This is a genomic window from Nocardioides sp. URHA0032, assembly GCF_000620645.1.
In the GTDB taxonomy this organism is placed as follows: Bacteria; Actinomycetota; Actinomycetes; order Propionibacteriales; family Nocardioidaceae; genus Nocardioides.
On record NZ_JIAV01000021.1, the window covers coordinates 172,341 to 226,448 of the forward strand.

The window sequence follows — 54,108 nt, forward strand, 5'->3', positions numbered from 1 at the left end:
CGCTCACCATGCCGTCGGCGTACACACCGTCGGCCCCGACCGGCACCGGCACGGACGACTACCGCTGCTTCCTCCTCGACCCGCACCTGAAGAAGGACGTCTGGCTGACCGGCAGCAACGTGCTGCCCGGCAACCCCGCGGTCGTGCACCACGTGATCCTGTTCCGGGTGCCGCCCGAGAAGGTCGCCGAGGCCGAGGCGAAGGACGCCGAGAGTCCCGACGACCAGGGCTGGACCTGCTTCGGCGGGACCGGGCTCGCCGGCGACTTCTCGAACATCGACGACGCCTCCTGGCTGGCCGCCTGGGCGCCGGGCGGGGACGAGACCAAGGTCCAGGACGGGTACGGCGTCCGCCTCGACGCCGGCTCGCGGATCGTGATGCAGGTGCACTACAACCTGCTCAAGGGCAGCGCTCCTGACGTCTCCAGCACCGAGCTGCGATGGACGAACGGCAAGCGCGACCTGACGCCGCTGCACACCTACCTGATGCCGGCGCCGGTCGAGATGCCGTGCCGGCCCGACCACGACGACGGCCCGCTCTGCGATCGCGACGCCGCCGTCGCCGACGTGATGTCGCGCTTCGGGTCCGCCGGCAACACCAACAGCCTGCTGCACCTGCTGTGCGGCACCGAGGCGAAGCCGTCGAACACCACCTCGTGCACACGGACGGTCGGCAGGGGCATGACGGTCATCGGCGTCGCCGGGCACATGCACCTGCTCGGGAGGTCGATCAGGATCGAGGTCGACCCGGACACCCCGGATGCCAGGACGATCCTCGACATCCCCGTCTGGAACTTCGACAACCAGGGCACCAAGCCGATCCAGCCGGTCCACCTCGACCCGTTCGACACGGTGCGGGTCACCTGCCACCACGTGCAGTGGTTGCGCGACGTGCTGCCGGCGTTCCAGGGGATCCCGGACAAGTACGTGATCTGGGGCGAGGGCACCACCGACGAGATGTGCCTCGGCATGCTCCAGGTCGCCTTCGACGACGAGAGCTGACCTGTCGGTCGAATGAAGGGTCCTGACCCCCGTCGGTCGAGTAGCGAGCGCCGGCGACGCGACCTCCTCCGTCGGTCGCGGGCACCACTCGACCTGGCGCCGGCCTCCCGGCCTTCGCGAGCTCAGGCTGGGCGGCGCTCAGAACAGGTAGAGCACCCGCATCGCCGCGAACAGCACCGGCAGCCCGAAGACGACCAGCATCACCCAAGCGGCCACCCGGTGCATCGGCTTGGTGGAGTCCAGCCGCCCGGCGAAGTCGAGGATCGCGCCGTCCGGGACGTGGTGGCTCAGGCCCATCCGGCGGGCGTCCTCGGGGAGGTGCTGGCCGGCGAACCAGGACGGCGGCGCGTCGTCGTCCGCGTCCCAGTCGGGCTCCCTCTCCATGGAGCCACGTTACTCGCTGGGACGGTCCCCGGGGCTCCCGTAACATGGAGGAGCCGACGACACCGAACGAAAGGCCGCCCGCCCGGGCATCCATGACTGACACCAACCACCAGGGGGACCGCCCCGCCAACGCCACGCGCCACACGGTGGTGGTCCCGAACAGCATCAACATGGTCAGCCTGCTCGGCCCCGGCGACGAGTTCCTCGGGATCATCGAGGGCGCCTTCGACGCCGAGATCCACGTCCGCGGCAACCGGGTGACGCTGTACGGCGAGCCCGGCGAGGTCGCCTTGGCCGAGCGGCTCCTCGACGAGCTGGTCACGATCATCCGCACCGGCCAGGGCATCACGTCCGAGACCGTCGAGCGGGTGCACACGATGCTGCGTGCCGAGACGACCGAGCGCCCGGCCGACGTGCTGAGCCTGAACATCCTCAGCAACCGGGGCCGCTCCATCCGCCCCAAGACGCTCAACCAGAAACGCTACGTCGACTCGATCGACAAGCACACGATCACCTTCGGCATCGGGCCCGCCGGCACCGGCAAGACCTACCTCGCGATGGCGAAGGCCGTGCAGGCGCTGCAGTCCAAGAACGTCAACCGGATCATCCTGACCCGGCCGGCGGTCGAGGCGGGGGAGCGGCTGGGCTTCCTGCCCGGCACGCTCAGCGAGAAGATCGATCCCTACCTGCGCCCGCTGTACGACGCCCTGCACGACATGATCGACCCCGAGACGATCCCGAAGCTGCTGGCGGCCGGGACCATCGAGGTCGCCCCGCTCGCGTACATGCGCGGCCGCTCGCTCAACGACTCGTTCATCATCCTCGACGAGGCGCAGAACACCTCGCCCGAGCAGATGAAGATGTTCCTGACGCGCCTGGGCTTCGGCTCCAAGATCGTGGTCACCGGCGACGTCACGCAGGTCGACCTCCCGAGCGGCACCAAGTCCGGCCTGCGGGTGATCGAGGACATCCTCACCGGCGTCGAGGACATCTCGTTCAACCGGCTGACCAGCCACGACGTCGTACGCCACCGCCTGGTGGGCAAGATCGTCGCCGCGTACGACGAGTTCGACGCGCGCGTCGAGCTCGCCAGCACCCGATGAGCTCGCGATGAGCATCGAGATCCTCAACGAGTCGGGCCGCGAGCTCGACGAGAAGAGGCTGGCGGAGCTGAGCCGCTTCGTGATGGACCGGATGCGCGTCCACCCGCTCGCCGAGCTGTGCATCAAGGCCGTCGACGAGCCCACCATCGCCCAGCTCAACCAGCAGTGGATGGAGAAGGAGGGCCCGACCGACGTGCTCGCCTTCCCCATGGACGAGCTGCGGCCCGGCCTGGTCAACGAGGAGCCCGAGGAGGGCGTGCTCGGCGACCTGGTGCTCTCACCGGAGGTCGCCGCCCGCCAGGGTGAGGCGGCCGGCCACGGCGCCGAGGCTGAGATCGAGCTGCTCACCGTGCACGGCATCCTGCACCTGCTCGGCTACGACCACGCCGAGCCCGAGGAGCACCAGGTGATGTTCGGGCTGCAGGACGAGATCCTCGCGGCCTGGCGCGCCCAGTGACGAGCCAGTGAACGTCTGGCTGCTGCTCGTCGCGGCGGCCCTCGTGGTCCTCGCCGGGCTGTTCTCGGCGGCCGACGCCGCGCTCTCGACGTTCTCCCGCGCCCGCGCCGAGGAGCTGCAGGCCGAGGGCCGCGCCGGCTCCCGGCGGCTCGTCGTGCTGCTCGACGATCTGCCCCGCAACCTGAACACCGCGCTGCTCCTGCGGCTGTTCTGCGAGATCGCGGCGATCGTGCTCGTCACGCTCGAGCTGCATGCGGCGTACGACGCCTGGTGGCCGACCGTGCTCACCACGATCGGCGTGATGCTGGTGCTGTCGTTCGTGGCGATCGGGGTCGCCCCCCGGACCGTGGGGCGGCAGCACTCCGAGCGGGTGGCGCTGGTCTCCGCGGCGCCACTGGCGTCGGTGACCGCGGTCCTCGGCCCGTTGCCGCGGCTGCTGATCGTGGTCGGCAACGCGCTGACGCCCGGCAAGGGCTTCCGTGAGGGACCGTTCGCGACCGAGACCGAGCTGCGCGAGCTGGTCGACTTCGCCGAGGCGTCCGCCGTGATCGAGTCCGGCGAGCGCAAGATGATCCACGACGTCCTCGAGCTCGGCGACACGATCGCCCGTGAGGTGATGGTGCCGCGCACCGACGTCGTCTACATCGAGCGCTACAAGAACCTCCGCCAGGCGCTCTCCCTCTTCCTGCGCAGCGGCTACTCGCGCGTCCCCGTGATCGGGGAGAACCTCGACGAGGTCGTCGGCATCGCCTACCTCAAGGACACCGTGCGCCGGGACTTCGAGGCCCCTGACGTGGAGTTCACCCAGCGCATCGACGAGGTGATGCGGCCGGCGCACTTCGTGCCGGAGTCGAAGCCCGCCGACGCGCTGCTCTCGGAGATGCAGGCGATGCGCCAGCACATCGCGGTCGTCGTCGACGAGTACGGCGGCACCGCCGGCCTGGTGACCATCGAGGACATCCTCGAGGAGATCGTCGGCGAGATCACGGACGAGTACGACGAGGAGACCGTCGACGTCCAGCCGCTCGACGACGGCGCGGTGCGGGTGTCGTCGCGCTACCCGATCGACGACCTCGACGAGCTGTTCGGCTTCGAGGTCGACGAGGAGGACGTGGACAGCGTGGGCGGTCTGATGGCCAAGCACCTGGGCCGGGTGCCGATCCCGGGCTCGTGGGTCGAGGCGCACGGCCTGCGGTTCGAGGCCGAGGCGACGTCCGGCCGCCGCAACAAGATCGGCACCGTGCTCATCGCGCGGGTGCCCGGGAACGACGAGTCGGAGGACGGTCATGAGTGATCTCCCGGCAGAGCTGCCGGCCGAGCTGTCGGCGGAGGACCGCAAGCTGGTGACGCTGGCCCGCGCCACCCGCGCCCGCACGGGCGCGGCCGAGGGCGCCGCCGTACGCGACGCGGACGGGCGCACGTACGCCGGCGCCACCGTCGCCCTCCCGTCGCTGCACCTGTCCGCGGTCGGTGTCTGCGTCGCGATGGCGGTCGCGTCAGGCTCGAAGGGCCTGGAGGCCGCCGTCCTGCTCACCGGCGAGCCGACCGTTCCGGACACCGACATGGCCGCACTGCGGGACCTCGGCGGCGCTGGTGTCGTCGTGCACCGCGGCGACGTGAAGGGAACGCTGGCGGAGACCGTCACGACCTGACGGGCTGCCAGAATGCCGCCATGCCCACCAGCAGACTCGAGGCGTTCAGCGACGGCGTGCTCGCCATCATCATCACGATCATGGTGCTGGAGCTCCGCTCGCCGGACGGTCCGGCGCTCTCGGACCTCGCCGACTCCGCGACCAGCTTCCTCACCTACCTGCTGAGCTTCGTCTACATCGGCATCTACTGGAGCAACCACCACCACCTGTTCCAGCTCGTGCGCCGCATCGACGGCACCGTCCTGTGGGCGAACCTGCACCTGCTGTTCTGGCTCTCGCTCTACCCGTTCACGACGAAGTGGATGGACGAGACCGGGCTCGCCCAGACGCCGGTGGTCGTCTACGGGGTGAACCTGCTCGCCGCCGCGATCGCCTACTACGCGCTCCAGCTGGCGATCCTGCGCGCCGAGGGCGACGACGGCGTGCTGCGCGAGGCCCTCGGCCGTGACTACAAGGGCAAGCTGTCGCCGGTCCTCTACCTCGCCGGGATCGTCGCCGCGATCTGGGTCGTGGTCTGGCTCGCGCTCGTGTTCTACGCGGCGGTGGCAGCGATGTGGCTGGTGCCGGACCGGCGGATGGAGTCGTTCGTCGCGACCCACGGAAGCAGCACCTAGGTGGCACCGGCGCGCGACAGGAGTAAGTTTCCGTCCGTGAGTCTGCTGGGCTGGCGTGCGCACGAAGATGCCGTCGATCGTCTGCGCTCGTCGTACGCCGAGATCCCGCCCGGCGCCCCGGTGCGGTTGGCGAAGAAGACCTCGAACCTGTTCCGGCCGCGGACGGCCACCTCGGCGCCCGGTCTCGACGTGTCCGCCCTCGACGGCGTGATCGCGGTCGACCCCGATGCGCGCACCGCCGACGTGCAGGGCATGTGCACCTACGAGGACCTCGTCGACGCGACGCTGCCCTTCGGGCTGATCCCGTACGTCGTCCCGCAGCTGCGCACCATCACGCTCGGCGGGGCGGTCACGGGCCTCGGCATCGAGTCGACCAGCTTCCGCAGCGGGCTGCCGCACGAGTCGGTGCTCGAGATGGACGTCTTCACCGGCTCCGGCGACGTGGTCACGTGCCGTCCCGGCGACGACCTGTTCGACACGTTCCCCAACTCCTACGGCTCGCTCGGCTACGCGACCAGGCTGAGGATCGAGCTCGAGGCGGTGCCCGGGTACGTCAACCTGCGGCACGTGCGCTTCGACGACCTCGGCCTGCTCGCCAAGTCGATCGCGCAGATCACGGAGAGCGCGACGTACGACGGCGTGCGCGTGGACGGGATCGACGGTGTCGCGTTCGGTCCGGGGGAGTACTACCTGACGCTCGCCACCTGGTCCGGCGACGGCGGCGCGACCAGCGACTACACGGGCCAGCAGATCTACTACCGGAGTCTGCAGGAGCGCGACACCGACCTGCTCACGATGTACGACTACCTGTGGCGCTGGGACACCGACTGGTTCTGGTGCTCGGGCGCGTTCGGCGTGCAGAACCCGAGGATCCGCCGGCTCTGGCCGAAGCGCTGGCGGCGCTCGGACGTCTACCACAAGCTGATCGGGCTGGACCGGCGGATCGGCTTCGCCGACTGGCTCGACCGGCGCCAGGGCAAGCCCCTGCGCGAGCGGGTGATCCAGGACGTCGAGGTGCCGGTGGACCGGCTCCCGGAGTTCCTCGAGTGGTTCGACGAGGCGGTCGGCATGCGACCGGTGTGGCTGTGCCCGTGCAAGGCGATGCGGGACTGGCCCACTTACCCGTTGGAGCCCGGCTCGCTGTACGTGAACGTCGGCTTCTGGGGCACCGTGCACGTGGGGCCCGACGCCCTCGAGGGACCCAGGAACCGGGCCATCGAGGCCAAGGTGCACGAGCTCGGCGGCCACAAGTCGCTCTACAGCGAGGCGTTCTACGACCGCGAGACCTTCGACGATCTCTACGACGGCGCCAACCTCGCCGCCGTGAAGGGGCGCTACGACCCCGACGACCGGCTGACCAGCCTCTACGACAAGGCGGTGAAGAGACAGTGACGATGTCCATTGCCCAGGCGTTCGAGCGACTGCTCCAGGAGCCGCTGCCGTTGCGCTTCACGGCGTACGACGGCAGCTCGACCGGACCCGAGGACGCGCCGTTCCAGTTCCACCTGCGCAACCAGCGGGGGCTCGCCTACCTGGTGACCGCGCCGGGCGACCTGGGGCTCTCGCGCGCCTACGTCAGCGGCGACCTGGACATCGAGGGCGTCCACCCCGGCGACCCGTACGAGGCCATGCGGCTGCTCCAGAAGGGGCTCAAGCTCCGCCGGCCGTCGCCCAGCGAGGCGGTCGAGCTGCTGCGGGCCGTGGGCCTCTCCAGCCTGCGGCCGCCGGCCCCGCCCCCGCAGGAGACGCTGCCCCGGTGGCGCCGGATCGTGGAGGGCCTCCGGCACTCCGAGGGCCGCGACGCCGACGCGATCCACCACCACTACGACGTCTCGAACGCGTTCTACGAGCACGTCCTCGGTCCCTCGATGACCTACACCTGCGCGGTCTTCCCGACCGAGGAGGCGACGCTCGAGGAGGCGCAGTTCACCAAGTACGACCTGGTCGCCCGCAAGCTCGACCTCCAGGAGGGCCAGCGACTGCTGGACCTGGGCTGCGGCTGGGGCGGCATGGTGCGCCACGCCGCGAGGGAGTACGGCGTGCACGCGATCGGCGTCACGCTGTCGCGCGAGCAGGCCGCGTGGGCGCAGCACCGGATCAAGGAGGAGGGGCTCGACCACCTCGCCGAGGTCCGGTTCATGGACTACCGGCACGTCGAGGAGACGGGCTTCGACGCCATCTCGTCGATCGGGCTGACCGAGCACATCGGCGTGAAGAACTACCCGTCGTACTTCTCCTGGATCCGCGACCACCTCAAGCCCCAGGGCCGGCTCCTCAACCACTGCATCACTCGTCAGCACAACAAGCCGACCGACACCGGGGCGTTCATCGACCGGTACGTCTTCCCCGACGGCGAGCTGATCGGCTCCGGCACGATCGTGACCGCGGTGGAGAACGCCGGGCTCGAGGTGCAGCACCACGAGAACTTCCGGGTCCACTACGCCAAGACGCTGGCCGGCTGGTGCCGCAACCTCCAGGAGAACTGGGACGCCTGCGTCGAGGAGGTCGGTGAGGGCACCGCGCGCGTGTGGGGCCTGTACATGGCCGGCTCCCGGCTGGGGTTCGAGCGCAACGAGATCCAGCTGCACCACGTCCTCGCGACGAACACCGAGGGCAACGGCGCGAGCGGGTACCCGCTCCGCCACAAGTTCTGAGCTGCCCTGGACCGAGCTCGCGAGGTCCAGGACCCGGCAGCCAGGTCGAGTAGCCGCCCGACCGAGGGGTTGGTCCGGGGTCGGAGCGACGACGCCCGGTAGCGTGGGGCGGTGAGCACGAGGGCCCAGCAGTACGCCGCGGAGGTGCTGCGCCGCGAGCAGCTCTCGCCGCACCTGGTCCGGCTGGTCCTCGGCGGTGCCGGCCTCGCGTCGTTCGAGTCGACCGGGATCCCGGACGAGTGGGTCGGCCTGGTCGTGCCCGGCCAGTTCCAGAGCCGCTACTACACGGTGCGGTCCTGGTCGGGCGGTGAGCTGGTGCTCGACGTGGTCGTGCACGAGGTCGGCCTGGTCACCGAGTGGGCGCAGCTCGACGTGGTCGGTCAGACCGTGACGATCACCGAGCCCAAGGGCTCCTTCGACATGCCCGTGGGCGCGGCGTGGCTGCTGCTGGTCGGTGACCTCACGGCACTGCCGGCGATGGCGCGGATCTCGGCGACCGTCGACGTGCCGACGCGGATCTGGGCGGAGGTGCCGGACGACCTGTCGTCGTACCTCCCGGGCGACGTCACCTGGTTGTCGCCACCGGCGCCCGGCGAGAGCGGGCTGGCGGCCGTCGTCGAGGCGATCGACTGGCCGGCCGGCGAGGGGTACTTCTGGATGGCCGGGGAGTCCGCCCAGATGCGGGCGATCCGCAAGCACCTGATGCGCGACCGGCGGCTGCCCTCCTCGGCGTACGACGTGATGGGCTACTGGCGCGGCGTGGCCCAGCGCCAGCCGCGCGCCGTCGACCCGGGCCCGATCTGGCGGGCCGGCAAGGCGGCGGGCAGGACCGACGAGCAGATCTGGGCCGAGTACGACGAGGCGAGGGAGTCATGAGCACCAGATGAGCGAGCAGCAGAGCGGGCACCGGAGCGGGTTCGTGTCGTTCGTCGGCCGCCCGAACGCGGGCAAGTCGACGCTGACGAACGCCCTGGTCGGCCAGAAGGTCGTGATCACCTCCGACAAGCCGCAGACCACGCGCACCGTCGTGCGCGGCATCGTGCACCGCGACGACGCGCAGCTGATCCTGGTCGACACCCCCGGGCTGCACAGGCCGCGCACGTTGCTCGGCGAGCGGCTCAACGACCTGGTGAAGACCACCCTCGCGGAGGTCGACGTGGTCGCGGTCTGCCTGCCCGCGAACGAGAAGATCGGGCCGGGCGACCGGTTCATCGTCAACGAGGTGGCGAAGGTCAAGCGGACCCGGAAGGTCGCGATCGCCACCAAGACCGACCTCGCGACCCCCGAGCAGATCGGCGCGCACCTCCTGGACATCCAGGCGCTCGGTGCCGGCACCGGTGTCGAGTGGGCCGAGATCGTGCCCGTGTCGGCGACGTCCGGGAGCCAGGTCGGGCTGCTCCAGGACCTCCTGGTGGGCCTGCTGCCCGAAGGTCCGCAGCTGTACCCGGACGGCGACCTCTCCGACGCGCCGGAGGAGATCCTCGCCGCCGAGCTGATCCGCGAGGCGGCGCTCGAGGGTCTGCGGGACGAGCTGCCGCACTCGGTCGCGGTCGTGGTGGAGGAGATGCGGCTGCGGGATGACCGTCCCGAGGACAAGCCGCTCCTGGACATCCACGCCAACCTGTACGTCGAGCGCGACTCCCAGAAGGGCATCATGATCGGTCCCAAGGGCTCGCGGCTGAAGACGATCGGCAGCACCGCGCGCCAGCAGATCGAGGCGCTGCTCGGCACGCCCGTCTACCTCGACCTCCATGTCAAGGTGGCCAAGGACTGGCAGCGCGACCCGCGGCAGCTCCGGAAGCTCGGCTTCTGATGACCCGCCCGGCACCCCTCCTCGCCTGGCACTCGGTCGCGTCCTCCCGTGACCCGGCCGGGCTGGACGCGTTGCTGGCCGACGACGTCGTCTTCCGCTCGCCCGCCGTGCACACCTCGCAGGAGGGCAGGGCCCTGACCACGGCGTACCTCTCCGCCGCCATCACCGTCCTCGGTCCCACGCTCACCTATGTCCGCGAGTGGTACGCCGCCGACTCCGCCGTCCTCGAGTTCACCGCCTCGCTGGACGGGCGGACGGTCCACGGCGTCGACATGCTCACCTGGGGTCCCGACGGCCGGCTCACCGACTTCACCGTGATGGTCCGGCCCTTCACCGGGCTCCAGAAGCTGATGGAGCTGATGGCGGCCGAGCTGACGCGCTGAGGCGGCCCGCTGGCTGGGTTCGCCCGGGTCCCAGGGTGAAGCTGAGGAATCGCCAGGAGGACTACCCCGACCCCACCGACGACGTCAGTCCGGCGCCCAGCACCGCCCGAACGTCTGCCCGGCCTGCCACTGCTCCGCGGTCGGCCACTCGTAGCCCCACTGGTAGTCGAGCGTGTCGGGGGCGACGGCGGCACCGGCGTCCTGGCACGGCGACTGGCCGGCGGCGCGGACCTTCTCGGCTCCCGGGTACGCCCCGGGTGCGAACGGCACCACCGCGATCGCGCGCCAGGAGTGCGCCTGCGAGCAGATCACCCGCGCGAACCCCTGCGTGCCGGGGGAGGCGGTGCCGCACATGCCGTAGCGGTTCCGGCCGGCGTCGGTGGACAGTACGCCGGCCAGCGGGCCGGACAGCTGCGCCAGCTCGCCGTCGGCCGCGAGCGCGACGACGTCGCAGCGGAACCACGAGGCACCGGCGTCCGACTGCTCGACCGTGGGCGTGAACCAGACCGGACGCAGCATCGAGAGCCGCCGGTCCTCGACGGTGCCGCCGACGAACGAGCCGAACCGGGCCGGGCACTCCTTCGACACCTGCGCCTGCACCCGGTCCGAGTCGACCGCGAGCAGGTGCCCGTCGACGAGGGTGTCGAGCCGCCCGACGGCGTACGTCACCGTGGTGTGCTTCCTCTGGCAGGGGACGGGGGACGCAGTGACGGTAGGGGCTACCGCCTCGTCGTACGTCAGGGCGTAGCACGCCTTCGCCGCGGGCACGGGCACCGGCGTCGCGCGCGGGGGCGGTGTCGACGAGGACGGCGTGGACGGGGCGGACGACGTCGGCGCGGACGACGGCTCGTCGCTGCCGGTGCAGGCGGTCAGCCCGAGCAGCAGGAGGACGACGGCGAGGATCCTCACCGGTCGGTCTTCGCCCAGCACACCGACCTCCGGTTGCCCGCGTCCCACTCGGCCTGGTGGAACCACGTGTAGCCGAAGTCGTAGTCGACGGGGTAGTTCAGCCACGCGCCGACGGACTTCGAGCAGAAGTCGCGCGTGGTCACCTCGACCAGCCGGTCGCCCGGGTAGTCGTCCTTGGCCTCGCCCAGCGAGATCGTCGTGACCGCGCGCCACTGGTGCGGGTCGGTGCACGGGACCTTCACCGAGCCCGCGACGGTGGGGCCGTCGGCGCACACCATCCAGCGGTCCTGGGGCCGCCCCAGGAGCAGGCCCTTGGCGGTCGTCGGGAGGTCGATGTAGTCCTTGCTCTGCTCGCCGCCACCGACCACGTCGCACCGGTACCACCGGGCGCCGCCGTCCCACGCGTCCTTCGTCGGCCGGAACCACGCCCAGCTGACGACGGTCCGCATCACCAGGCTGTCGTCGGCGCCGAGGAAGTCCATGAACGCCTTCGAGCAGGTCGTGTACGCCCAGGCACCGAGGTCCTCGTCGTCCCAGTCCACGTCGGCGAACTGGTCCGGGAGCTGTCCGACGGCGTAGGTCTCGGCGGTGTGGGGCGATGCGCAGTCGACCGGCTCCGCCGTGTTGCTCGGCTGCTCCACGTCGTCGGGGGACAGGTCGCGGCAGGCGCCCAGCTCCGGCGGCTTCTCGTCGACGGGCGCCTTCTCGTCGCCGCAGCCGACCAGCACCAGGGCCGCCAGGACGAGCACGGCGACGCCGGCGCGACGCGGGACGACTGGCACTGGATCTCCTCGGGCTGGACCAGCCGGATCGTACCTGCCTCAGCTCAGCAGCGCGGCGAGCGTGCCGCCGAGGTCGTACGCCGACGCGCGGGCCTCGTCGTCCACGTCGCCGAGCACCTCGAGCACCTCGGCTGCCTGGCTCCAGGCGAGCGCGCCGGTGATCGCGAGCACGGAGCGGACCGCGCCGGTCGTGTCGTACCGGCCGTGGACCCACAGCCCGAACGGCTTCCGGCCGCTGCGCGTCGCCGCAGCGGAGCCGTCGTCGGACAGGGCGCCGCCGGCCTCGACGAAGGTCGTGTCGAAGAAGTGCTTCAGGGCGCCGCTCATGTACCCGAAGTTCGCGGTCGTGCCGAGGAGGTAGCCGTCGGCGGCCAGCACGTCCGCCGCCGACGCCGACAAGGCCTCGCGAACCACGACGTCCACGCCCTCGATGCCGTCGTCGTGAGCACCGGCCACGACCGCGTCCGCCAGGGAGCGCACGGCTGCGGTCGGAGCGTGATGGACGACGAGCAGCCGGGCCATGCGGTCAGGCTGTCACACCTCGGGCGCGTCCACGGGCAGCGCCTTGGTGCGCGCCACCTCCTCGGCGACCTCGCGCAGCTTGCGGTTGCGGTCGTTGGAGAAGCGGTGCAGGACCTCGAACGCCCGCTCGTAGGAGATGTCGTACTGGACCGCCAGCACGCCCTGCGCGATGCCGATCAGGTGCCTCGACTCCAGCGCGGCCCGCAGCCCCGTCACCAGGCGCGCCTTGCTCATCGCCTCGGTCGCGTGGGCGGCATAGATCAGCGCGACGTCGCCGGCCTCGCCCGAGAAGTTGCCCGGTTCGTCGGAGTACAGGTTGAGCGCCCCCAGCGTCTGCGCGTCGGTCTGCAGCCGGATGGCCATCATCGCGACGACCCCGAGTCCTCGCGCCCGGGTGCTCCACCGTGGCCACCGGGCCTCGGTCGCGGCGTCGTCGACGACGACGTCGGCCCGTTCGAAGGCCGCGTCGAGGCAAGGTCCTTGACCGACCGCGTACTGCACGGCGTCGAGCCTCTGGACGAACGCGTCGGTCGCCGCGACCGTCTCCGCCCGGCCCCGCCGGGTGCGCAGGGTGATGCTGGCGTGCGCGCACCGGGGGACCACCTCCCCGGCGCGTTTCACCACCGAGTCGAACGTGGTGTCCTCGTCGGACTCGCCCAGGAGGTCACCACTGAGCTCGGCGAAGCGCGCCGCGAGGCGGTGCTGGTCGGTCATCCCGCCTGCAGCTCGTCCCGGAGGGTGCCGAGGATGCGGGTCAGCAGCCGGGACACCTGCATCTGGGTGACACCCAGGTCCTGGCCGATCTCCTCCTGGGTGCGGTCCTCGAAGAAGCGCAGGTACAGGATGCGCCGGTCCCGCTCGGGCAGCCGACGGACGACCGGCGCGAGCGTCACGCGTGCCTCGATGGCGCTGCTCTCCTCGTCGTCGGCCGCCAGCAGGTCACCCACGGGAGTGATCGAGTCGGCCGAGGTGGGCTGGTCGAGAGACGCGGGTTGGAAGCACCCGAAGGCCGCCACCGCGTCGCGGTACTCCTCGACCGAGAGGTCCAGCTCCTCCGCGACCTCGTGCGGCTCCGGCGCCCGGCCGAGCTGGTGGCTCAGCCGGTCGACGGCGAGGTTGAGGAGCCACTGCGTCTCCTGGATCCGCCGAGGCGGGCGGACCATCCAGCCCTGGTCACGGAAGTAGCGCTGGAGCTCGCCGCGGATCGTCGGTACGGCGTAGGTGAGCAGGTCGTTGCGCAGCGCCGGGTCGAAGCGCATGACGGCCTTGGTGAGCCCCTCGAACGCCACCTGGTGGAGGTCCTCGATGGGCACCCCCCGGTTGCGGTAGCGGGCGGCGACCGCCTCGGCGACGCCGCGGTTGATGACGACGACCCGCTCGCGCAGCTCGGCGGCCCGCTGCGGGTCGGTGCAGGCGGCGACCTCCTGCAGGAGGGCCCGGGTCTGCTCGGCACGCTCGGCGCGTGTCAGCCCGCAGTCGGAGGAGGTGGCGGCGGAGGTCGAGAGGGCCGGAACGGCGGGGGTGCTGGGGGACGAGCTGAGTGACGAGCTGAGTGACATGGTGGCGACTCCATCGCGAGAGTGATGGTGTGCCCTGCCGTCTGCTCCAGCAAGGAGGTTCGTCCGTCTCTGGTGAGGCTACGTCGCGCCTGGTGGGACCGGGGTCCGCGAGTGGGCGACAGGGGTCCCGTACCCCGCCGTGGCCCGCCGAAACCGTTTCCGCCCACGGACCTCGGGTACCTCCGCCGCACACCAGACCCACCCGCTCAGGAGGCAGCTCGTGAAGGCAGTGACGTGGCAGGGCCGGCAGGACATGCGCGTGGAGGAGGTCCCGGACCCGACCATCCAGGACCCGACCGACGCGATCGTGCGGATCACGACGACGGGCCTGTGTGGGTCGGACCTGCACCTCTACGATCCCCTGACGCCGTTCATGACGCCCGGCGACGTCGTCGGGCACGAGCCGATGGGCATCGTGGAGGCGGTCGGCTCCGGCGTGCAGCACCTCCACGTCGGCGACCGGGTGGTGGTGCCCTTCAACGTCTCCTGCGGCTCCTGCTGGATGTGCGAGCGCAAGCTCTACAGCCAGTGCGAGACGACGCAGAACAGGGAGCACGGCACCGGCGCGAGCCTGTTCGGGTACAGCAAGCTCTACGGCCAGGTGCCGGGCGGGCAGGCGGAGCTGTTGCGGGTGCCGTTCGCCGACTTCCTGCCGGTCCGGGTCCCCGAGGGCCCCTCCGACGACCGGTTCGTCTACCTCTCCGACGTGCTGCCGACCGCCTGGCAGGGCGTCCAGTACGCCGACGTGCCCGAGGGCGGCACGCTCCTGGTGCTCGGTGCCGGCCCGATCGGCGACATGGCGGCGCGGATCGCGCTGCACCGCGGGCACCGGGTGATCGTGGTCGACCAGGTGCCCGAGCGCCTGCAACGGGTGGCCGAGCGTGGCGCGGAGGTCATCGACATGAGCGAGGTCGACGACGTCGCGGAGCGGGTCCGGGAGCTCACCGGCGGCCGGGGGGCCGACAGCGTCGTCGACGCGGTCGGCATGGAGGCGCACGGATCACCCGTGGCGGAGACGGCGCAGAAGGCGCTCCGTCTGCTCCCCAAGAAGGTGCAGGGTGCGGTCATGACCAACGCCGGCGTGGACCGGCTCGCCGCCCTCTACACCGCGATCGAGGCCGTACGCCGCGGCGGCACGATCTCCATCTCCGGCGTGTACGGCGGCGCCGCCGACCCGCTGCCGCTCCTGCAGCTCTTCGACAAGCAGGTGCAGGTGCGGATGGGGCAGGCCAACGTGCGGGCGTGGACCGACGACATCCTCGAGCTGCTCGGGCGGGACGAGGACGTGCTCGGCGTCGAGTCGTTCGCCACCCACCGGCTGCCGCTCGCCGAGGCACCAGAGGCGTATGCCACGTTCGGGGACAAGAAGGACGGCATGATCAAGGTGCTGTTCACGCCCTGACCGACCTGGCCGACGTCTCGATGAGGTGATCGAGGTGCCCGAGCACCTGCAGGACGCGCTGCTCCCTGCCGGGGTGCCGGTCACCCAGCGTGCCGAGACCGCGGCCCTCTACCTGGTGGCCGGGGACAGTGCCGGTGGCGACTGGTTCGACGCGTTCGTGCTCGACGACGGGCGCCTCGTCGTCGCCGTCGGGGACGTCGTCGGTCGCGGCGTCGACGCCGCGGTGGCGATGGCGGGCCTGCGGGTCCTGTTCGAGGAGTCGATGCGCGAGCACGGCGACGTGGTGCTCGCGCTCGAGGCGCTCGACCGGCGCGCGGGCCGGCTGTCGGAGGCGAGCGCGGCCACGATGTGCGTCTGCGTCCTCATCCCGACGTCCGGTGAGCTGGTGTACTGCACGGCGGGGCACCCGGCGCCGGTCGTGGTCAGTGACGGCAAGGCGTCGTACCTCGCCGGCACCGGGTGCGGCCCGCTGCGGTCGGGGCGGGGCTTCCGGGTCACGTCGCGCCGGCTGGCGACCGGGGACGTGCTGTTCCTGTACTCCGACGGACTGCTCGAGCGAGCCGGGCGCGCACCCGCCGAGGGCGCGGCCGAGGTGTTGCGGGCCGTCGAGGACGCCGCCGCGCAGAGCGAGGTGATGGACTCCCACGAGCCGGCGGTCGAGCGGGCCTGCCGGCGGACCGTGGAGTCGCTGACCGGCAGCACCGGGTACGCCGACGACGTGGCGGTGCTGGCGCTCCAGCCGGTCCCTCCGCTCCCGGACCTGGTGCTGGCCCTGCCCGCGGTCGCGGACACGGTGCGGGTGGCCCGGATCGAGCTCGACGACTGGTTGGAGGCGGCGCGGGTCGGCGAGCTCGACCGGATGGCGCTGCTGCACGCGGTCGGGGAGCTCGTCAGCAACGCCGTGGAGCACGCCTACCCGGATCCGGGACGCGGCCACGAGGTCCGGCTCCGCGTCGCGCTCGGGACCGACGGCCTCGTGCACGTCGAGGTCGCCGACGACGGCAGATGGCAGGACCGCCGGACGTCCTCGCGAGGGCGGGGTCTCGCCATGGCGAGGGGGTTGCTCGACGCGCTCCGGATCGAGCGCGGGGACGCGGGTTCCCGGGCGGTCGGCAGGCACCGGGTCGGCCGCCCGGCCGTGCTGCTGCGCTCCTCGGCGCCCAGTAGGACCGACGGCGTGCAGCCGTTCGCGATCGAGGACACGGACGGCCTGCTGCGGCTGGGCGGGACGATCGACCTCCGGGGCGCCGAGCAGCTGCGGCACATGCTGGACCGCGTCACCGCCGCCGGAACCCGGCCCGTCAGCCTCGACCTCACCGCGGTGGACCTGCTCACGAGCGCGGCGGTGCAGGTCCTCTTCGATGCCCGGGCGGCCGGTCCGGTCGAGCTGCTCGCCCCGGTCGGGTCGCCGGCCCGGCACGTCCTCGATGTGGTCGGGCTGTCCTACGAGTCGTGAAACTCGGCTATGGTGGCCGGGTCATGTTGCGCAGCCTCCTCCTTCGCTGCCGCAGCGAGGTCAGCCGCCCCAGCTGGTAGGGCAGAGCCGGACCCCCTCGCTGCGGAGTGAGTGCGTGCGCCGGTTCCCACCGACCACTTCGGAAGCAGGCTCCCCATGACGATCCCTCCCCAGAAGCCGAGCGGCATGCCGTTCCAGCGGTACCGCCCGTTCCCGCCGATCGACCTCCCCGACCGGACCTGGCCCTCCGCGGCCATCACCGAGGCACCCCGCTGGCTCTCGACGGACCTGCGCGACGGGAACCAGGCGCTCATCGACCCGATGAGCCCGGCCCGCAAGATGAAGATGTTCGACCTGCTGGTCTCGATGGGCTACAAGGAGATCGAGGTCGGCTTCCCGGCCGCGAGCGAGACCGACTTCTCCTTCGTCCGCCAGCTCATCGAGGGCGACCATGTCCCGGACGACGTGACGATCTCGGTCCTCACCCAGGCCCGCGAGGACCTGATCGAGCGCAGCGTCCAGTCGCTGGTCGGCGTACCCCGGGCCAACATCCACCTCTACAACGCGCTGGCCCCGCTGTTCCGCCGCGTCGTGTTCCGCGCCAGCAAGGACGAGATCAAGGACATCGCGGTCCGCGGCACCCAGGTCGTGATGAAGAACATCGAGAGCTACCTCGACGCGACCGTCATCGGCTACGAGTACAGCCCCGAGATCTTCACCAGCACCGAGCTGCCGTTCTCGGTCGAGGTCTGCGAGGCCGTCTCCGACGTGTGGCAGCCCGACGACGGCCGCGAGATCATCCTCAACCTCCCGGCGACGATCGAGGTCGCGACGCCGAACGTGTACGCCGACCAGATCGAGTGGTTCTCCCGTCAGCTCACCCGTCGGCAGAACACCGTGATCTCGCTGCACCCCCACAACGACCGCGGCACGGCCGTCGCCGCCACCGAGCTCGCGATGATGGCGGGGGCCGACCGCGTCGAGGGCTGCCTGTTCGGCCATGGCGAGCGCACCGGCAACGTCGACCTCGTGACACTGGCGATGAACCTCTTCAGCCAGGGCATCGACCCGATGGTGGACGTCTCCGACATCGACGAGATCCGCCGCACCGTCGAGTACTGCACGAACCTCCCGGTCCACCCGCGGCACCCGTACGCCGGAGACCTCGTCTACACGGCGTTCTCGGGCTCGCACCAGGACGCGATCAAGAAGGGCCTCGAGGACCTCGACCGCCGGGCGGCGGAGCAGGGCGTGCCGGTCGGCCGGCTGCCGTGGGAGGCGCCGTACCTCCCGATCGACCCGAAGGACGTGGGCCGGACCTACGAGGCGGTGATCCGCGTCAACAGCCAGTCCGGCAAGGGCGGCGTCGCCTACATCCTCAAGGCCGAGCACAAGCTCGACCTGCCGCGCCGTGCGCAGATCGAGTTCAGCCGCGTGGTCCAGGAGCGCACCGACGCGGAGGGAGGCGAGATGACCCCGGACCAGATCTGGTCGGTCTTCTCCGCCGAGTACCTCGACCGCGAGACGCCGCTGAAGCTCAACTCCGTGCACACCTCGTCGGCCGCGGGGGAGAAGGACGCGCTCGACGTGAACGTGTACGTCGACGGCGAGCTGATGTCGCTGCACGGCGAGGGCAACGGCCCGCTCTCGGCGTTCGTCGGAGCGATCAACGACCTTCCACAGGACTGGGACGTCCGGGTGCTGGACTACGCCGAGCACGCGCTGTCGTCCGGCGGTGACGCCCTCGCGGCGGCGTACGTCGAGTGCCTGGTGCGGGACAACGTCTACTGGGGCGTCGGGGTCGACGCCAACATCGTCACCGCGTCGCTCAAGGCGGTGATCAGCGCGGTCAACCGCGCGCCCGCGCGGTGAGCGGGGACCTCTGGCTCACCGCGCTATCGGGAACCTGATCGTGAAGGTGGTGCCCTCGAGGTGGGCGGAGCGCACGTCTATCCGCCCCCCGTGGGCCGCCACGACCGCGTTCACGATCGAGAGGCCGAGGCCGGTGCCCTGGATGGCGCGTTCCTGAGCGGTCGTGGACCGGAAGAACCGCTGGAACAGCCGCTCCTGCTCCGCCACCGGGATGCCGATGCCGGTGTCGGTGACCGTGAGCCGGGCTTCGCCGTCGCGGGCCTCCACCGCGACCTCGATGCGGCCGCCGTCCTCGGTGAACTTGATCGCGTTGCTGAGCAGGTTCGTCAGCGCCCGCTCGAGCTGCACCTGGTCGCCCACCACCGGCACCGGCCCTTCCGGGGTCGCGACCTCCAGGGTCAGGTCGCGTCCGCTGAGCTGCGCGCGTACGGCGTCCTCGGCCCCCGCCACGATGGAGGCCAGGTCGAACGCGCCCCGCTCCCAGCGCGTGGCGCCTGAGTCGAGGCCGCTGAGCGTGAGCAGGTCGTCGCACAGCATGATCAGCCGCCGGCCGTTGCGGGCGATGCTCTCCAGCAGCGGCCGCTGCTCCTCGGCCGGGGCGACCAGCGACCCGTCCTCGAGGATCTCGGTGTAGCCCACGATGCTGGTCACCGGCGTGCGGAGCTCGTGGCTCACGGTCGAGACGAAGTCGTTCTTCGCCGTGTCCAGCTCGCGCATCCGCTGGACGGCGTGCCGCTCCTTGTCCAGCGCCGCGATCAGCATCTCCTGGCTGGCCCGCGCCTCGGTGACGTCCCGGCCCACGCAGAGGTACCCGATCCGTGCCGCGATCCGGTCGGCAGCGATGCTCAGCGTCATCGAGACGGTGTGTCGTCGCCCGTCCGCGCCGATCCAGGTCCAGTCGCGCGCGGCGGTCTCCCCGCCGCCGCCGATGGCCGCGACCAGCCGGCCGAAGGCGTCCTCGCCCGTGGCGCCCCCCGAGCGCTCGGCGAGCTCGTCGGGGTCGAGCAGGTCGACGAACGGCGTGCCGACGGTGTCCTGGGCGTCGTAGCCGAGCAGGTTCACGGCGCCGGCGTTGAACAGCGTGATCAGGCCGTGCGGGTCGATGCCGATCAGCGCGGTGGTGATCGCCGCCTCGAGGAGGTGGCGGTTCAGGCCCGCGGCCGTGCGCTCGGCCGTCATGTCGGTGCCGGTGAGCACCACGTGCGTGGGCCGGTCCCGCTCGTCCCGCACGTAGCTGGTGTTCCAGAGCACCCGGCGGCGCTCACCGGTCTTCGTCACGACATCGGTCTCGCGGCTCACCTGGGCCTCGACGGTCTCGGGCAGGCCGGCCGGGTAGCCCTCGGAGCCGGGGGGAGCGAACGGCACGTCCCAGATCTCCACCTCGACGAGCTCGTCCTCATCGAACCCGGTCAGCGCGGTGGTGGCCCCGTTGACGCGCACGACCTCGCCGTACAGGTCGGTGACCAGGATCAGCGCCGCCGTCGTCTCCAGGGTCGCGCTGGTGAGCTTCTCGGCGGCCTCGATCTGACGGCGGGCGTCGTACTCCGTGGTGACGTCGAGCAGCTGCGCGGCGAACGTCGGCGTCGGGTCGGTTCCGAGCAGCGAGATGAGGACGTCGACGCGGGCGGCCGGCCGGTCGCGGAGGTGGGTCTGGCCACGCCAGCCGTCGAGGTTGCCGGCCAGCATCCGCGCCGCGACGAGCTCGAGCGGCTCGCTGGTCGTGAGCACCTCGTCGAGCTGCCGGCCCAGGACGCCCGCCGGGCCGCCCAGGAGGCGGGCGGCGGCGTCGTTCATGTCGACGATCTCGAACAGGCGGGAGCCGCTGCGCATCAGCACCATGCCGACCACCGACTCGGTGAAGTTCCGGCGGAACAGCTGCTCGCTGCTGCGTCGTTGGGCGACACCGATGGCGAGCGGCAGCGTCATCAGGACCGAGACCACGACGTACGCCTGCACGATCGCGCCCATCCCGAACGCGCTGAGCTCCCCGCGGCGGTTGTCGAACGCGAAGGTGCCGTAGCCGCGTGAGCTCAGGACCGTGATCGCGACCGCGAAGCCGAACAGCTCCCACGCGACGAGGCGCACGTCGAACCGCAGCGCGGCCCAGATCAGCAGCGGCAGCGGCACGAACTCCAGGCTCAACGTCTGGTCGGGGGCGAAGACCAGGACGGTCACGGCGGCCAGCACTGCTACCTGGAGCGGCAGCTCCCAGGTGAACCGTCGCGACCGGCGTGCGGCGGGCGCCATCACCAGCGGCAGGATCACGAGCACCGAGGCGGTGTGCGATGCGAAGACCGCCCGCCAGGTGAGCGCGAAGGTCCCGTCCCCGAGGACCTCGACGGCCCCGGCGGCGATGGTCGCGATGGTGAGGCCGCCGAGGACCGCCGCCACGAGGAGGCCGACCAGCTGATCGACCGTGGACAGCTCGGGCAGCGTGGTCCGACCGCCGCGGCGCAGGAACGACGCGACCACGACCGCCTCCGCGGCGTTCGCGACCGCGTAGCAGCAGGAGAGGTCGAGCGGCCGGTCGCCGATGATGTTCGCGGCCACGGACACGGCGGCGATGGCGGGCACGAGCGACCACCACCAGGAGCGGGGGGCCAGGCCGAGCAGGATCACGGCGAGCCCGGCCGCCGGCCACCACGACGCTGCCGGGGAGCCGTCGGGCGCGAGGTCGACCGCCGCGACGCCGGCGACGAGGACGGCGACGAGGAGCAGCCCTGCCGCGGTCCGGCTCAGCTGGCCGCGACCCGAGTTCGACATGGGCACACCCTAGGGTGGGAGGCATGTTGGTGTCGGAGAGGATCGGCCAGTTCTTCGTCGAGTCGGACTCCGGCCGCGACCGGCTCGAGTACACCGAGTACGGATCGGGCGACGCGTGGGTCGTCCTGCTGCCCGCCGAGCTGGTGCCGCGGCGGATGCAGCAGCCGCTCGCGCACGCGCTCGCCGCAGAGGGCATGCACGTCGTCACCCTGGATCCGCTCGGCCACGGTCGCTCCGACCGGCCGGCCGACCCGCACGCCTACTCGGTCACGGAGTACGCCGAGCAGGTGGTCGCCCTCCTGGACCACCTCGGTGCGGCGCAGGCGGTCGTGGGCGGCACGTCCCTCGGCGCGAACGTCGCGCTCGAGACGGCCGTGATCGCCCCGGAGCGGGTGCGTGGCCTGGTGGTCGAGGCGCCGATCCTCGACAACGGCGTCGAGGCCGGGATCCTGGTGTTCGGCCCGTTGCTGCTCGCGGCCCGGTTCCTGCCGCACTCGGTGTCGCTGCTGCGCCGGCTGACCCGTCCGGTCCCGCGCGGCGTCGTCCCGTTCTGGGCCGGGGTGGCGCTGGACGCCTGCGACCAGCGGGCCGACGCGCTCGCGGCGCTGCTGCACGGGCTGTTCTTCGGTCGCGCCGCCCCGGCGTCGAAGGAGCGTCGCCGGATCTCGGTGCCGGCCCTGGTCGTCGGTCATCCGTTCGACCCGGTGCGTCCGCTGGGCGACGCGGTCACCCTCGCCGACGAGCTCCCGAAGGGCACGTTCGTGCGTGCGAGCTCGGCGCTCGAGTGGCGGTTGACGCCGGAGCGACTCGACCGCGCGGCGGTCGGCCTGGTCGCCGGCTGCTGGAAGACGCCGCGTCGCAGACGTCGTACCGGCGTCTGACCGGGCAGAATGACGAGGTGCTCTACCGTGACGAGGCGATCGTGCTCCGCACCCACAAGCTGGGTGAGGCCGATCGCATCATCACGCTCCTGACCCGCCAGCACGGCCGGGTCCGGGCGGTCGCGAAGGGGGTGCGCCGGACCACGTCCCGGTTCGGCTCGCGGCTCGAGCCGTTCACGCACGTCGACCTCCAGCTCGCGGAGGGGCGCAACCTGGACACGATCACCCAGGCCGAGACGCTGACGCCGTTCTCGAAGGGCCTCGGGCTCGACTACGACCGCTACACCGCGGGCACCGTGATGCTGGAGACGGCCGACCGGCTGGTGTCGGAGGAGCGGGAGCCGTCGGTGCAGCAGTTCCTGCTGCTCGTCGGTGGGCTGCGGGCGATGGTGGCGGGGGAGCACGCCCCGGGCCAGGTGCTCGACTCCTACCTGTTGCGCTCGCTCGCCGTGGCCGGCTGGGCCCCCTCGTTCGACCACTGCGCCCGGTGTGGCACCGAGGGCCCACACCGCTGGTTCAACCCCTCGATGGGCGGCGTCGTCTGCGCCACCTGCCGGGTGCCCGGCTCGGCGAGTCCCTCCCCGGAGACGCTCGCGCTGCTCGGCGCCCTGCTGGCCGGCGACTGGGCGGTCGTCGACGTCGCACCGGCGCGGAACCTCAAGGAGGCGAGCGGCCTGGTCGCGGCGTTCCTCGCCTGGCACCTGGAACGGGCCCTGAAGTCCCTCGTGTACGTCGAGCGCTGAGAGGCTGCGACCGTGAGACGTGCCGTACGACGACCGACCCCGCACCCCTCGGGCGCGCGGCCGCCGGCGATCCCGAAGGACCTCGTGCCACGGCACGTCGCGATCGTGATGGACGGCAACGGGCGCTGGGCCAAGGAGCGCGGGCTGCCGCGCACCAAGGGCCACGAGCAGGGCGAGCACTCGCTGTTCGACGTCGTCGAGGGCGCCATCGAGATCGGCGTCAAGGCGATCTCCGCCTACGCGTTCTCGACCGAGAACTGGTCGCGCTCGCCCGACGAGGTCAAGTTCCTGATGGGCTTCAACCGGGACGTGATCCGGCGCCGCCGCGACGAGATGCACGAGCTCGGGGTCCGGGTCCGCTGGGCCGGCCGGGCGCCGCGGCTGTGGAGGTCGGTCATCCGGGAGCTCCAGGTCGCCGAAGAGCTCACCCGCGGGAACGACGTCCTCACGCTGACGATGTGCGTCAACTACGGCGGTCGCGCCGAGATCGCCGACACCGCACGGTCGATCGCGCGGGAGGTGGCCGCCGGCCGGCTCGACCCCGAGAAGGTCGACGAGAAGACGTTCGCCCGGCACCTCTACGTCCCCGAGGTCGCCGACGCCGACCTGGTCTGGCGGACGTCGGGGGAGCAGCGCCTCTCGAACTTCATGCTCTGGCAGGCGGCGTACTCCGAGCTGGTCTTCACCGACGTGCTCTGGCCGGACGTCGACCGCCGGGACCTCTGGAACGCCGTCGAGCTCTACGCCCGCCGCGACCGGCGGTACGGCGGAGCAGATGGCTGACCCGGGAGGCAGCGTGGGGCACCTCGAACGGCGGCTGCTCGGATTGCGGCAACGGCTCCTCTTCACCGACGAGCCGGACCCGGGGGTGCTGCAGGGGGTCTTCGCGCTCCTCTACGTCCTCGACCTGACGCTGCGGGCAGCCGGGAACGGGTCGCCGCTCGACGTGGGGATGTGGCCGACGGTCGGGCTGGCACTCACCGCGATCACGTCCGTGCTCGCCGTGGCGGTGCCCTGGGAGCGCCTGCCGCCCTGGGCGGTCGGGCTGCTGCCGATGCTGGACCTCGCGGCGCTCGGGTTGTCCCGGATGGACGAGCAGGGCGGCGGCGCGGGCATCCTCGCGGTCGTGCCCGCGCTGTGGCTGGGCCGCCAGTTCGGTCGCCGCGGAGCGGTCGCGGCGGTCCTCGGCACCACCCTGCTGCTCGCGCTGCCGAGCCTGGTCTTCCTGGGCTTCACCGGCGTGAACCTGTCCCGGGCGGTGCTGATCCCCGTCGTGGCGGGCTGGGCGGCGTTCGCGATCGCGTCGGCCCTCGACCAGGTGCGGGCCGGCATGGACGTGATCGCGCACCAGCGCCGGATCTCGGAGGCGATCTTCGACACCGTCGACGTCGGGCTGGTGCTCCTGGACCGCACCGGCGCGTACGAGGGCATGAACAAGCGGCACGAGGACTTCATGCGGCTGGCCTATCCCGCGGGCCACGCAGGGACGGCGGGCCAGCTCGGCCTCGTGTACGGCGGCGACGGCAGCACGCTGTTCGCCCGGGACGAGATGCCGACGTACCGCGCCAGCCGGGGCGAGGAGTTCGCCGACATCCGGATCTGGGTCGGCAACGACCCGCTCACCAGGCGGGCCCTGTCGGTGTCGGCGCGCCGGGTCGAGGACGAACGCGGCGCGTTCGCCGGGGCCGCCCTGGCGTACAAGGACGTCACCGACTTCATGCGCGCGCTGCGGGTGAAGGACGAGTTCGTGGCCTCGGTGTCGCACGAGCTCCGCACCCCGCTCACCTCGATCAACGGGTACGTCAACATCCTGCTCGAGCGCGACGACCTCCCGACCGACGTTGTCGCGCAGCTCGAGGTGGTGGCCCGCAACACGGTCCGGCTCACCCGCCTGGTGTCGGACCTGCTGCACACCGCGCAGAACGACGAGGGCCCGATGCGGGTGGTGCGCGAGCACACGGACCTGGCGGCCGTCGTCCGCGGATGTGTGGAGGCCGCCGGCCCGGCCGCGCGCCGGGCCCAGGTCACCATCGCCGTCGACGCCCCGGACACGCTGACCGCGAACGTCGACGCCGAGCGGATGGCCCAGGTCGTGGACAACCTGCTCTCGAACGCCGTGAAGTACTCCCGCCGCGAGGGCCATGTCCGGGTCCGCCTCGGCACGGACGCCGGAGGTGTCGTGCTGTCGGTCGCCGACGACGGCATCGGGATCGACGCCGCCGACCGGGACCGGCTCTTCACCCGGTTCTTCCGCACCCGCGAGGCCGAGGAGCGCGCGATCCAGGGTGTCGGCCTCGGCCTGAGCATCACGAGGTCGATCGTGGAGGCTCACGGCGGTCGCGTCGAGGTGCACAGCCAGCTCGGCGTGGGCAGCGAGTTCGTGGTGCGGCTCCCGCAGTAGGCCGGCTAGCCGTCGGCGTCGAGGCCGCGCTCGATCGCGTAGCGGGTGAGCTCCACCCGGTTGTGCATCTGCAGCTTGCGCAGCGTGTTCTGCACGTGGTTCTGGACGGTGCGGTGGGAGAGGACGAGCCGCTCGGCGATCTGCCGGTACGACAACCCCTTGGCGACCATCTTGAGCACCTCGGTCTCCCGGTCGGTGAGCCGCGGGTCGTCCGGGCTGTCCGAGGTGCGCTGGAACTCGCCCAGCACGAGCCCGGCCAGGCCCGGCGTGAAGACCGGGTCGCCGTCGGCGGTCCGGCGTACGGCGTCGAGCAGCTCCTCGCGGGAGGCCGACTTCACCAGGTAGCCGGTGGCGCCGGCCTTGACCGCCGCGAGCACGTCCGCCTGCTCGCCGGAGGCGGAGAGGATCAGCACCCTGACGTCCGGGTCCTGCTGGGCGATGGCGGCCGTGACCGCTACGCCGTCGGGCTCGGGGATCTGCAGGTCGAGCACGACCACGTCGGGCCGGGCGGCGGGGAACCGCGCGAGCGCCTCGCGCCCGGTGGCCGCGACGGCCACCACCTCCAGGCCGGCCGCCGCGAGGTCGCGCTCGACCGCGTCGCGCCACATCGGGTGGTCGTCGACGACCATCACGCGCACCGCGTCGCTCACGATGCCGACCCCAGGCCGGCGCCGGGTCGCGGTACGACGAGCTCCCACTCGGTGCCGAAGTCACCGCTCACCAGGTCGGCGGTGCCGCCGAGGTCGGCGATCCGCCCCCGGATCGACTCCGCGACCCCGAGCCGGCCCTGGGCGGCCGCCTCGTCGAGCCGGCCCGCCGGGATGCCGGGGCCGTCGTCGCGTACCGAGACCTCGACGCGGTCGGGGAACGCTTGGAGCAGCACCCAGGCCGGCGCGTCCGTCCCGACGTGGGTGCGCACGTTGTCGAGGCACGCGCTCGTCGCGGCGACCAGCTCCAGCGCCGTGGCCGCGGGGAGCTCGACGGGGACGCCCGGCGTCGACACCGTGACCTGGTCGCGGCGCTCCAGCCGGGTCAGCGCGGCGCCCACGTCCACGGTGTCGCCGCCGGCGACGCTGACCTCGTCCTGCTCGCGGATCAGCGCCCGCAGCGCGTGCTCCTGCTCACCGGCCAACCGCCCGAGCTCGGCGCCGTCACCGCCCAGCTCGCGGCCGCGCCGCTGCACCAGGGCGAGCACCTGCAGCACGCCGTCGTGCACGGCCCGGGCCAGCCGGGCCCGCTCGGCGGCCACCGCGGCAGCGCGTTCCGCGACGTCACGCTCGGTCGCCATCTCCTGCAGCGACTGGCACATGAAGCCGAGAATGGCGCCACCGACCAGCAGCAGGAAGGTGTTGCCGTAGTCGGAGGCATCCACCTCCTGCCGCGCGAGGTCCGCGCCGGCGAGCAGCGCGCCCGCGGCCAGGCCACCGGCCGCGCGGTACTGGATCGCCCAGGCGGCGAGAGCCGCGATCACCCAGAAGCCCGGCACGCTGGAGGTGACCCCGTCGTCCTTGACGAGCGGGGACACGAGGAGCAGCCCCATCGCGATGCCCAGGTCCGCGGCGAGCAGCCGGAAGGTCCGCCGCCGGGGCTCGGCGTACGCCCAGGTGGCGATGCCGGTCCAGGCGGTCATCAGCACCAGGCAGGCCACGCCCGCCGCCGGCCGCTGCAGCTCCTCGGCGTGCCAGATGTTGAGCAGCACGGCGTTTCCGAGCAGGACCACGCGCAGCACCGCGACCGCCAGGAACAACCGGTCCTTGACCGCGACGGCTGCCGGCATGCTCCAGGCCCTCCACGCGTTCACACGCGGCAGTGTTGCAAACGATCTGAGTATCCGTGCGGATGCCGGGGCGTCGCGGTCCGGCCGAGGCTGGGGGCATGGAATCCCAGGCACCCACCCCGAAGAACACCGCGGCCTTCTACGCCCAGTCCGCCATCTCGTTCGGACTGGGCCTTCTACGCCCAGTCCGCCATCTCGTTCGGACTGGCCCTCTTCACCATGCTCGCCGCCGTCTACTACCTGCCGGCGGACCCGTGGCCCAAGGCCTTCCTGGCACTCGGCACGGTCTTCCTGACGACCTCGGCGTTCAGCCTCGCCAAGTGCGTGCGAGACGCACACGAGAGCCAGTACGTCGTCTCCCGGCTCGACCAGGCCCGCGTCGACCGGATCCTCGCCGACCACGACCCGTGGAAGCAGGTCGGCTGACCGGCTCGTCGTCGCTCAGCTGCCGACCCGGTCGCTGCGTCTCTCGATGAGGACCACGTCCCGCCACTGCCCGGCCAGCGGCCCGTACGACATCAGGGCCACCCGCTCACGGGTCCCGACCACCCGGAACCCGACCGAGTCGTGCAGGGCGAGGCTCACGGCGTTCTCCGGGAACACCCCGGACTGCAGGGTCCAGATGCCGGCGTCCTCGGTCGACTCCACGAGGGCCTCCAGCAGTCGTCGGCCGACGCCGCGGCCGGCGGCCGCCGCGGCGACGTACACGGAGTGCTCGGCGACCCCGGCGTACACGCACCGGTCAGAGACCGGGGAGGCGGCCGCCCAGCCGGCCACCCGGCCACCTTCGACGGCGACCAGGCGATGGCCGGGCAGCTTGCCGGCGTCGAACTGCTCCCACGACGGCGGCTCGGCCTCGAACGTCGCGTGCCCGGTGGCGATGCCCTCGGCGTAGATGCGCTCGACCTCGGGCCAGTGCTCCCGGGTCATCGGCTCGACCGTCATGCCAGCTCAGCGACGAGCCGTTCGACGCGGCGGCGGATCTCGTCGCGGATCGGCCGCACCGCCTCGATGCCCTGCCCGGCCGGGTCGTCGAGGACCCAGTCCTCGTAACGCTTGCCGGGGTGGAAGGGGCACTCGTCCCCACAGCCCATCGTGACCACGACGTCGGCCTCGCGGACTGCGGAGTCCGAGAGCAGCTTCGGCGACTCCCCGGCGATGTCGATGCCCTCCTCCGCCATCGCCGCGACCGCGACCGGGTTCACCCGGTCGGCGGGCCGCGACCCGGCGGACAGCACCGCGACCCGGTCGCCCGCGAGGTGCTGGAGGTACCCGGCCGCCATCTGCGAGCGGCCGGCGTTGTGGACGCAGACGAACAGCACGGTCGGGACCGGCATCAGGCCTCCTGGGGAGTGGGGTGGAGCAGGACGACGAGCGCCGCGCCGACGACGCCACCGAGGAGCTGCATGAGGACGAACGCCGGGACCGAGCCCGGGTCGATCCCGGCGAAGGTGTCGGAGAACATCCGCGCGACCGTCACGGCCGGGTTCGCGAAGCTCGTCGAGCTGGTGAACCAGTACGCCGCCGCGATGTAGCCGCCGACCGCGAACGCCACCGTCTCGATGCGCGGCGAGCGCAGCGTCCCGAACACGACGAGCACGAGCCCGACCGTGGCGACGACCTCGCCGAGGAGCTGGCCGGACCCGCCCCGCTCGTGGCCGGACACCGACACGGCGTCGAGGTCGAACATCAGGTTGGCGACCACGACGCCCAGCAGGCCGCCGACGAGCTGGGCGACGACCAGGGCCGCCGCGGTCGGGGTGTCGACGCGCCCGAGGGTTCGCTCGACCAGGGTGACCACGGGGTTGAACGACGCCGACACGGGTTGCAGCGCCAGGATCAGCGCGACCAGGACCGCGCCCGTGGCGACGCTGTTCTCGAGGAGCTGGAGCCCGGTGTCCCCGGGCGAGAGCCGCTGCGCCGCGATGCCGGAGCCGACCACGGCCGCGACAAGGAACGCCGTACCGACCAGCTCGGCAACCGCCCGCCGGACCAGCGCCGTCACGCGGTGACGCCGCCGAGGAGCGTGGCGAGGTCGCCGAGGGCGGTGGCGTTCACGCGGTAGTAGACCCACACGCCGCGCTTGTCCCGGTCCAGGAGGCCGGCGTCGTGCAGCAGCTTGAGGTGGTGGCTGATCGTGGGCTGGGACAGCTCGAAGGCGTCGTTGAGGTCGCACACGCAGGCCTCGCCGTCCGCGTGCGAGGCGACCAGCGAGAGCAGCCGGAGCCGGACCGGGTCCGCGATCGCCTTCACCAGCGGAGCGATCCGCTCGGCGGCGTCCGCGGACAGCGGCTCGCGGGTCACGGGGGAGCAGCAGGCGACCGCCTGCACCGGCGTCAGCTCGAGCAGAGACTTCGACATGCGTCGATATTGACAGATCTCGATGTTTGGGTCCAGTATCCGTACATCGAAGTTCATCTATGTCTTAGGAGGCACCCCATGTCCCGTGTCCAGCTCGCGCTCAACGTCGACGACCTCGACACCTCGATCGCGTTCTACTCCAAACTGTTCGACACCGAGCCGGCGAAGGTCCGCCCGGGCTACGCCAACTTCGCGGTCGCCGAGCCGCCGCTCAAGCTGGTGCTGATCGAGAACCCGGGCCAGGGCGGCTCGATCAACCACCTCGGCGTCGAGGTGGTCGACACCGACACCGTCGACGCCGAGCAGACCCGCCTGGCCGAGGCCGGCTTCGCCTCCGTCGACGAGCGCGGCACCACGTGCTGCTACGCGAAGCAGGACAAGTTCTGGGTCGAGGGCGCTCCGAACGGCGAGCGCTGGGAGATCTACACCGTCCTCGCGGACAGCCCGACGCCGAGCGGCGAGGCCGCGGGCGCGGTCTGCTGCGCGTAGGTCTTTTACCGTCGAGTGACGTGAAATGGCTGGGACTTCGGGCAAATGACAGCCAGTTCGCGTCACTCGACGGGAGATGGCCGGCCTAGGAGCGGCAGTTCGCGCAGGTGCCGAAGATCTCGAGGGTGTGGCTGACGTCGTCGAAGCCGTGCTCGGCCGCGATCGCGCGGGTCCACCGCTCCACGGTCGGACCCTCCACCTCCACGGTCGCGCCGCAGTCGCGGCAGACCAGGTGGTGGTGGTGGGAGTCCGAGCAGCGGCGGTAGATCGCCTCGCCGTCCTCCGTGCGCAGGAGGTCGACCTCGCCGGCCTCGGCCAGCCGCTGGAGGGTCCGGTAGACCGTCGCGAGGCCGACGGGGTCGCCCCGCTCGCCGAGCAGCTCGTGGATCTCCTGCGCCGAGCGGAAGTCGTCGAACGACGCCAGCGCGTCGACGACCGCCCGCCGCTGGCGGGTGGGCCGCATGCTCCCCGAGGGGTCAGTGCTCGTCATAGTGCCTCCCGTGCGGCGCGTGCCGGTGGCCGTCGTGGACGTAGTCGACGTGGTCGCCGTGGGGGACCGCGACGTGGCCACAGTCCTCGCCGTGGTCGTGGGGGTGCTCGTCAATGGTGTCGTGCACCGTCGCCGCCACGACCGGGAACGGCTGCCGCAGCCGACGGCGGGACCGCAGCCAGATGCCGACCGGCCAGGCGACGACGAAGCCGGCCAGGGCCAGCAGCACGATCGTCGGGCCGGGCGCGACCCGCGCGTGGAACGAGGCGTACGCCGAGAGCAGCAGCCCGCCCACCGACGCCAGCGTGCCGAGCGCCATCGCCGCGCCGAGCGTCGTGCGGAACGACCGGCTGACCTGCTGGGCGGTCGCGACCGGCACCACCATCAGCGCCGAGACCAGCAGCAGGCCGACGGTCCGCATCGCGACGGTCACGCTGACGGCGGCGAGCACCGCGACCAGCAGGTTGTACGCCCGGATGTTGAGCCCCGCCACCCGCGCGAACTCCTGGTCCTGCGCGACCGCGAACAGCTGCGGGGCGAACCCCACGCAGACGACCACGACGACCGCGGCGAGCCCCATCGTGACCCCGACGTCGCCCACGGAGATCGTGGTGATCGAGCCGAACAGGTACTGCTGGAGCCGCGCCCCGCTCTGGCCGGCGAGACCGGTGATCAGCACGCCGCCGGCCAGGCCGCCGTAGAACAGCAGGGCGAGCGCGACGTCGCCGTTCGCGTGCCCGCGCTCGCGGATCACCTCGATCACGACCGCGCCGATCACCGCGACGCCGACGGCCGTCCAGGTCGGGGAGGCCCCGGTCAGCAGGCCGAGCGCGACGCCGGTGACCGCGACGTGGCCGATCCCGTCGCCCATCAGCGCCAGCCGGCGCTGCACGAGGTAGGTCCCGACCGCGGGGGCGGCCAGCCCGGTGAAGACCGCGGCGAGGATGGCCCGCTGCATGAACCCTAGGCCGAGCAGGTCGAGGTACTCGCTCACTCCGGACCCCCCTCGATGAGCGACGCGATGTGCGGCGCGTGGTCGTGCCGCTCGGGCTCCGGATGGTGGTGGTGGCCGGCGTCGTGGAGGTCGAGGTGCGCGGTGGCGACCTGGTCGCTGGCCAGCGGCGGGCCGTCGTACGCGACCCGGCCGTCCCTCATCACGACCGCCCGGTCGATCAGTGGCGCCATCGGGCCGAGCTCGTGGGCGACCAGCACGATCGTGGCGCCGCGCCCGGACAGCGTCGCGAGGGTGTCGGCCAGCACCTGCTGGTTCGGCAGGTCGACACCGGCGGTGGGCTCGTCGAGGAAGAACAGCTCCGGCTCGCCGGCCAGCGCGCGGGCGATCAGCACCCGCTGCTGCTGGCCACCCGAGAGCGTCGAGACGCCGTCGCGGGCCCGGTGCGCGAGCCCGACCACCTCGAGCGCGTCGTCGATCGCCGCCCGGTCGGCGCGGCGGAGCGGGCGCAGCAGCTTGCGGCGGGTGAGCCGCCCGGACGCCACCACCTCCCACACCGACGCCGGTACGCCGGACGCGGCGCCGCCGCGCTGCGGGACGAACCCGACCCGCTGCCAGTCGTGGAAGTCGTCGAGGGCGGTGCCGAACAGCCGCAGCGAGCCGGTCGCGAGCGGGCGCAGCCCGGTCAGCGCACGGACCAGCGTGGACTTGCCCGAGCCGTTCGCGCCCATCAGCGCGACGAACTCGCCGGCGGCCACGGCCAGGTCGATGTGCCGCAGGATCGGGCGGCCGGCGATCGCGACGGCGCCGTCGTTCATCTCGATGACCGGGTCAGCCACAGCCGTTCGCCTCCTCGAGGGCACGCAGGTTCGCGTGCATGAGCGAGAGGTAGTCCTCGCCGGCGGTCCGGTCGGAGAGTCCCTCGATCGGGTCCAGCACCTCGCTCCTCACGCCGGTGTCGTGGGCCAGCGCCTCCGCGACCGCCGGGCTCACCAGCGACTCCCCGAACACCGTGGTGATGCCCTGGCTGTTGATCAGGTCCTGGAGCCGGGCCAGGTCGGCCGGCGTCGGCTCGGAGTCGGGGGAGAGGCCGAGGATGGTCTGCATGTCGATCCCGTAGCGCTCGAGGTAGCCGAACGCGTCGTGGCTCACGACGACGGTGTCGCGCTGGCAGTCGGCGAGGCCGGCGGCGTACTCCCGGTCGAGCCGCTCCAGGTCGCCGCGCAGCGCCTCGGCGTTCGCGGCGTAGTCGTCCGCGTGGGCGGGATCGATGTCGGACAGCTGGTCGGCGACCGCGTCGCCGACCTCCGCGAGCAGCAGGGGGTCCTGCCAGAAGTGCGGGTCGTCCTCGTCGGAGTCGACGCCGTGGTCGCGGAACGGCACCAGCGAGACGACGTCGGCCGCGTCGAGCACCGCGCCCCCGGCGTTCTCGTCCACGGTGTCGTCCACCGCGGGCTGGAAGCCGCGCTCGAAGACGACGAGGTCGGCCTGGGCGACCTCGGCGGTCTCGCGGACGGTGGGCTCCAGGTCGTGCGGCTCGCCGCCGGGGGCGGTGAGGTTCTCGACGGTCGCGGCGTCGCCGGCGACCCGCGCCGCGACGTACGCCAGCGGGTAGAACGCCGCCGCGACCTGCACGCCGTTGTCGAGACCGACCGAGTCGTCGGTGAACGCCGCGCAGCCGCTCAGGACCAGCAGCCCGGGCAGGGCCAGCGCGACGAGAGCCTTCATGAGAACGATTCTCAGTGGAGTTGAGAACGATTGTCAAGTGCGTCGGCTACGATCGCCGGGTGCAGGTGGTGAGCAGGTTCCGGGTCCCGGTCGGGGAGGGCGAGACGTTCCGCAGCGACCTGGCGACGGCGCGCGAGGCGCTGGCCGCGTGCACGGGGTACGCCGGCGGCGAGATCGGCCGCAACGTCGACGACCCGGAGCTGTGGGTCCTCACCACGCGGTGGGAGAACGTCGGGAGCTACCGCCGCGCGCTCTCCTCGTACGACGTGAAGCTCCGCGCGGTGGCCGTCCTGTCGCGGGCGATCGAGGAGCCCTCGGCGTACGAGGACGCAGGCCCGGGCACCACCCTCAACACCGGCTCGCCCCGGTCGATAGGCTGAACCTTCACTCGCACCAACCGCTGACCATAGGAGCCACCGTGGCCAAGCCGCCGCCGTCCACCGTCGACAACGTCGTGTCCCTCGCCAAGCGCCGGGGCTTCGTCTACCCGTGCGGCGAGATCTACGGCGGCACCCGCTCCGCCTGGGACTACGGCCCGCTCGGCGTCGAGCTCAAGGAGAACATCAAGCGCCAGTGGTGGAAGTCCATGGTCACCATGCGCGACGACATGGTCGGCCTCGACTCGAGCATCATCCTGCCGCGCCAGGTCTGGGAGGCGAGCGGCCACGTCGACACGTTCTCCGACCCGCTGACCGAGTGCCAGTCGTGCCACAAGCGGTTCCGTGCGGACCACCTCCAGGAGGAGGTCGCGGAGAAGAAGGGCATCGCGAACCCCGACGACGTCGACCTCGCCACCGTCGCCTGCCCGAACTGCGGCACCCGCGGCGCGTGGACCGAGCCGCGCCAGTTCTCCGGGCTGCTGAAGACCTACCTCGGCGTGGTCGAGGACGAGTCCGGCCTGCACTACCTGCGCCCGGAGACCGCGCAGGGCATCTTCATCAACTTCGCGAACGTCGTGACCTCGAGCCGGCAGAAGCCGCCCTTCGGCATCGCGCAGATCGGCAAGAGCTTCCGCAACGAGATCACGCCGGGCAACTTCATCTTCCGCACCCGCGAGTTCGAGCAGATGGAGATGGAGTTCTTCGTCAAGCCCGGCGAGGACAAGGAGTGGCACCAGTACTGGATCGACGAGCGCACCCGTTGGTACACCGACCTCGGCATCGACCCGGACAACCTGCGGCACTACGAGCACCCGCAGGACAAGCTCAGCCACTACTCGACCCGCACCGTCGACATCGAGTACCGGTTCCGCTTCGCCGGCTCGGAGTGGGGTGAGCTCGAGGGCATCGCCAACCGCACCGACTTCGACCTGTCCACGCACTCCAAGCACTCCGGCCAGGACCTGTCGTACTTCGACCAGGCCAACAACGAGCGCTACACGCCGTACGTCATCGAGCCGGCCGCGGGCCTCTCGCGCAGCCTGATGACCTTCCTGGTGGACGCCTACACCGAGGACGAGGCTCCGAACACCAAGGGCGGCGTCGACAAGCGCACGGTGCTCAAGCTCGACCCGCGTCTCGCGCCGGTGAAGGTCGCGGTGCTGCCGCTGTCCCGCAACGCCGACCTGTCGCCGAAGGCGAGAGACCTCGCGATGGCGCTGCGCGGTGCGGGCTGGAACGTCGACTTCGACGACTCGGGCGCGATCGGCCGCCGCTACCGCCGCCAGGACGAGGTCGGTACGCCGTACTGCGTGACCGTCGACTTCGAGACCCTCGACGACAACGCGGTCACCGTTCGCGAGCGCGACACCATGGCCCAGGAGCGGATCTCGCTCGACGGCGTCACGTCGTACTTCGCCGAGCGACTGGTCGGGTGCTGACCCGCACCGCCGCCCTGCTCCTGGCTGCCGCGCTCGGGCTGGCCGGGTGCTCGGGCGACAGCAGCGACGCGTCCGGTGCAGCGACGTCGGGCACGCCGAGCACGTCGAGCCCGACGGCCAGCGACTCGGCGTACCTGCCGGTCCCGGCCGGTGTCGAGCTGACGCCGCCGGGCAGCCAGCTGTCGGTGGGCGACCACGCGGTGGTCGCGTACGAGCCGCGGCAGGACCAGGTCGGCGCGCTCGACATCCAGGTCACGAAGCTCGAGAAGACGACCATGGACGCCTTCTCCGCATGGCAGCTCAGCGACGAGCAGAAGAAGTCGAACCCGTTCTACGTGCGCGCGGTGATCAAGAACGTCGGCGACACGGACCTCGGCGGGCGCCCGGTGCCGCTGTACGTGGTGAACGACGACAACGTGCTGCTGGAGTCGACGCCGTTCGCGAGCTCGTTCGAGCCGTGCCCGAGCACGCCCTTCCCGGAGAAGTTCGGGCCGGGCGACGACGCGAAGGTGTGCCTGGTCTACCTGGCGCCGAACCACGGCGACCTGGTGGCGGTCAGCTTCCGTCCCGACGAGACGTTCAACCCGATCACCTGGACCGGCGACGTGACGAAGTACGAGCCGCCGAAGCCGAAGAAGTCCGGGAATTCGAAGAAGAGCGAGAAGCACTAGACAATGGTGGGCATGCCCGCCCTGCCCACCTCGCTGACCCTCGGGTCGCTGCGCGTCGACACACCGGTCGTGCTCGCGCCGATGGCGGGCATCACCAACGCGGCGTACCGCCGCCTCTGCGCCGAGCAGGGCGCCGGGCTCTACGTGTGCGAGATGATCACCAGCCGCGGCCTCGTCGAGGGCGACCAGCACACCCGGGACATGCTCGTCTTCGACGAGCTCGAGACCACCCGCTCGGTCCAGCTCTACGGGACCGATCCCGCGTACGTCGGCAAGGCTGCCGAGATCCTCTGCGCCGAGTACGGCGTCGCGCACATCGACCTGAACTTCGGCTGCCCGGTCCCCAAGGTCACCCGCAAGGGCGGCGGGGGAGCGCTGCCGTGGAAGCGTGGCCTGCTCGCCGAGATCCTCGAGCACGCCGTCGCCGCGGCCACGCCGTACGACGTGCCGGTCACGATGAAGACCCGCACGGGCATCGACGACGACCACCTGACCTACCTCGACGCCGGGCGGATCGCACAGGAGAGCGGCGTCGCGGCGATCGCGCTGCACGGCAGGACCGTGGCGCAGGCCTACTCCGGTGCCGCCGACTGGGACGCGATCGCGGCGCTGGTCGCGCACGTCGAGATCCCGGTGCTCGGCAACGGTGACATCTGGGAGGCCGCGGACGCGATCCGCATGGTCGAGCAGACCGGTGCCGCCGGCGTCGTCGTCGGGCGCGGCTGCCTGGGCCGGCCGTGGATCTTCCGCGACCTGGCCGCGGCCTTCGCCGGCGAGCAGGTCGCCACGCTGCCGACGCTGGGCGACGTGGCCGCGATGATGCGCCGCCACGCCGAGCTGCTGTGCCGGCACATGGGGGAGGAGCGGGGCTGCAAGGAGTTCCGCAAGCACGTGTCCTGGTACCTCAAGGGCTTCGCGGCCGGCGGCGAGATGCGCCGCTCGCTCGGCCTGGTCGACAGCCTCTCCGCGCTGGACCGGCTGCTCGCCGAGCTGGACCCGGACGAGCCGTTCCCGATCGCCGAGCTCGGCGCCCCACGCGGCCGCCAGGGGTCGCCGCGCGAGCGGGTCGTGCTGCCCGAGGGCTGGCTCGACGACGCCGACGGCAGCGGCTGCCACGTCCATGAGGACGCCTCCGAGACCAGCGGCGGGTGAGCGGGAACACGTTCCCGTTCGCCACCCGTGATGCGGACCCTCGACCACGGCTGTGGTTGACTCGGGCGGTCGTTGCCGTTCCGTGACCTTTCTCGGGGAGTCGCTGGCGAGGACATCCCCCGACAGCAACAGCAAAGGATCAGCGCTGTGGCAGATCATCGCCACAAGCGGGACACCAATGCCCGCCGCAAGCCCCGTGCCGCCCTAGTGGCCGGCTCGCTCGCCGTCCTGGCGACCGCTTCCGCCGTCACGGTGGGCGTGCTCTCCGCCAGCCCCGAGTCCACCCTGCTCGCCCAGGACACGTCCGCCGACCTCGCCGGCGTCTCCCACGCACGGGAGACCGTCTCGCGCAGCGGCTCGCGCCTGGAGGAGGCGCAGCAGCTCCGGCTCAAGCCCAGCGTGCTGACGCAGCGTGCCGTGGCCGGAGCCGACGAGAAGCTCTGGACCACCACGCTCCTCAACCTGTGGTCCGACGCCGGCGACGACGCCACGGAGGTCGGCGAGCTCGAGGCGGGCAAGCACGTGCTCGTCACCGGCCGGAAGACCGCCGACCGGGTCGAGATCGTCTGGCAGGGCGAGTCCCGCTGGGTCACCGCCGGCTACCTCTCGGAGGACAAGCCCGCCGCCGCCACCGCCACCGCCACCGCCACCGCGGCCGGCAGCCTGTCGATGGCCCCGTGCCCGGACTCCAGTGTCGAGAACGGGCTGACCTCCAACGCCGTCTACGTCTACCGCTCGGTGTGCCACGCGTTCCCGCAGATCACGTCGTACGGCGGGTGGGACGCGCACGGTGAGCACGCCTCCGGCAAGGCGCTGGACATCATGACCAGCGACAAGGCGCTCGGCGACACGATCGCGGCGTACCTCCAGTCGCACGCCTCCGAGCTGCACCTCTACGACGTCATCTGGTGGGACCAGATCTGGACGCCGGTGCGGGCCTCCGAGGGCTGGCGTGCCTACGGCGACCACGGCTCGCCGACGGCGAACCACATGGACCACGTGCACGTCTCGACGTACTGACCCGGCCGACTGGCGGAGCGTGCGCCTAGGCTCTGGTCCGATGAGCCACGACCGGTACGACGACGCCGCGCGCGAGCGCCTCGTCGAGGAGCCCCCCAAGCGGGTCGACGCACCGGTGCGCACGCCGTTCGAGCGCGACCGCGCGCGGGTCGTGCACGCGGCGGCGTCGCGACGGCTGGCGGCCAAGACCCAGGTGATGGGGCCGCAGGCCGACGACTTCGTCCGGAACCGGCTCACCCACAGCCTCGAGGTCGCCCAGATCGCCCGGGACCTGTCCCGCGCGCTGGGCAGCCAGCCCGACATCGCGGAGACCGCCGCGCTCGCGCACGACCTCGGCCACCCGCCGTTCGGGCACAACGGCGAGCGGGTGCTGGCGGAGCTGGGTGAGGCGTGCGGCGGGTTCGAGGGCAACGCCCAGACGCTGCGGATCCTGACCCGCCTGGAGGCCAAGACCGACGGCGCCGGTCTCAACCTGACCCGCGCCACCCTCGACGCGTGCACCAAGTACCCGTGGCCCCGTTCCGAGGCCGAGGAGCCGCAGGGGGTGCACGCCGACGGGTCGCCGCGGTTCGTCGTGAAGTTCGGGGTGTACGACGACGACCGGCCGGTCTTCGACTGGATGCGCCGCGGCGCCGACGGCAGCCGCCAGTGCCTCGAGGCGCAGGTGATGGACCTCGCCGACGACGTGGCGTACTCGGTGCACGACGTCGAGGACGGCGTGGCCGCCGAGCGCGTCGACCTCACCGCGATCGACGAGGCGGCCGTCTGGCAGACGGTCCGCGACTGGTATCTCCCGGACGCCGGCGACGACGTGCTCGACAAGACCCTTGCCGGGCTCCGGAGCGTCGGCAGCTGGCCGCAGACGCCGTACGACGGGGGCCGGCGCTCGCTCGCCGCGCTCAAGAACCTCACCAGTGACCTCATCGGCCGGTTCTGCGGGGCGGTGCAGCACGCGACGTTCGCCGCGGGCGACGGCCCGTTCGTGCGGTACGCCGCCGATCTCGTCGTGCCCGAGGAGACCCGGCTCGAGATCGCCGTGCTCAAGGGCATCGCGGCCCACTACGTGATGCGTGCCGACGACCGCGTCGCGTTGATGGAGCGCCAGCGCGAGCTGCTCGCCGAGCTGGTCGCACTGCTCGCGCACCGCGGCCCGGACGCGATGGAGCGGCAGTTCGCCGACGACTGGTCGGTCGCCGCGGACGACGCGGACCGGCTGCGCGTCGTCGTCGACCAGGTCGCCTCCCTCACCGACCAGAGTGCGGTCGCGTGGCACGCCGCGCTGCGGGGGCCGGCATGAGCGACCCGCTGGTCTGGCTGCCGTTCGACCCCGCCGAGCTGGGGGACCCGCCCGCCGGCCTGCGCTACGAGGTGGTCGACCCGACCGAGCGGGTGCCCGACTCCGTCGGGGAGGTGCGGTTCTACGTGCCGCCGTACCAGGTCGGGGCGCGCGTGGCCGAGGTCCTGCCCCGGATGACGTCGCTCGAGGTCGTGCAGACGATGACCGCCGGCGTGGACAACCTCCGCGGCGCGATCCCGGACGGCGTGCTGCTGTGCAACGGCCGCGGCATCCACGACACCTCGACCGCCGAGCTCGCGGTGACCCTGGTCCTCGCGAGCCTGCGCGGGGTGCCCGGCTTCGTGCGCGACCAGGACCGGCACAGCTGGCGGACCGGCTGGCACCCCGCGCTCGCGGACAAGCGGGTCGTGATCGTCGGGTACGGCGCGGTCGGTGCGGCCGTCGAGCGGCGGCTGCTGGCGTTCGAGGTCGAGGTCGTGCGCGTCGCCCGCAGCGCCCGCGACGGCGTGCACGCGATCACCGAGCTGCCCGCCCTGCTGCCCGAGGCGGACGTCGTGGTGCTCGTCGTACCCCTCACCGAGGAGACGCGCGGCCTCGTGGACGCGCGGTTCCTCGGCGCCCTGAAGGACGGCGCGCTGCTGGTGAACGTCGCCCGCGGCGCGGTCGTCGACACGGCAGCGGTCGTCGATGCGCTCCACACCGGCCGCCTGCACTACGCGACGGACGTGGCCGAGGAGGAGCCGCTGCCCGAGGACCACCCGCTGTGGGACGCGCCGAACCTGCTCGTGTCGCCCCACGTCGGTGGCGCGAGCAGCGCGATGTGGCCCCGGGCGCACCGCCTGGTCCGCGACCAGCTGCGCCGCTACGCGGCCGGCGAGGACCTGGTGAACGTCATGTCCGGCTCCTACTGAGCGGAGACCTGCCAGCGGATCCGCTGTCGGTGGTGGAGCGAGCGACCGGCGTGTCGAGACCTGGACATAGACTCCGCGACGTGGCAGGACGGATCCGCGAGGAGGACATCGCGACGGTGCGCGAGAAGGCGCGCATCGACGACGTCATCGGGCAGTACGTCACGCTCCGCAACGCCGGCGGCGGCTCGCAGAAGGGGCTGTGCCCGTTCCACGACGAGAAGTCGCCGTCGTTCAACGTCAACCCGGCCCGGGGGTTCTTCCACTGCTTCGGCTGCGGTGAGGGCGGGGACGTCATCACGTTCCTGATCAAGATCGACGGCCTCAGCTTCGCCGAGGCGGTCGAGCGGCTGGCCGACAAGTACGGCGTCCAGCTCCGGCGCGAGGACGACACCTTCCCGACCGAGCGGCCCAAGGGCCCGTCGCGACGGCGGCTGCTCGAGGCGCACGAGGTCGCGCAGGAGTACTACGCCGAGCGGCTCGGCACGCCGGACGGGCTGGCCGGCCGGCAGTTCCTGGCGGAGCGCGGCTTCGACCAGGCCGCGGCGGAGACCTTCGGCATCGGGTTCGCCCCGAACGACGGCCGCGCCCTCAGCCAGCACCTGCGCGGCCGAGGCTTCAGCGTCGAGGAGATGACCGTGGGCGGCCTGATCGGCCCGTCGGGCTACGACCGCTTCCGCGGCCGGTTGCTCTGGCCGATCCGCGAGTCCAGCGGCGAGACGATCGGGTTCGGCGCCCGGAGGCTCTTCGAGGACGACCGAATCGAGGCGAAGTACCTCAACACCTCCGAGACGCCGATCTACAAGAAGAGCCACGTGCTCTACGGGATCGACCTCGCCCGGCGGGAGATCGGTCGCTCGTCGCGGGCGGTGATCGTCGAGGGCTACACCGACGTGATGGCCTGCCACCTCTCCGGGGTCGGCACGGCGGTCGCCACCTGCGGCACGGCGTTCGGCGACGACCACTCGCGGGTGCTGCGCCGGTTCCTCGGAGACGATCGAGTCACGAAGGGCGAGATCATCTTCACGTTCGACGGCGACGCGGCCGGGCAGCGAGCAGCGCTGAAGGCCTTCGGCGGCGACCAGAACTTCGTGTCCCAGACCTACGTCGCGGTGGAGCCGGACGGCTTGGACCCGTGCGACCTGCGGATCAAGAAGGGCGACGCCGCGGTCCGCGAGTTGGTGGCCCGGCGCGTGCCGCTCTACCGCTTCGTGCTCTCCAACGTCGTTCGCAACTACGACCTCGACCGGGCCGACGGTCGAGCGGACGCCCTCCGCGAAGGCGCCCTACTGGTGTCGAGCATCCGGGACAAGTCCAAAGTCGAGGCCTTCACTCGAGCGCTGGCCGGCCTGATCGGTCTCGACATCGACGATGTCCGGGACGAGGTACGCCGGGCAGCGAACCGCCGGCCCGGTCCGGACGTCCGCACGCCCGAGGCGACGCCGGCTCCGCGATCGAACGTCCCCGACCTGCACGACCCGCGCTTCTCGACCGAGCGGGAGACGCTGAAGCTGGTCATCCAGCATCCGATGACGATCGGCCGGCTCACGTCCGAGATCGGGGCGAATGACTTCACGCACCCGACGTACCGTGCTGTGTGGGAGCTGGTCGTCGCCGCCGGCGGCCCGGGCGCCGGCGTGGGCGACCCCGGCTGGGCGACGAAGCTCCGGGACGCCGCGGAGAACCCCGCCGTCTCGTCCGCGATCAGCGCTCTCGGGGTCGAGCCGCTGCTCATGGAGCCCGACGCGGCGTACGTGACCCAGCACCTGGTCCGGCTCCAGGAGCTCACCGCAGCCCGTCGCATCGGCGACATCAAGTCGAAGCTCCAGCGCACCAACCCGGTCGAGCACCCCGACGAGTTCAACCGGATGTTCGGCGAGCTCGCCGCCCTCGAGGCGCACCGCCGGGCGCTGCGGGACCGGCTCACGGGGCCGGCCTGATGGGGCTGCGCCGCCGGTCCCCGATCCGGGTGGAGCGAGGGGAGAAGCTGCTCGCCGACGCGGTCGCCGAGGAGGCGCACCTCGGCGGGACGCGCGACGCGCTCTACGTCGTACGCAACCTCGGCGCCTCCCTGGCCCTGGAGGAGACGCTGCGCATCCCGTGGGAGGACGTGCAGGCGGCCGACTGGGACGCCGAGACCGGCACGCTCCGGGTCAGCGAGGTCGGCACCTGGGGCGAGCAGCGCCCCGAGCACGTGTTCACGCTGGCCGAGCCGGGCCTGCTGCTGGAGCTGGTCCGCGAGCGGGTCACCGCCAGCGTCGTCCTCCAGCGGCACGTCCCGATCAACGGCCGCCGCGGACTCCGCGTGGTCGCCCGCCGGGCGCCGCACGGTGACCGCCCCATCAGCTGGATCTACGAGTTCGACGCCGGCATCGACCCCGACGACCCCGCCGTGCGCAAGGCCGCCGAGGAGGCCCTTGCGGCCGCCCGCGCCGAGGTGGGCATGCCCTGAAGGCGTGGTTTCGGGAGAGGTCGCCAAGGACCACGCTGCCGCGCCGGGCCGAGCCGAGTGCCTCGACCGACACGGCTGACCTCGATTTTTCCTGACGGACCCGGATTGCTAACCTGTGCGGGCTGCACCGATCCCCTGTAGCTCAACTGGCAGAGCATTCGGCTGTTAACCGGAGGGTTGTTGGTTCGAGTCCAACCGGGGGAGCAGAAGAACGGCCTGACCTGCGACGATCGAGTTCGCTGGTCAGGCCGTTCGACGTTGTCGTCCACGCGGTCGCTGGCCGCGCCCTCGGTGGTCGCTACGACGACCTGGCGGTCTTCTTCGCGACGCTCGCCTTCCTGGCCGTGGCCTTGGCCGTCTTGGCCGTCTTCCGCGCGGGCCGGGTCGACTTCTTGGCGCCGCCGGCCGACTTCTTCGCCGCCGTCTTCGCGGTCCGCGTCGCCGCGCCGGTGGCGCGGGCGGCCACGTCCACTCCGTCGGGCGGGAACCACACCATCCTCGTCGCCTTCATCTTCGCGGCCAGTGACGCGCCCCGCGCAGCCCACCGCCCCCGGTCTCCGACGCTCCGGACCGCGTCGGTGACGGGCTTGGCCCTCCCGAGAACTGGTTTGGCCTTCTCGGCAAGCGGTCGTGCCTTGTCGGTCACGGGCTTGGCCCGGTTCGTGAGGCCGCTGACCTGACTTCTGAGCTCCATCATTTCTTGGTTCTCCCTCCCCGACGTGAGCGCCCGGTCGGGCGCTTCCACTGCGACGCGGCGGCGGTGACCGCCGGCCGTCAGGGTCATCACCTCTGACGTGCCCGTTCGAGGACGGACTACTCCTGCTCGTCCTCTGCCACTGCCGGCCCGGGCATGCACGGCATGCTGCGGGCCGGCGTTCCCTCGGCGCGTGGTCGCTCCTCCGGTGGGTTCTCCGGAGGACCGGGAACCCACCGGAGGGAGGATCGGTGAGCCCCCGGGGCTCAGCGGTGCAGGAGTCCCGACTTCTTGTTGTTGCCGGTGATCGCCGAGGCGACCATGACCAGCACGGCCGCGCACGCGATGGCGACGATCCAGCGGACCCAGTCGACACCAGAGGTGCCGTTGCCGCCGAAGGCGGTGTAGATGTACCAGCCGATGACAACTCCGCCAATGCCGCACACGATCGTGAGCCACAGCGGGATGTTGTCCCTGTCGCCGGGGGCGACGAACTTTCCGAGCAGGCCGATGATGATGCCAGCGACGATGACGCCGATGATCTCCATGGCGATTCTCCCTCCCGGGCCGACGGGGTGTCGTCGGCCTCTCCTGTAGGGCTCTGTACCCGGCTCCGTCGAACGGAATGCGCGTTGGTAGTGGGGCCGAGGACTGGGGACGTGGCCGGTGGACCGGCGGCGGTCACGCGAGGTGCAGCTTGTGGCGCACCCTGTCCATCCGCGACCGGCGCCCAGGCACGGGTGTCTTCTCGCGCGCCGTGGTGGCGGCGTCGACGAGGACGTTCTTCGCGTTCTTGGCGCCGCCGCGGACGCCGGCGGTCGCCGACCCCATGGTCTCGGCCGCGCGCTTTGCGCCCTTGCGGCGCTTGGTCTTGGCCGACTTCCTCGCTGACTTCGCCGACGCCGAGCTGCGTTCCTGGATCCCCTTGACGGGGTGTCGTACCTCGCGAGGAACGACCAGCTGCCCAGCGGTCTGGAACAGCCTGCGGGACAGGAAGAGGATGGGGATCCCCAGGGGCAGCAGGATCAAGGTGACGCACAGCAGCGCCCCTACCAGGCCCAGCAGCCCTCCGAGTAGCCCGAGCAGACTTGCTGCGGTCCACCGCAACGCTCGCATGGTCTCCCCCTCACGCGGGTTCGGTGAGGTCGACGAGCCGCTTCATCATCGGCACGCTCGGAAACGCGTCGCCGCGGACCTTCTCCATGAGCACCGCCGCATACGCGGGCACGTCGTCGGGCAGCAGCAGCTCCTCGACGAGGTCCATCATCGTTCCCGAGGGGTAGGGGTCTGCAGCGATCTTCTCGAGCAGCAGGTCGACGAGCCGCGCCCGCGAATCCAGCCCGCCCTGGTTGCCGCCGTTGCCGCCACCGTTTCCACCGTTGTTCGCCATCGTGTCTCCCTCCACGTTCTTCCGCTCCCGATCGGATCTGATGACGTACCCGCTCGCCCTGAAAGGGATGCCCCCCAGATCACCCTGCCCGGCCGACGTGCGCTTCTCGGGTGGGCAGACGGGTACTGGTGAGTTGAGGATGCACAGCCGGGGTCCGGCGCCGCGGCTGGGCAGGGAGGAGCAGCAGGAGATGAGCGCCGACCTACCGACGGGGCGGCCCAGCGACCAGGAGCGGAGCCACGGGGCAATGGCCGGCGGCTCGGCGAACGACGGAGCCTGGAGGTCGCGCCCGTCGTTGACGGTGTGGAGCTACGACACTCCGCGCGCCGCCGCGGCCGGGACGTTGCGGTTCGGCGAGCTGGTGCGCAGCGGCTCCGTCTCTCCGATCGACGCAGTCACCGCGATGTGGGTGCCCGGGAGCCACCGCCCCTGGATCGGCCAGCTTCGGCAGACCGGCTCCCCCCGCTCCTCAGGGCCGCTCGGCGCCGCCCTCATCGGTCTGGCTCGGGTGCTGCTCGGCCCGGAGAGGCTCGACGACGAGTTCGCTCGCGTCGCTGACGCCCTTGCAGGGACGGGCGTGGATGTGGAGTTCCTGCAGAAGGCACGGTCGCTGACCGCGCCGCCTCGGTCGACGTTGATGGTGCTCTCCGCCGGCGTGGATCTTGACGTGGTGCGCCCTGTCGTCGAGCGAGGCTTGTCGCGCGGCGACGTCGTGCTGCTGCATGCTCTCCTTCGCGAGGACTCGTTGGAGGTGTTCCGCGAGGCGCTGAACGAAACCGGCCTGCGAGAGGGTGCAGATCGTTCAGGCGAGCCTGCGGGAGTGGCGGACGAGATGACAGCGAGGTTCGAACATGACCACCCCGACCAACCCTGACGCGCTGCCCGAGAACGACGAGCCGCTCTTCGACGAGGTCGTCGAGGAGCTCGGCTACAACCCCGCGCACCCCGAGGAAGCACCTGCCGACTCGACCGACGGCGGGGCCGAAGACCCTGATCCGTCTGGTACCTGAGCGCATGGGGCTGCGGGTCGACAACGCAGGTCACCCGTAGGGGTGCCCTCGACCTTTCGCGGTTTAGTGGCCTAGACCGCGGGTACCGCGATGGTCAGGGAGGAGTCGCGACGTGTTGCTCGGGAGGGGTGGCATCGCGGCTGTACTAGATGTCTGCCAATACGAAGATTGCTGCCGGTGTAGCCGGCGGATACCTGCTCGGCCGAACCAAGAAGATGCGCCTGGCCATGATGCTCGCCGGCGCGCTCGCCGGAAAACGACTGTCCACGCAACGCCAGGAGCTGTTGTCGCAGGGCCAGAAGCTGCTGTCGGGCAACCCGCAGTTCAAGGAGCTCCAGGGCCAGCTCACGGGGCGCCTGGCAGAGGTCGCCCGCGAAGCCGCGCTTGTTGCTGCCGCATCGCGTGTCGAATCGTTGACGAAGTCGCTGCAGTCGCGGAAGTCCGACGAGGACTCGGCTGAGGACGAGTACGACGACGAGTACCAGGACGACGAGTCCGAAGACGAGCCCGAAGACGAGTCCGAAGACGAGTACCAGGACGAGGACGAGGCTGACGACGAGGCTGACGACGAGCCCGACGACGAGCCCGACGACGAGGCTGACGACGAGTACGAGGACGAGGACGCGCCGGAGGACGAGGCAGACGACGAGGCCGACGACCAGCCGGAGGACGAGCAGGAGGAGCAGCCGGAGGACGAGGCCGACGAAGAGCCGGAGGACGAGGGCGAGGCCGAGCCGGACGACACGGTGGAAGAGCAGCCCCAGCGGCGTCGCCGCTTGTCCCGGTCGCCGCGCAAGGCTCCGGCGAAGAAGGCCGCCGCCAAGACGGCCCCGGCGAAGAAGGCGTCGTCGTCGAGCTCGACCGCGCGGAAGTCTGCGTCGAGCTCCACCGCCAAGAAGGCACCGGCGAAGAAGGCGTCCTCGTCGAGCTCGACCGCGAAGAAGTCAGCGTCGAGCTCCACCGCCAAGAAGGCGCCGGCGAAGAAGGCCGCCGCGAAGAAGACGTCCTCTTCCTCGGGCTCGCAGTCGGGTTCGACGACGAAGAAGGCCGCCGCCAAGAAGGCTCCGGCGAAGAAGACCACCGCGCGAAAGGCGCCGGCCAAGAAGGCGCCGGCCAAGAAGACCGCGTCGAAGCGGTCGACGGCGAAGAAGACCTCGAGCTCGCGGTCGGGGCGGTGATCGGGCATGGCTAGCAGTGGTGGCAGCGGCCGGCTGAAGTCGGCCTCCGGGGACCTGTTCTCGACTCTGAGCGAGAAGGCGCTGAGCACGGTCGGCGACAAGCTGACCGGGCTCACCGACAAGCTGGAGGACGTCGCAACCGGCAACCCGTCCGCGAAGGCAGCGCTGGGATCGGCGAAGTCGACAGCGAAGGGCGAGGGCCCGGTGAAGGGCGCCTTGAAGGGCGCGGCGTCGGCGGTGAAGGACAAGATCCCCGGTCTCGGTGGCGGCTCCAGCGGCTCGGGCGGTGGCTCCCCGAAGGCCACGAAGGCGACGAACATCATCGAGCAGGTCGATGTCGGCGCCCCCGTGCGTGTGGCGTACAACCAGTGGACCGAGTTCGGCGGGTTCCCGACCTTCATGAAGAAGGTCGAGAACGTCGACGCCGAGGAGGACAACAAGATCGAGTGGAAGGCCCAGATCTTCTGGTCGCACCGCAACTGGGAGGCGACCATCCTCGAGCAGGTTCCTGACGAGCGCATCGTGTGGCGCTCCAAGGGCGACAAGGGTCACGTCGACGGCGCGGTGACCTTCCACGAGCTCGGTCCGAACCTGACCCGGATCATTGTCGTGCTCGAGTACTACCCCCAGGGCTTGTTCGAACGGACCGGAAACCTGTGGCGTGCCCAGGGCCGGCGTGCCCGCGTCGAGCTCAAGCACTTCCAGCGTCACGTCATGACGCGCACCATCCTGGACCCCGACGAGGTCGAGGGCTGGCGCGGCACGATCGAGGACGGCGAGGTCGTCCAGAGCCACGAGGAAGCCCTCGAGGAAGAGCAGGCCGACCAGGACGAGCAGTCCGAAGGGGGCGACTCCGAGGAGTACGAGGACGAGCCCGAGGACGACTACGAGGACGAGTCCGACGAGGGGGCCGAGGAGGACGGCGAACCCGAGGACGAGTACTCGGAAGAGGAGTCCGAGGACGGCGAGGACGAACCCGAGGACGAGTACGCCGACGACGAGGCCGAGGACGAGTACGCGGACGACGAGGCCGAGGACGACCAGGGCAACGAGGACGAGGGAGCCGAGGACGACGAGGGCGCCGAGGACGAGTACGCGGACGAGGAGTACGCGGACGAGGAGGCCGACGACGAGGGCGCCGAGGACGAGGGAGCCGAGGACGAGGAGGCCGAGGACGACGAGGGCGCCGAGGACGAGCCCGAGGCCGAGGACGACTACGCCGACGACGAGGCGGAGGACGAGTACGAGGAGTCCGAGCCCGATGAGGGCGACGCGGAAGACGCGGAGGACGAGGGAGCGGAGCAGGACGAGGAAGAGGCCCCGAGGCCGCGCTCGCGCCGCAAGCGCGCGAGCTGACTGACCGAACCAAGGAGGCAACCCATGACCGTGCAGACCCAGCGCCGCAGTGGCGGCGGCTATCTCGAACGTCCCAAGCCCAGCGGACTCGCTGACGTCATCGAGATCATCCTCGACAAGGGCATTGTCATCGACGCCTACGTCCGGGTGTCGCTCGTGGGCATCGAGCTGTTGACGATCGACGCCCGCATCGTGATCGCGAGCGTCGACACCTACCTGCGGTTCGCCGAAGCGACCAACCGGCTCGACCTGTACGAACACGGCGGGAAGGACCTCAGCGAGATGGTCGGGGACCTCCAGCAGTCCGGCGCGTCCGGCAAGACCCAAGGAGCCGTCCAGGGTGTGAAGCGTGCCCTCGGTGTCGGCCACAGCGACGAGGACGAGGACGAGGACGACGACCGCGAGCGCCGTCCCGTGAAGAAGTCCGCGAGCCGCCGGCGGTCCGAGCAGCGGTGACCGTGACGGGACTCCGCCCAGACGCTTCGATGCCTCCCTCTGGGGACGGCGCGGACGAGGCCCTGTTCGTCTATGGCGTCGTCCGCGCCGGAACCGGCGGACCCGAACGTCGTGCCGACGGCTTGACCGGGATCCACGGGTCGACCGTGGACCTCATCGTCGGCGGTTCGGTGGCGGCCGCTGTGACGACGGTGGCACTCGAGGAGCCGCCCCGGCGGCGAGCCGACCTGCTCGCCTACCAGTCGGTCCTCGACGCCTTGCATCGCGCCGGGCCCGTCGCGCCCGTCCAGTTCGGTTCCGTGCTGTGGGACGCGGCCACGGTGGTGGAGGAGCTGCTGCTGCCCCAGGAAGACAGGTTCAACGCTGTCCTGGACCGTCTCGAGGGGAAGCAGCAGTACAACCTGCGCGCCAGCTTCGTCGAGGAATCCGTGCTCGCGGACCTGGTCGCCACTGACCCGGACGTGGCGGCGTTGCGCGAGCGGACGCGGGACCAGCCGGAGACGGCGACCTATCCCGAGCGTGTCCGACTCGGCGAGCTGGTCGCGCGAGCGCTGGAGGACCGCAGCGCTGACGAGGCCGAGGTGCTGTGGGCGGCTGTCGAGCCGCTCACGGCCGAGCACCGGGTCCGGACACCTCCGACGGCGCAGCAGGTCCTCGACGTGGCGCTCCTGGTCGAGGAGGACCGGGCCACGGAGCTGGTCGAGCGTCTGGAGGATCTCGCGGAAGCCGTCCACGAACGGATCCGGATGAGGCTCGTCGGTCCGCTCGCGCCGTACGACTTCGTGGACGAGGGCTCGGGATGGGTCTGATCACCGGTCTGCTCGGCCTTCCGCTCGCGCCGGTGCGCGGGACGGTGTGGGTGGCAGACCAGATCTTGAAGCAGGCGGAGGACGCCTACTACGACCCGGCTGCCATTCGCAGCGAGCTCGAGGACGTGGACCGCTTGCGCGCGGAAGGACGCATCGACGACGAGACTGCGGAAGCGCTGGAGGACGAACTCATCGAGCGGCTGATGATCGGTCAGGAGAGGAGCGACGGCCATGGCTGAGACCACGCCTGAGGCGACGCCCCGCAAGACGGCGGAGAAGACCACCAGGAAGACCGGTGCCAGGAAGACAACCGCGAAGAAGGCGGGGGCGACGAAGGCGGCGGCGAAGAAGACGCCGGCGAAGAAGGCGACCGCCCGCGACCCGGCAACGAAGCGGGCGCCGGCCAAGAAGCCCGCCGGGGAGGGTGCGAGGAAACAGCCCTCGACGGCTGCCCGCAGCTCACGGGACGGCTCGTCCTCGCGGGCACCGTCCGAGCAGCGGACGGGCCGCGAGCCCGAGGACACCACGGACAACGGGGACAACGGCGGCAGCGGGGGCCGCCGAGGCCCCTCGAGCGGCGGACGGGCCGCGGTTCTCGCGGCCCAGCAGCTGGTCGACCTCACCGGCAAGGACTTCGAGGGCATCGTCGGGATCTCGAAGACCGACGACGGGTGGACCGCTCAGGTCGAGATCCTCGAGATGCGACGCATCCCGGACACGACTGACGTGCTTGCCGTCTACGAGGTCGCTGTCGACCAGGACGGCGACCTGCTGGGGTACAGGCGCACTGACCGGTACACCCGCGGGAGCGCTGGAGAGGATCGCCGATGACCGAGCAGCAGACCGGCGACGTGCCCAGCGCCCGCCCGTACTACCAGCCTCCGAGCCTGACCGGCCGGCCTCAGCCGGCGAACCTGGCCGACATCCTCGAACGTGTCCTCGACAAGGGCATCATCATCGCCGGCGACATCCGGGTGAACCTCCTCGACATCGAGCTGCTCACCATCAAGCTGCGCCTCCTGGTGGTCTCGGTCGACAAGGCCGAGGAGATGGGCATCGACTGGTGGAAGCATGATCCGATGCTGACCGTGCGCGAGCGCGGCCTGGACGAGGAGAACCGGGAGCTGCGCGAACGACTTGCCCAGCTCGAAGGCACCCCCGACGACGAGGAGGGGGGCCAGGACGAGGGCGACGGCAGTGCCCGGGGTCGGCAGTCTGCTGGTTCGCGGTCGAGAGGCGACGCGTGAGCGACATGCCCCCAGCACCGACGTCCGCGGACGGGCCCGAACCGTCGGTCCCGGTGTCCGACACCGCCACGAACTCCGCCACGAACCCCGCCACCGACACCGTGACCGACAGCTCGACGGGTCAAGGCTCCGAGCAGGGCACCGGCCGCTACCTGTACGCGGTGTGCCGACGGCTGCCCCCGGGAGCTCTCCAGGGCGTCCACGGACTTTCCGGTGAACCGCTGGAACTGGTCGAGCACGGCGACCTCGTGGCCGTCGTGTCGACGGTGCCCTTGGCGTCGTTCGGCGAGGACGCGTTGCGCCGCAACCTCGAGGACCTGTCCTGGCTCGAGTCCGTGGTGCGCGGTCACGACGACGTCGTCCAGGCTGTCGCCGCGCACGGACCGGTCGCGCCGATGCGGCTGGCCACGATCTGCTTCGATGACGACGCGGTCCGGGCCCGGCTACGGCAATGGGCCGTCGACCTCGGCTACGTCCTCGACCGGGTCACCGGTTCCGCGGAGTGGAGCGTGAAACTGCTCGAGCTCGCGCCGCAGGCCGAAGCACTCGAGGAGGCGGAGGCGCCGGCGAGCGGCGCGGAGTACCTGCGCCGCCGCAAGGCCGCGGTCGAACAGCGCGCAGCATCATCCGCGTCAGCCGCTGACGTCGCCGACGACATCCACGCCACGTTGGCTTGTCGCGCGAAGGCAAGCCGGCAGCTACCCCCGCAGGACCCCCGGCTCTCGGGGCTGAGCGGCACGATGGTCCTCAACGCCGCCTACCTGGTACCCGACGTCGACGCAGCCGAGTTCACTGCCGCGCTCGATGAGCTCCGCGGCCGCTACCCGAGCCTGCTCATCGACGCCCGCGGTCCGTGGCCGCCGTACTCGTTCGCCATGCTGGGGCAGCCATGACGACGCTGTCGGCACGGAGCGAGGTCGTCGCCGGGGGCCCGGGGGAGGTGCCCGCCGGCTCGTCCGATCGGCGACCCACCCGAAACCTCGCGCCGGTCGCGCTGGTCGACCTGCTCGACCGGCTGCTCGGCGCGGGGGTGTTCGTGGCCGGCGATGTCGTCATCTCGCTGGCCGGCGTCGACCTGGTGGAGGTTCGCCTCCATCTCCTCGTCAGCTCGGTGCGCGCGGAGATGGCCGAGACCCGGAGGCCGGTCCCGTGAGCGAGTGGCCGTTCGACGACCTGCCGTCCCTCGGGGGCGGTCGCCGGCCCGCTATGCAGGCACCCGACGGGCCTCGGACACTGCTGTCCCAACGCCTGGAGACCGACGCCGAGGCCGTCGAGCGTGACCTGATGAAGCTGGTGCTGACCATCATCGAGCTGGTGCGGCAGCTGATGGAGAAGCAGGCCCTGCGCCGCGTCGACGAGGGCGACCTGACCGACGAGCAGGTCGAGGGGCTCGGCAACGGGCTGATGCACCTCGAGCAGGCGATGGAAGATCTCAAGAGGCGCTACGGGCTGACCGCGGACGACCTGAACATCGACCTCGGCCCCCTGGGGACGCTGCTGCCCGAGTAGCCATGCCCTCGACGCTCCTCGCGGTAAGCAGCGTGCGGAAAACAGCTGCGAGCCGAGCACAGGGCCCCTCGTCCCCTCCCTCCGGACACGAGGGCCCCGTACCCGACGTGGATGTCCTCATCCGAGACGCAGCACGCCCAGAATCTGGTTGAGGAGGTTCGACAGCCGGCCCAGCACGCCGCCGAGGCCGCCGTCGAGCAGCCCGGTGACCGCGCAGAGCAGGTTGCCGAGGAGGTTGCCTGCTCCACTCTGCGCGACGATGTTGAGCACGACGCGGTCGAGGTGGACCTGGAGTCCGAGGAGGTCGAGGTCGAGAGGGGCGAGGACCAGGTGGAGGATGTCGCAGGTGACCTGTGCGCCGGCGGTGCGGGCGTGGACCGGGGTCCCGTTGATGGTCTTGACCCGGACCGTCTTCATCATGGCGAACGTGGTGCGGTCGCCGTTGCGTTCGTGAACGACACCTTGGACAAGACCGCGGACGAAGACCTTGCCGTCCTTCTTGAGGAAGTGGAGCGGTACGAACGATCCCGTGACCTTCCGGTTGTCGCCGGTGGTGCCGATGATGCGTGAGTTGAGGTCGCCGCGATGGGTGTGGGCGACGGGCCGCTCAGCTGGCTGGGCCGGCCTACTGGCCGTGGAGACGTCCTGGAGCGAGAAGATGCACAGGGTCATCGCGACGAGGACAGCTACTGCCCTGAGGATGGACGTGCGACAGCGATTCATTTTCTTTCCCTCCCGAAGGTAAAAGATTCCAAATGCCTCCCATGGCGGAATACTTGTCGCGAAGCGCCACCGGCGTTAGACGAGGTGCGGCAAAAAAAGCGGCATTGCACTAAAACCACCCTCTCGGGTGAGATCGGTTTTCGCCGAGTTCGCGACCACTGGCCTTCGCGGACCTCTGCCCGCTCACCCGAGCGACGCTCGGCACCAGGTCGGAGGCGCGCGGCGTGCGGTCGTGGGACCACGTGGTCCCGGAGTTGGTGGAACGGTACGGAAGGGGTACCTACTCCTGGCTGGCTGTCGCGCCACGGAGCGGCAGCCAGTCCTGTGGATCCAGCACCGCGTGTCCAGGGTGGCGCAGCGCCGACGGTCCTCGCCCCGGTCCGCCGGGACCCATCCGCGTCGCGCCGATCTAACACCACGTGTTTACGCTGTAAAAACGGTTTCGTCTACCGCGTAGTTCACCGGGTGCCGAGTGATATCTCAGTCGCCACCCGAAAGGGAAGTCCATGGACATCGCGCGCGTCCCTCAGGAGCGCCTCGATCGGGAGCCCGCCGGTCTTCTGCACGTGGTCGAGGACCTCGGCTATGAGTTCCGAGCGCCGCTACTCGCCCCAGCCCATCGGGAACACCTCGAACTGCGCCGCGAACGCGACGCCCATCCGCTGACCCGCCTGACGGCCGAAGCCCTCGAGGAACTCGCGGGGGTCGAAGTGCTCCCAGCCGAGGCCGTCGATGTAGGCACGGTGCGCCTCCAGCGACTCCACGCCGAGGTCGAAGGTGTCGGTGGTGTCCACGCCGTACCTGCTGTCGGGGGAGCCGGTCGCCCAGACGGCACGCACGCCGCCCCAGGGCTCGAGCCCGTCGACCAGCTGCTCGTTGAAGACCCAGCGGTTGCCCGCGTCACGCACGGCGTCGACGACGGCCCGCCCCGTGGCGATGTGGTCGGCCTGATTGAGATTCACCCCGCCCCAGGTGTCGCGGAAGTTGCCGGTGATCACGATCTCCGGCCGGAACCGGCGGACGACGTGCGTGATCTGCCGGCGCAGAGGCACGCCGTACTCCAGGATCCCGTCGGGCTGGTGCAGGAACTCCACGTGCGGGACGCCGACGATGCGCGCCGACTCGACCTGCTCGGCTTCGCGGACGACGCGGCACTCGTCCGGCGGCAGCGCGTCGATGCCCGCTTCTCCGCTGGTCACCATGCAGTAGGTGACCTCCTTGCCCTGTCCGGTCCAACGGGCGATCGCCGCGGCGGCGCCGAACTCCATG

General features: G+C 71.3%; 64 protein-coding genes and 1 tRNA gene (2 of these 65 running past the window's edge). 42 read left to right on the top strand and 23 right to left on the bottom strand.

The features are described 5' to 3' along the window. Positions 1 to 1,001, top strand: the 3' portion of a protein-coding gene (locus N538_RS0112905) for a hypothetical protein (protein ID WP_155992082.1). It extends 199 nt beyond the left edge of the window; the window shows 1,001 of its 1,200 coding nt (coding positions 200–1,200); its start codon lies beyond the left edge, outside the window; its stop codon occupies positions 999 to 1,001. A 138-nt stretch (positions 1,002 to 1,139) separates the two neighbouring features. Here the strand turns inward: N538_RS0112905 and N538_RS25235 are convergent, their stop codons facing one another. Then, on the bottom strand, positions 1,140 to 1,385 hold the full coding sequence (locus N538_RS25235; protein WP_036570412.1) for a hypothetical protein: 246 nt from the start codon (positions 1,383 to 1,385) through the stop codon (positions 1,140 to 1,142). Positions 1,386 to 1,477: 92 nt separating this feature from the next. Between N538_RS25235 and N538_RS0112915 the strand changes: the two genes are divergently transcribed. The 10 genes from N538_RS0112915 to N538_RS0112960 all read left to right on the top strand — a co-directional run bounded on the left by N538_RS0112915 (position 1,478) and on the right by N538_RS0112960 (position 10,061). After that, positions 1,478 to 2,488 carry a PhoH family protein gene (locus N538_RS0112915; RefSeq protein ID WP_028637657.1) on the top strand — a complete coding sequence of 337 codons (1,011 nt, stop codon included), beginning with the start codon at positions 1,478 to 1,480 and terminating at the stop codon, positions 2,486 to 2,488. A gap of 7 nt (positions 2,489 to 2,495) precedes the next feature. Continuing rightward, positions 2,496 to 2,945, top strand: coding sequence for an rRNA maturation RNase YbeY (ybeY, locus tag N538_RS0112920; RefSeq protein ID WP_028637658.1), 450 nt, complete (start codon positions 2,496 to 2,498; stop codon positions 2,943 to 2,945). Between the two features lie 7 nt (positions 2,946 to 2,952). Beyond that, on the top strand, positions 2,953 to 4,239 hold the full coding sequence (locus tag N538_RS0112925) for a hemolysin family protein (protein ID WP_028637659.1): 1,287 nt from the start codon (positions 2,953 to 2,955) through the stop codon (positions 4,237 to 4,239). After that, a complete protein-coding gene (locus tag N538_RS0112930; protein WP_028637660.1) occupies positions 4,232 to 4,597 on the top strand; it encodes a cytidine deaminase in 366 nt (121 codons plus the stop codon). Before N538_RS0112925 ends, N538_RS0112930 begins: the two co-directional genes overlap by 8 nt. Before the next feature lie 20 nt (positions 4,598 to 4,617). After that, positions 4,618 to 5,211, top strand: a complete 594-nt coding sequence (locus tag N538_RS0112935; protein ID WP_028637661.1) for a TMEM175 family protein — start codon at positions 4,618 to 4,620, stop codon at positions 5,209 to 5,211. A 36-nt stretch (positions 5,212 to 5,247) separates the two neighbouring features. Beyond that, positions 5,248 to 6,603: an FAD-binding oxidoreductase gene (locus tag N538_RS0112940; protein WP_331279522.1), complete on the top strand. Its 1,356-nt coding sequence runs from the start codon at positions 5,248 to 5,250 to the stop codon at positions 6,601 to 6,603. A 2-nt stretch (positions 6,604 to 6,605) separates the two neighbouring features. After that, the gene (locus tag N538_RS0112945) at positions 6,606 to 7,865 is read left to right on the top strand and encodes an SAM-dependent methyltransferase (protein WP_051549252.1); all 1,260 of its coding nucleotides are present in this window, start codon (positions 6,606 to 6,608) and stop codon (positions 7,863 to 7,865) included. Positions 7,866 to 7,976: 111 nt separating this feature from the next. Continuing rightward, positions 7,977 to 8,741 (top strand): siderophore-interacting protein, encoded by a 765-nt coding sequence (locus N538_RS0112950; protein ID WP_028637664.1) that lies wholly within the window; start codon positions 7,977 to 7,979, stop codon positions 8,739 to 8,741. Positions 8,742 to 8,748: 7 nt separating this feature from the next. Continuing rightward, complete coding sequence (era, locus tag N538_RS0112955; protein ID WP_028637665.1) at positions 8,749 to 9,678, top strand: GTPase Era; 930 nt, start codon at positions 8,749 to 8,751, stop codon at positions 9,676 to 9,678. Beyond that, a complete protein-coding gene (locus N538_RS0112960; RefSeq protein WP_028637666.1) occupies positions 9,678 to 10,061 on the top strand; it encodes a nuclear transport factor 2 family protein in 384 nt (127 codons plus the stop codon). The genes era and N538_RS0112960 overlap by 1 nt, the downstream gene beginning before the upstream one ends. An 84-nt stretch (positions 10,062 to 10,145) precedes the next feature. On the opposite strand, the gene N538_RS25240 is transcribed toward N538_RS0112960, so the two are convergent. From N538_RS25240 to N538_RS25245, 5 genes are read right to left on the bottom strand one after another with little or no spacing between them, the layout of a single operon-like run. Then, the gene (locus N538_RS25240) at positions 10,146 to 10,970 is read right to left on the bottom strand and encodes a septum formation family protein (protein WP_036570498.1); all 825 of its coding nucleotides are present in this window, start codon (positions 10,968 to 10,970) and stop codon (positions 10,146 to 10,148) included. Continuing rightward, positions 10,967 to 11,752 (bottom strand): septum formation family protein, encoded by a 786-nt coding sequence (locus N538_RS0112970; protein WP_028637667.1) that lies wholly within the window; start codon positions 11,750 to 11,752, stop codon positions 10,967 to 10,969. Before N538_RS0112970 ends, N538_RS25240 begins: the two co-directional genes overlap by 4 nt. Positions 11,753 to 11,791: 39 nt before the next feature. Beyond that, entirely contained in the window at positions 11,792 to 12,274 is a 483-nt protein-coding gene (locus N538_RS0112975) for a flavodoxin (RefSeq protein ID WP_028637668.1), read from the bottom strand. Positions 12,275 to 12,286: 12 nt separating this feature from the next. Beyond that, complete coding sequence (locus tag N538_RS0112980; protein WP_028637669.1) at positions 12,287 to 12,988, bottom strand: GAF and ANTAR domain-containing protein; 702 nt, start codon at positions 12,986 to 12,988, stop codon at positions 12,287 to 12,289. After that, positions 12,985 to 13,833: a sigma-70 family RNA polymerase sigma factor gene (locus N538_RS25245; protein WP_051549254.1), complete on the bottom strand. Its 849-nt coding sequence runs from the start codon at positions 13,831 to 13,833 to the stop codon at positions 12,985 to 12,987. Before N538_RS25245 ends, N538_RS0112980 begins: the two co-directional genes overlap by 4 nt. Before the next feature lie 220 nt (positions 13,834 to 14,053). Here N538_RS25245 and N538_RS0112990 point away from each other — a divergent pair, with 220 nt between their 5' ends. The 3 genes from N538_RS0112990 (at position 14,054) to leuA (ending at position 18,563) form a co-directional block, all read left to right on the top strand. Next, positions 14,054 to 15,235: a zinc-dependent alcohol dehydrogenase gene (locus N538_RS0112990; protein ID WP_028637670.1), complete on the top strand. Its 1,182-nt coding sequence runs from the start codon at positions 14,054 to 14,056 to the stop codon at positions 15,233 to 15,235. 34 nt (positions 15,236 to 15,269) lie between these two features. Then, on the top strand, positions 15,270 to 16,691 hold the full coding sequence (locus N538_RS25250; RefSeq protein ID WP_197025335.1) for a SpoIIE family protein phosphatase: 1,422 nt from the start codon (positions 15,270 to 15,272) through the stop codon (positions 16,689 to 16,691). Between the two features lie 156 nt (positions 16,692 to 16,847). After that, positions 16,848 to 18,563 (top strand): 2-isopropylmalate synthase, encoded by a 1,716-nt coding sequence (leuA, locus tag N538_RS0113000; RefSeq protein ID WP_028637671.1) that lies wholly within the window; start codon positions 16,848 to 16,850, stop codon positions 18,561 to 18,563. A gap of 15 nt (positions 18,564 to 18,578) precedes the next feature. Here the strand turns inward: leuA and N538_RS27440 are convergent, their stop codons facing one another. Further along, entirely contained in the window at positions 18,579 to 21,326 is a 2,748-nt protein-coding gene (locus tag N538_RS27440; protein WP_028637672.1) for an ATP-binding protein, read from the bottom strand. Positions 21,327 to 21,349: 23 nt separating this feature from the next. Between N538_RS27440 and N538_RS0113010 the strand changes: the two genes are divergently transcribed. Genes N538_RS0113010 through N538_RS0113025 form a run of 4 tightly spaced genes read left to right on the top strand, consistent with a single transcriptional unit; the run spans position 21,350 to position 25,351 of the window. Then, complete coding sequence (locus N538_RS0113010) at positions 21,350 to 22,207, top strand: alpha/beta fold hydrolase (protein WP_028637673.1); 858 nt, start codon at positions 21,350 to 21,352, stop codon at positions 22,205 to 22,207. A 17-nt stretch (positions 22,208 to 22,224) separates the two neighbouring features. Continuing rightward, positions 22,225 to 22,950, top strand: a complete 726-nt coding sequence (gene recO, locus N538_RS0113015; protein ID WP_028637674.1) for a DNA repair protein RecO — start codon at positions 22,225 to 22,227, stop codon at positions 22,948 to 22,950. A 12-nt stretch (positions 22,951 to 22,962) separates the two neighbouring features. Continuing rightward, on the top strand, positions 22,963 to 23,733 hold the full coding sequence (locus tag N538_RS0113020) for an isoprenyl transferase (RefSeq protein WP_028637675.1): 771 nt from the start codon (positions 22,963 to 22,965) through the stop codon (positions 23,731 to 23,733). Then, complete coding sequence (locus tag N538_RS0113025; RefSeq protein ID WP_155992083.1) at positions 23,726 to 25,351, top strand: sensor histidine kinase; 1,626 nt, start codon at positions 23,726 to 23,728, stop codon at positions 25,349 to 25,351. The genes N538_RS0113020 and N538_RS0113025 overlap by 8 nt, the downstream gene beginning before the upstream one ends. Before the next feature lie 5 nt (positions 25,352 to 25,356). Here N538_RS0113025 and N538_RS0113030 read toward each other — a convergent pair whose 3' ends face one another. Continuing rightward, positions 25,357 to 25,980: a response regulator gene (locus tag N538_RS0113030; protein WP_036570504.1), complete on the bottom strand. Its 624-nt coding sequence runs from the start codon at positions 25,978 to 25,980 to the stop codon at positions 25,357 to 25,359. Between the two features lie 17 nt (positions 25,981 to 25,997). After that, the gene (gene macS / locus N538_RS0113035; RefSeq protein WP_028637678.1) at positions 25,998 to 27,128 is read right to left on the bottom strand and encodes a MacS family sensor histidine kinase; all 1,131 of its coding nucleotides are present in this window, start codon (positions 27,126 to 27,128) and stop codon (positions 25,998 to 26,000) included. On the opposite strand from macS, the gene N538_RS29495 reads away from it, so the two are divergent. Beyond that, the gene (locus tag N538_RS29495; protein ID WP_269320348.1) at positions 27,030 to 27,554 is read left to right on the top strand and encodes a YiaA/YiaB family inner membrane protein; all 525 of its coding nucleotides are present in this window, start codon (positions 27,030 to 27,032) and stop codon (positions 27,552 to 27,554) included. The genes macS and N538_RS29495 overlap by 99 nt on opposite strands. A gap of 15 nt (positions 27,555 to 27,569) precedes the next feature. Here the strand turns inward: N538_RS29495 and N538_RS0113045 are convergent, their stop codons facing one another. Genes N538_RS0113045 through N538_RS0113060 form a run of 4 tightly spaced genes read right to left on the bottom strand, consistent with a single transcriptional unit; the run spans position 27,570 to position 29,489 of the window. Then, a complete protein-coding gene (locus N538_RS0113045; RefSeq protein ID WP_028637679.1) occupies positions 27,570 to 28,073 on the bottom strand; it encodes a GNAT family N-acetyltransferase in 504 nt (167 codons plus the stop codon). Continuing rightward, the gene (locus N538_RS0113050; RefSeq protein WP_028637680.1) at positions 28,070 to 28,465 is read right to left on the bottom strand and encodes an arsenate reductase ArsC; all 396 of its coding nucleotides are present in this window, start codon (positions 28,463 to 28,465) and stop codon (positions 28,070 to 28,072) included. The genes N538_RS0113045 and N538_RS0113050 overlap by 4 nt, the downstream gene beginning before the upstream one ends. Continuing rightward, positions 28,465 to 29,133, bottom strand: coding sequence for an aquaporin (locus N538_RS25265; RefSeq protein ID WP_036570418.1), 669 nt, complete (start codon positions 29,131 to 29,133; stop codon positions 28,465 to 28,467). The genes N538_RS0113050 and N538_RS25265 overlap by 1 nt, the downstream gene beginning before the upstream one ends. Beyond that, positions 29,130 to 29,489, bottom strand: a complete 360-nt coding sequence (locus N538_RS0113060) for an ArsR/SmtB family transcription factor (protein WP_028637681.1) — start codon at positions 29,487 to 29,489, stop codon at positions 29,130 to 29,132. The genes N538_RS25265 and N538_RS0113060 overlap by 4 nt, the downstream gene beginning before the upstream one ends. Positions 29,490 to 29,567: 78 nt before the next feature. Between N538_RS0113060 and N538_RS0113065 the strand changes: the two genes are divergently transcribed. Then, positions 29,568 to 29,978 (top strand): ArsI/CadI family heavy metal resistance metalloenzyme, encoded by a 411-nt coding sequence (locus N538_RS0113065; RefSeq protein WP_028637682.1) that lies wholly within the window; start codon positions 29,568 to 29,570, stop codon positions 29,976 to 29,978. 85 nt (positions 29,979 to 30,063) lie between these two features. On the opposite strand, the gene N538_RS0113070 is transcribed toward N538_RS0113065, so the two are convergent. The 4 genes from N538_RS0113070 to N538_RS0113085 are packed head-to-tail and all read right to left on the bottom strand — an operon-like array spanning position 30,064 to position 33,148. Then, on the bottom strand, positions 30,064 to 30,468 hold the full coding sequence (locus tag N538_RS0113070; protein WP_028637683.1) for a Fur family transcriptional regulator: 405 nt from the start codon (positions 30,466 to 30,468) through the stop codon (positions 30,064 to 30,066). Beyond that, positions 30,455 to 31,462, bottom strand: a complete 1,008-nt coding sequence (locus tag N538_RS0113075; protein WP_028637684.1) for a metal ABC transporter permease — start codon at positions 31,460 to 31,462, stop codon at positions 30,455 to 30,457. The genes N538_RS0113070 and N538_RS0113075 overlap by 14 nt, the downstream gene beginning before the upstream one ends. After that, on the bottom strand, positions 31,459 to 32,259 hold the full coding sequence (locus N538_RS0113080; RefSeq protein WP_231496210.1) for a metal ABC transporter ATP-binding protein: 801 nt from the start codon (positions 32,257 to 32,259) through the stop codon (positions 31,459 to 31,461). Before N538_RS0113080 ends, N538_RS0113075 begins: the two co-directional genes overlap by 4 nt. Further along, complete coding sequence (locus N538_RS0113085; RefSeq protein WP_028637686.1) at positions 32,252 to 33,148, bottom strand: metal ABC transporter substrate-binding protein; 897 nt, start codon at positions 33,146 to 33,148, stop codon at positions 32,252 to 32,254. Before N538_RS0113085 ends, N538_RS0113080 begins: the two co-directional genes overlap by 8 nt. Positions 33,149 to 33,207: 59 nt before the next feature. On the opposite strand from N538_RS0113085, the gene N538_RS0113090 reads away from it, so the two are divergent. The 10 genes from N538_RS0113090 to N538_RS0113135 all read left to right on the top strand — a co-directional run bounded on the left by N538_RS0113090 (position 33,208) and on the right by N538_RS0113135 (position 42,671). Continuing rightward, on the top strand, positions 33,208 to 33,528 hold the full coding sequence (locus N538_RS0113090; RefSeq protein WP_028637687.1) for an antibiotic biosynthesis monooxygenase family protein: 321 nt from the start codon (positions 33,208 to 33,210) through the stop codon (positions 33,526 to 33,528). A 38-nt stretch (positions 33,529 to 33,566) separates the two neighbouring features. Beyond that, positions 33,567 to 34,967, top strand: a complete 1,401-nt coding sequence (locus N538_RS0113095) for a glycine--tRNA ligase (protein ID WP_028637688.1) — start codon at positions 33,567 to 33,569, stop codon at positions 34,965 to 34,967. After that, positions 34,961 to 35,638 (top strand): hypothetical protein, encoded by a 678-nt coding sequence (locus N538_RS27445; protein WP_028637689.1) that lies wholly within the window; start codon positions 34,961 to 34,963, stop codon positions 35,636 to 35,638. Before N538_RS0113095 ends, N538_RS27445 begins: the two co-directional genes overlap by 7 nt. A gap of 12 nt (positions 35,639 to 35,650) precedes the next feature. Further along, the gene (gene dusB, locus N538_RS25275) at positions 35,651 to 36,790 is read left to right on the top strand and encodes a tRNA dihydrouridine synthase DusB (RefSeq protein WP_036570512.1); all 1,140 of its coding nucleotides are present in this window, start codon (positions 35,651 to 35,653) and stop codon (positions 36,788 to 36,790) included. A gap of 147 nt (positions 36,791 to 36,937) precedes the next feature. Further along, positions 36,938 to 37,810, top strand: a complete 873-nt coding sequence (locus N538_RS27985) for a hypothetical protein (RefSeq protein WP_081790462.1) — start codon at positions 36,938 to 36,940, stop codon at positions 37,808 to 37,810. A gap of 40 nt (positions 37,811 to 37,850) precedes the next feature. Then, positions 37,851 to 39,107: a deoxyguanosinetriphosphate triphosphohydrolase gene (locus tag N538_RS0113115; protein WP_028637691.1), complete on the top strand. Its 1,257-nt coding sequence runs from the start codon at positions 37,851 to 37,853 to the stop codon at positions 39,105 to 39,107. Further along, positions 39,104 to 40,018 (top strand): 2-hydroxyacid dehydrogenase, encoded by a 915-nt coding sequence (locus N538_RS0113120; protein WP_028637692.1) that lies wholly within the window; start codon positions 39,104 to 39,106, stop codon positions 40,016 to 40,018. Before N538_RS0113115 ends, N538_RS0113120 begins: the two co-directional genes overlap by 4 nt. Before the next feature lie 80 nt (positions 40,019 to 40,098). Then, positions 40,099 to 41,955: a DNA primase gene (dnaG, locus tag N538_RS0113125; protein WP_028637693.1), complete on the top strand. Its 1,857-nt coding sequence runs from the start codon at positions 40,099 to 40,101 to the stop codon at positions 41,953 to 41,955. Then, entirely contained in the window at positions 41,955 to 42,467 is a 513-nt protein-coding gene (locus N538_RS25280; RefSeq protein WP_051549256.1) for a hypothetical protein, read from the top strand. Before dnaG ends, N538_RS25280 begins: the two co-directional genes overlap by 1 nt. Before the next feature lie 131 nt (positions 42,468 to 42,598). Then, positions 42,599 to 42,671, top strand: a tRNA-Asn gene (locus N538_RS0113135). A 94-nt stretch (positions 42,672 to 42,765) separates the two neighbouring features. On the opposite strand, the gene N538_RS29315 is transcribed toward N538_RS0113135, so the two are convergent. The 4 genes from N538_RS29315 to N538_RS0113155 form a co-directional block, all read right to left on the bottom strand. Then, the gene (locus tag N538_RS29315) at positions 42,766 to 43,251 is read right to left on the bottom strand and encodes a hypothetical protein (protein WP_231496211.1); all 486 of its coding nucleotides are present in this window, start codon (positions 43,249 to 43,251) and stop codon (positions 42,766 to 42,768) included. A 176-nt stretch (positions 43,252 to 43,427) separates the two neighbouring features. Continuing rightward, complete coding sequence (locus N538_RS0113145) at positions 43,428 to 43,709, bottom strand: GlsB/YeaQ/YmgE family stress response membrane protein (protein ID WP_028637695.1); 282 nt, start codon at positions 43,707 to 43,709, stop codon at positions 43,428 to 43,430. A gap of 133 nt (positions 43,710 to 43,842) precedes the next feature. Further along, positions 43,843 to 44,277, bottom strand: a complete 435-nt coding sequence (locus N538_RS25290) for a hypothetical protein (RefSeq protein WP_036570423.1) — start codon at positions 44,275 to 44,277, stop codon at positions 43,843 to 43,845. Positions 44,278 to 44,287: 10 nt separating this feature from the next. Continuing rightward, on the bottom strand, positions 44,288 to 44,551 hold the full coding sequence (locus N538_RS0113155) for a hypothetical protein (protein ID WP_028637696.1): 264 nt from the start codon (positions 44,549 to 44,551) through the stop codon (positions 44,288 to 44,290). Between N538_RS0113155 and N538_RS0113160 the strand changes: the two genes are divergently transcribed. From N538_RS0113160 to N538_RS0113215, 12 genes are all read left to right on the top strand, one after another. After that, positions 44,541 to 45,425: a hypothetical protein gene (locus tag N538_RS0113160; protein ID WP_155992085.1), complete on the top strand. Its 885-nt coding sequence runs from the start codon at positions 44,541 to 44,543 to the stop codon at positions 45,423 to 45,425. The two genes, N538_RS0113155 and N538_RS0113160, sit on opposite strands and share 11 nt — an antisense overlap. Beyond that, on the top strand, positions 45,403 to 45,561 hold the full coding sequence (locus tag N538_RS28455) for a hypothetical protein (RefSeq protein ID WP_155992086.1): 159 nt from the start codon (positions 45,403 to 45,405) through the stop codon (positions 45,559 to 45,561). The genes N538_RS0113160 and N538_RS28455 overlap by 23 nt, the downstream gene beginning before the upstream one ends. Positions 45,562 to 45,710: 149 nt before the next feature. Next, entirely contained in the window at positions 45,711 to 46,739 is a 1,029-nt protein-coding gene (locus tag N538_RS28460) for a histone H1-like repetitive region-containing protein (protein ID WP_028637698.1), read from the top strand. A 6-nt stretch (positions 46,740 to 46,745) separates the two neighbouring features. Then, positions 46,746 to 48,095 carry an SRPBCC family protein gene (locus tag N538_RS28465; protein ID WP_051549257.1) on the top strand — a complete coding sequence of 450 codons (1,350 nt, stop codon included), beginning with the start codon at positions 46,746 to 46,748 and terminating at the stop codon, positions 48,093 to 48,095. A 24-nt stretch (positions 48,096 to 48,119) separates the two neighbouring features. Further along, entirely contained in the window at positions 48,120 to 48,551 is a 432-nt protein-coding gene (gvpJ, locus tag N538_RS0113180; protein WP_028637699.1) for a gas vesicle protein GvpJ, read from the top strand. A 29-nt stretch (positions 48,552 to 48,580) separates the two neighbouring features. Continuing rightward, on the top strand, positions 48,581 to 49,360 hold the full coding sequence (locus N538_RS0113185) for a GvpL/GvpF family gas vesicle protein (protein ID WP_028637700.1): 780 nt from the start codon (positions 48,581 to 48,583) through the stop codon (positions 49,358 to 49,360). Next, positions 49,351 to 49,599 carry a gas vesicle protein GvpG gene (locus N538_RS0113190; RefSeq protein WP_028637701.1) on the top strand — a complete coding sequence of 83 codons (249 nt, stop codon included), beginning with the start codon at positions 49,351 to 49,353 and terminating at the stop codon, positions 49,597 to 49,599. Before N538_RS0113185 ends, N538_RS0113190 begins: the two co-directional genes overlap by 10 nt. After that, a complete protein-coding gene (locus N538_RS28000; RefSeq protein ID WP_081790463.1) occupies positions 49,592 to 50,191 on the top strand; it encodes a gas vesicle protein GvpO in 600 nt (199 codons plus the stop codon). Before N538_RS0113190 ends, N538_RS28000 begins: the two co-directional genes overlap by 8 nt. Then, a complete protein-coding gene (locus tag N538_RS25305; RefSeq protein WP_051549258.1) occupies positions 50,188 to 50,607 on the top strand; it encodes a gas vesicle protein in 420 nt (139 codons plus the stop codon). Before N538_RS28000 ends, N538_RS25305 begins: the two co-directional genes overlap by 4 nt. A gap of 5 nt (positions 50,608 to 50,612) precedes the next feature. Continuing rightward, positions 50,613 to 51,500, top strand: coding sequence for a GvpL/GvpF family gas vesicle protein (locus tag N538_RS0113205; protein WP_231496215.1), 888 nt, complete (start codon positions 50,613 to 50,615; stop codon positions 51,498 to 51,500). Then, a complete protein-coding gene (locus N538_RS25310; RefSeq protein ID WP_081790465.1) occupies positions 51,497 to 51,760 on the top strand; it encodes a gas vesicle protein in 264 nt (87 codons plus the stop codon). The genes N538_RS0113205 and N538_RS25310 overlap by 4 nt, the downstream gene beginning before the upstream one ends. Beyond that, the gene (locus N538_RS0113215) at positions 51,757 to 52,116 is read left to right on the top strand and encodes a gas vesicle protein K (RefSeq protein WP_231496212.1); all 360 of its coding nucleotides are present in this window, start codon (positions 51,757 to 51,759) and stop codon (positions 52,114 to 52,116) included. Before N538_RS25310 ends, N538_RS0113215 begins: the two co-directional genes overlap by 4 nt. Positions 52,117 to 52,233: 117 nt before the next feature. On the opposite strand, the gene N538_RS29020 is transcribed toward N538_RS0113215, so the two are convergent. Both N538_RS29020 and N538_RS0113225 read right to left on the bottom strand, forming a co-directional pair. Then, a complete protein-coding gene (locus N538_RS29020) occupies positions 52,234 to 52,788 on the bottom strand; it encodes a hypothetical protein (protein ID WP_051549259.1) in 555 nt (184 codons plus the stop codon). Between the two features lie 653 nt (positions 52,789 to 53,441). Next, positions 53,442 to 54,108 carry the 3' portion of a PIG-L deacetylase family protein gene (locus N538_RS0113225; protein ID WP_028637704.1) on the bottom strand. The gene runs 74 nt beyond the window's last position, so only the last 667 of its 741 coding nucleotides appear in the window; the start codon falls outside the window, past its right edge; its stop codon occupies positions 53,442 to 53,444.

Bases quoted from the DNA above. Each gene is read 5' to 3' on its own strand.
- N538_RS25280 (WP_051549256.1), top strand. From the start codon at position 41,955: ATGGGGCTGCGCCGCCGGTCCCCGATCCGGGTGGAGCGAGGGGAGAAG.
- N538_RS0112945 (WP_051549252.1), top strand. From the start codon at position 6,606: ATGTCCATTGCCCAGGCGTTCGAGCGACTGCTCCAGGAGCCGCTGCCG.
- N538_RS0113025 (WP_155992083.1), top strand. From the start codon at position 23,726: ATGGCTGACCCGGGAGGCAGCGTGGGGCACCTCGAACGGCGGCTGCTC.
- leuA (WP_028637671.1), top strand. From the start codon at position 16,848: ATGACGATCCCTCCCCAGAAGCCGAGCGGCATGCCGTTCCAGCGGTAC.
- N538_RS0113065 (WP_028637682.1), top strand. From the start codon at position 29,568: ATGTCCCGTGTCCAGCTCGCGCTCAACGTCGACGACCTCGACACCTCG.
- N538_RS25310 (WP_081790465.1), top strand. From the start codon at position 51,497: ATGACGACGCTGTCGGCACGGAGCGAGGTCGTCGCCGGGGGCCCGGGG.
- N538_RS0113190 (WP_028637701.1), top strand. From the start codon at position 49,351: ATGGGTCTGATCACCGGTCTGCTCGGCCTTCCGCTCGCGCCGGTGCGC.
- N538_RS28000 (WP_081790463.1), top strand. From the start codon at position 49,592: ATGGCTGAGACCACGCCTGAGGCGACGCCCCGCAAGACGGCGGAGAAG.
- N538_RS0112960 (WP_028637666.1), top strand. From the start codon at position 9,678: ATGACCCGCCCGGCACCCCTCCTCGCCTGGCACTCGGTCGCGTCCTCC.
- N538_RS0113045 (WP_028637679.1), bottom strand. From the start codon at position 28,073: ATGACGGTCGAGCCGATGACCCGGGAGCACTGGCCCGAGGTCGAGCGC.
- N538_RS27440 (WP_028637672.1), bottom strand. From the start codon at position 21,326: ATGTCGAACTCGGGTCGCGGCCAGCTGAGCCGGACCGCGGCAGGGCTG.
- ybeY (WP_028637658.1), top strand. From the start codon at position 2,496: ATGAGCATCGAGATCCTCAACGAGTCGGGCCGCGAGCTCGACGAGAAG.
- N538_RS0112930 (WP_028637660.1), top strand. From the start codon at position 4,232: ATGAGTGATCTCCCGGCAGAGCTGCCGGCCGAGCTGTCGGCGGAGGAC.
- N538_RS0113050 (WP_028637680.1), bottom strand. From the start codon at position 28,465: ATGCCGGTCCCGACCGTGCTGTTCGTCTGCGTCCACAACGCCGGCCGC.
- N538_RS0113155 (WP_028637696.1), bottom strand. From the start codon at position 44,551: ATGGCGAACAACGGTGGAAACGGTGGCGGCAACGGCGGCAACCAGGGC.
- N538_RS28460 (WP_028637698.1), top strand. From the start codon at position 45,711: ATGTCTGCCAATACGAAGATTGCTGCCGGTGTAGCCGGCGGATACCTG.
- N538_RS29020 (WP_051549259.1), bottom strand. From the start codon at position 52,788: ATGACCCTGTGCATCTTCTCGCTCCAGGACGTCTCCACGGCCAGTAGG.
- N538_RS0112935 (WP_028637661.1), top strand. From the start codon at position 4,618: ATGCCCACCAGCAGACTCGAGGCGTTCAGCGACGGCGTGCTCGCCATC.
- N538_RS0113060 (WP_028637681.1), bottom strand. From the start codon at position 29,489: ATGTCGAAGTCTCTGCTCGAGCTGACGCCGGTGCAGGCGGTCGCCTGC.
- dusB (WP_036570512.1), top strand. From the start codon at position 35,651: ATGCCCGCCCTGCCCACCTCGCTGACCCTCGGGTCGCTGCGCGTCGAC.
- N538_RS25245 (WP_051549254.1), bottom strand. From the start codon at position 13,833: ATGTCACTCAGCTCGTCACTCAGCTCGTCCCCCAGCACCCCCGCCGTT.
- N538_RS25305 (WP_051549258.1), top strand. From the start codon at position 50,188: ATGACCGAGCAGCAGACCGGCGACGTGCCCAGCGCCCGCCCGTACTAC.
- N538_RS25290 (WP_036570423.1), bottom strand. From the start codon at position 44,277: ATGCGAGCGTTGCGGTGGACCGCAGCAAGTCTGCTCGGGCTACTCGGA.
- N538_RS29315 (WP_231496211.1), bottom strand. From the start codon at position 43,251: ATGACCCTGACGGCCGGCGGTCACCGCCGCCGCGTCGCAGTGGAAGCG.
- N538_RS0113085 (WP_028637686.1), bottom strand. From the start codon at position 33,148: ATGAAGGCTCTCGTCGCGCTGGCCCTGCCCGGGCTGCTGGTCCTGAGC.
- N538_RS0113030 (WP_036570504.1), bottom strand. From the start codon at position 25,980: ATGGTCGTCGACGACCACCCGATGTGGCGCGACGCGGTCGAGCGCGAC.
- N538_RS0113185 (WP_028637700.1), top strand. From the start codon at position 48,581: ATGCCTCCCTCTGGGGACGGCGCGGACGAGGCCCTGTTCGTCTATGGC.
- N538_RS25235 (WP_036570412.1), bottom strand. From the start codon at position 1,385: ATGGAGAGGGAGCCCGACTGGGACGCGGACGACGACGCGCCGCCGTCC.
- N538_RS0112980 (WP_028637669.1), bottom strand. From the start codon at position 12,988: ATGACCGACCAGCACCGCCTCGCGGCGCGCTTCGCCGAGCTCAGTGGT.
- N538_RS0113070 (WP_028637683.1), bottom strand. From the start codon at position 30,468: ATGACGAGCACTGACCCCTCGGGGAGCATGCGGCCCACCCGCCAGCGG.
- N538_RS0112975 (WP_028637668.1), bottom strand. From the start codon at position 12,274: ATGGCCCGGCTGCTCGTCGTCCATCACGCTCCGACCGCAGCCGTGCGC.
- N538_RS0112915 (WP_028637657.1), top strand. From the start codon at position 1,478: ATGACTGACACCAACCACCAGGGGGACCGCCCCGCCAACGCCACGCGC.
- N538_RS28465 (WP_051549257.1), top strand. From the start codon at position 46,746: ATGGCTAGCAGTGGTGGCAGCGGCCGGCTGAAGTCGGCCTCCGGGGAC.
- N538_RS0113115 (WP_028637691.1), top strand. From the start codon at position 37,851: ATGAGCCACGACCGGTACGACGACGCCGCGCGCGAGCGCCTCGTCGAG.
- N538_RS0113120 (WP_028637692.1), top strand. From the start codon at position 39,104: ATGAGCGACCCGCTGGTCTGGCTGCCGTTCGACCCCGCCGAGCTGGGG.
- N538_RS0113205 (WP_231496215.1), top strand. From the start codon at position 50,613: ATGCCCCCAGCACCGACGTCCGCGGACGGGCCCGAACCGTCGGTCCCG.
- N538_RS28455 (WP_155992086.1), top strand. From the start codon at position 45,403: ATGACCACCCCGACCAACCCTGACGCGCTGCCCGAGAACGACGAGCCG.
- macS (WP_028637678.1), bottom strand. From the start codon at position 27,128: ATGCCGGCAGCCGTCGCGGTCAAGGACCGGTTGTTCCTGGCGGTCGCG.
- era (WP_028637665.1), top strand. From the start codon at position 8,749: ATGAGCGAGCAGCAGAGCGGGCACCGGAGCGGGTTCGTGTCGTTCGTC.
- N538_RS0113010 (WP_028637673.1), top strand. From the start codon at position 21,350: ATGTTGGTGTCGGAGAGGATCGGCCAGTTCTTCGTCGAGTCGGACTCC.
- N538_RS0113145 (WP_028637695.1), bottom strand. From the start codon at position 43,709: ATGGAGATCATCGGCGTCATCGTCGCTGGCATCATCATCGGCCTGCTC.
- gvpJ (WP_028637699.1), top strand. From the start codon at position 48,120: ATGACCGTGCAGACCCAGCGCCGCAGTGGCGGCGGCTATCTCGAACGT.